Origin of the sequence: Cognatiluteimonas sedimenti (genome assembly GCF_022808325.1) — a bacterium.
Lineage (GTDB): Bacteria > Pseudomonadota > Gammaproteobacteria > Xanthomonadales > Xanthomonadaceae > Cognatiluteimonas > Cognatiluteimonas sedimenti.
On sequence record NZ_JALGCL010000005.1, the window covers coordinates 56498 to 111345 of the forward strand.

The 54848-nt window shown below is 69.5% G+C and carries 59 protein-coding genes and 2 tRNA genes (2 of these 61 running past the window's edge); 19 read left to right on the forward strand and 42 right to left on the reverse strand.

What is annotated here, in order from left to right:
- Nucleotides 1–633, forward strand: partial view of an ABC transporter ATP-binding protein gene (locus MQC88_RS12170; RefSeq protein WP_243322461.1) — the 3' portion only. Its footprint begins 393 nt before the window's first position; only the last 633 of its 1026 coding nucleotides appear in the window; the start codon falls outside the window, past its left edge; the stop codon is at nt 631–633.
- On the opposite strand, the gene MQC88_RS12175 is transcribed toward MQC88_RS12170, so the two are convergent.
- The 6 genes from MQC88_RS12175 to MQC88_RS12200 form a co-directional block, all read right to left on the reverse strand.
- Nucleotides 634–4032, reverse strand: coding sequence for a glycosyltransferase (locus MQC88_RS12175; RefSeq protein ID WP_243322463.1), 3399 nt, complete (start codon nt 4030–4032; stop codon nt 634–636).
- Between the two features lie 18 nt (nt 4033–4050).
- Nucleotides 4051–4974, reverse strand: a complete 924-nt coding sequence (locus tag MQC88_RS12180; protein WP_243322465.1) for a sulfotransferase family protein — start codon at nt 4972–4974, stop codon at nt 4051–4053.
- A gap of 64 nt (nt 4975–5038) precedes the next feature.
- Nucleotides 5039–6226 carry a cystathionine gamma-synthase gene (locus MQC88_RS12185; RefSeq protein WP_243322467.1) on the reverse strand — a complete coding sequence of 396 codons (1188 nt, stop codon included), beginning with the start codon at nt 6224–6226 and terminating at the stop codon, nt 5039–5041.
- A 56-nt stretch (nt 6227–6282) separates the two neighbouring features.
- Nucleotides 6283–7653, reverse strand: a complete 1371-nt coding sequence (locus tag MQC88_RS12190; RefSeq protein ID WP_243322469.1) for a pyridoxal-phosphate dependent enzyme — start codon at nt 7651–7653, stop codon at nt 6283–6285.
- A 163-nt stretch (nt 7654–7816) separates the two neighbouring features.
- Nucleotides 7817–8032, reverse strand: a complete 216-nt coding sequence (locus MQC88_RS12195) for an HP1242/YdcH family protein (RefSeq protein WP_243322470.1) — start codon at nt 8030–8032, stop codon at nt 7817–7819.
- A gap of 488 nt (nt 8033–8520) precedes the next feature.
- Nucleotides 8521–9483, reverse strand: coding sequence for a DUF4398 domain-containing protein (locus tag MQC88_RS12200; protein WP_243322471.1), 963 nt, complete (start codon nt 9481–9483; stop codon nt 8521–8523).
- 96 nt (nt 9484–9579) lie between these two features.
- Between MQC88_RS12200 and MQC88_RS12205 the strand changes: the two genes are divergently transcribed.
- On the forward strand, nt 9580–10701 hold the full coding sequence (locus MQC88_RS12205) for a PilT/PilU family type 4a pilus ATPase (protein WP_243322473.1): 1122 nt from the start codon (nt 9580–9582) through the stop codon (nt 10699–10701).
- Between the two features lie 106 nt (nt 10702–10807).
- Here MQC88_RS12205 and maiA read toward each other — a convergent pair whose 3' ends face one another.
- From maiA to rplM, 6 genes are all read right to left on the reverse strand, one after another.
- Nucleotides 10808–11473 (reverse strand): maleylacetoacetate isomerase, encoded by a 666-nt coding sequence (gene maiA, locus MQC88_RS12210; RefSeq protein WP_243322475.1) that lies wholly within the window; start codon nt 11471–11473, stop codon nt 10808–10810.
- A gap of 113 nt (nt 11474–11586) precedes the next feature.
- On the reverse strand, nt 11587–12576 hold the full coding sequence (locus tag MQC88_RS12215; protein ID WP_243322478.1) for a fumarylacetoacetate hydrolase family protein: 990 nt from the start codon (nt 12574–12576) through the stop codon (nt 11587–11589).
- Nucleotides 12577–12615: 39 nt separating this feature from the next.
- Entirely contained in the window at nt 12616–13359 is a 744-nt protein-coding gene (locus MQC88_RS12220; protein ID WP_243322480.1) for a 2OG-Fe dioxygenase family protein, read from the reverse strand.
- Nucleotides 13360–13448: 89 nt separating this feature from the next.
- Nucleotides 13449–13523 (reverse strand) — tRNA-Gln (locus MQC88_RS12225).
- A 48-nt stretch (nt 13524–13571) separates the two neighbouring features.
- Nucleotides 13572–13964, reverse strand: a complete 393-nt coding sequence (rpsI, locus tag MQC88_RS12230; RefSeq protein WP_243322482.1) for a 30S ribosomal protein S9 — start codon at nt 13962–13964, stop codon at nt 13572–13574.
- A gap of 9 nt (nt 13965–13973) precedes the next feature.
- Complete coding sequence (gene rplM / locus MQC88_RS12235; RefSeq protein WP_243322484.1) at nt 13974–14402, reverse strand: 50S ribosomal protein L13; 429 nt, start codon at nt 14400–14402, stop codon at nt 13974–13976.
- A gap of 173 nt (nt 14403–14575) precedes the next feature.
- Between rplM and MQC88_RS12240 the strand changes: the two genes are divergently transcribed.
- Both MQC88_RS12240 and coq7 read left to right on the forward strand, forming a co-directional pair.
- Nucleotides 14576–15715, forward strand: coding sequence for a (Fe-S)-binding protein (locus MQC88_RS12240; RefSeq protein ID WP_243322486.1), 1140 nt, complete (start codon nt 14576–14578; stop codon nt 15713–15715).
- Complete coding sequence (gene coq7, locus MQC88_RS12245; RefSeq protein WP_243322488.1) at nt 15712–16479, forward strand: 2-polyprenyl-3-methyl-6-methoxy-1,4-benzoquinone monooxygenase; 768 nt, start codon at nt 15712–15714, stop codon at nt 16477–16479. The genes MQC88_RS12240 and coq7 overlap by 4 nt, the downstream gene beginning before the upstream one ends.
- 208 nt (nt 16480–16687) lie before the next feature.
- Here the strand turns inward: coq7 and speD are convergent, their stop codons facing one another.
- Nucleotides 16688–17479 carry an adenosylmethionine decarboxylase gene (speD, locus tag MQC88_RS12250; RefSeq protein WP_243322490.1) on the reverse strand — a complete coding sequence of 264 codons (792 nt, stop codon included), beginning with the start codon at nt 17477–17479 and terminating at the stop codon, nt 16688–16690.
- A 142-nt stretch (nt 17480–17621) separates the two neighbouring features.
- On the opposite strand from speD, the gene crp reads away from it, so the two are divergent.
- Both crp and MQC88_RS12260 read left to right on the forward strand, forming a co-directional pair.
- Nucleotides 17622–18302: a cAMP-activated global transcriptional regulator CRP gene (gene crp / locus MQC88_RS12255; protein WP_243322492.1), complete on the forward strand. Its 681-nt coding sequence runs from the start codon at nt 17622–17624 to the stop codon at nt 18300–18302.
- A gap of 3 nt (nt 18303–18305) precedes the next feature.
- Nucleotides 18306–18767 (forward strand): GNAT family N-acetyltransferase, encoded by a 462-nt coding sequence (locus tag MQC88_RS12260; RefSeq protein ID WP_243322494.1) that lies wholly within the window; start codon nt 18306–18308, stop codon nt 18765–18767.
- Here MQC88_RS12260 and MQC88_RS12265 read toward each other — a convergent pair.
- The 5 genes from MQC88_RS12265 to MQC88_RS12285 form a co-directional block, all read right to left on the reverse strand.
- The gene (locus MQC88_RS12265) at nt 18748–19536 is read right to left on the reverse strand and encodes a haloacid dehalogenase-like hydrolase (protein WP_243322496.1); all 789 of its coding nucleotides are present in this window, start codon (nt 19534–19536) and stop codon (nt 18748–18750) included. The two genes, MQC88_RS12260 and MQC88_RS12265, sit on opposite strands and share 20 nt — an antisense overlap.
- Nucleotides 19533–20348: an indole-3-glycerol phosphate synthase TrpC gene (trpC, locus tag MQC88_RS12270; RefSeq protein ID WP_243322744.1), complete on the reverse strand. Its 816-nt coding sequence runs from the start codon at nt 20346–20348 to the stop codon at nt 19533–19535. The genes MQC88_RS12265 and trpC overlap by 4 nt, the downstream gene beginning before the upstream one ends.
- A 5-nt stretch (nt 20349–20353) precedes the next feature.
- Nucleotides 20354–20719, reverse strand: a complete 366-nt coding sequence (locus MQC88_RS12275) for an antibiotic biosynthesis monooxygenase family protein (RefSeq protein WP_243322498.1) — start codon at nt 20717–20719, stop codon at nt 20354–20356.
- Nucleotides 20720–20756: 37 nt separating this feature from the next.
- Nucleotides 20757–21791, reverse strand: coding sequence for an anthranilate phosphoribosyltransferase (gene trpD, locus MQC88_RS12280; RefSeq protein WP_243322500.1), 1035 nt, complete (start codon nt 21789–21791; stop codon nt 20757–20759).
- 117 nt (nt 21792–21908) lie between these two features.
- Nucleotides 21909–22487, reverse strand: coding sequence for an anthranilate synthase component II (locus MQC88_RS12285; RefSeq protein ID WP_243322502.1), 579 nt, complete (start codon nt 22485–22487; stop codon nt 21909–21911).
- A gap of 92 nt (nt 22488–22579) precedes the next feature.
- On the opposite strand from MQC88_RS12285, the gene MQC88_RS12290 reads away from it, so the two are divergent.
- Together MQC88_RS12290 and MQC88_RS12295 are read left to right on the forward strand one after the other, a co-directional pair.
- Nucleotides 22580–22846, forward strand: coding sequence for a DUF2249 domain-containing protein (locus tag MQC88_RS12290; RefSeq protein WP_243322504.1), 267 nt, complete (start codon nt 22580–22582; stop codon nt 22844–22846).
- A gap of 3 nt (nt 22847–22849) precedes the next feature.
- Nucleotides 22850–23461, forward strand: coding sequence for a hypothetical protein (locus MQC88_RS12295; RefSeq protein WP_243322508.1), 612 nt, complete (start codon nt 22850–22852; stop codon nt 23459–23461).
- Between the two features lie 68 nt (nt 23462–23529).
- Here MQC88_RS12295 and trpE read toward each other — a convergent pair whose 3' ends face one another.
- The 3 genes from trpE to MQC88_RS12310 form a co-directional block, all read right to left on the reverse strand.
- The gene (trpE, locus tag MQC88_RS12300; RefSeq protein WP_243322510.1) at nt 23530–25032 is read right to left on the reverse strand and encodes an anthranilate synthase component I; all 1503 of its coding nucleotides are present in this window, start codon (nt 25030–25032) and stop codon (nt 23530–23532) included.
- Between the two features lie 363 nt (nt 25033–25395).
- A complete protein-coding gene (gene rpe, locus MQC88_RS12305) occupies nt 25396–26070 on the reverse strand; it encodes a ribulose-phosphate 3-epimerase (protein WP_243322512.1) in 675 nt (224 codons plus the stop codon).
- A gap of 151 nt (nt 26071–26221) precedes the next feature.
- The gene (locus MQC88_RS12310) at nt 26222–26557 is read right to left on the reverse strand and encodes a J domain-containing protein (RefSeq protein ID WP_243322513.1); all 336 of its coding nucleotides are present in this window, start codon (nt 26555–26557) and stop codon (nt 26222–26224) included.
- An 88-nt stretch (nt 26558–26645) separates the two neighbouring features.
- On the opposite strand from MQC88_RS12310, the gene MQC88_RS12315 reads away from it, so the two are divergent.
- The 3 genes from MQC88_RS12315 (at nt 26646) to MQC88_RS12325 (ending at nt 29139) form a co-directional block, all read left to right on the forward strand.
- Nucleotides 26646–27563: a phosphoribosylaminoimidazolesuccinocarboxamide synthase gene (locus MQC88_RS12315; RefSeq protein WP_243322515.1), complete on the forward strand. Its 918-nt coding sequence runs from the start codon at nt 26646–26648 to the stop codon at nt 27561–27563.
- A gap of 173 nt (nt 27564–27736) precedes the next feature.
- Nucleotides 27737–28225, forward strand: a complete 489-nt coding sequence (locus MQC88_RS12320) for an Mpo1 family 2-hydroxy fatty acid dioxygenase (RefSeq protein WP_243322517.1) — start codon at nt 27737–27739, stop codon at nt 28223–28225.
- 5 nt (nt 28226–28230) lie between these two features.
- Nucleotides 28231–29139 (forward strand): DMT family transporter, encoded by a 909-nt coding sequence (locus MQC88_RS12325; RefSeq protein WP_243322519.1) that lies wholly within the window; start codon nt 28231–28233, stop codon nt 29137–29139.
- Here MQC88_RS12325 and MQC88_RS12330 read toward each other — a convergent pair.
- From MQC88_RS12330 to hppD, 5 genes are all read right to left on the reverse strand, one after another.
- Nucleotides 29136–30002, reverse strand: coding sequence for an NAD-dependent epimerase/dehydratase family protein (locus tag MQC88_RS12330; protein WP_243322521.1), 867 nt, complete (start codon nt 30000–30002; stop codon nt 29136–29138). The two genes, MQC88_RS12325 and MQC88_RS12330, sit on opposite strands and share 4 nt — an antisense overlap.
- Nucleotides 30002–31240: a Na+/H+ antiporter NhaA gene (nhaA, locus tag MQC88_RS12335; protein WP_243322523.1), complete on the reverse strand. Its 1239-nt coding sequence runs from the start codon at nt 31238–31240 to the stop codon at nt 30002–30004. Before nhaA ends, MQC88_RS12330 begins: the two co-directional genes overlap by 1 nt.
- A gap of 64 nt (nt 31241–31304) precedes the next feature.
- A complete protein-coding gene (locus MQC88_RS12340) occupies nt 31305–32258 on the reverse strand; it encodes a sodium:calcium antiporter (RefSeq protein WP_243322526.1) in 954 nt (317 codons plus the stop codon).
- A gap of 94 nt (nt 32259–32352) precedes the next feature.
- Nucleotides 32353–33636 (reverse strand): homogentisate 1,2-dioxygenase, encoded by a 1284-nt coding sequence (gene hmgA, locus MQC88_RS12345; protein ID WP_243322527.1) that lies wholly within the window; start codon nt 33634–33636, stop codon nt 32353–32355.
- A gap of 34 nt (nt 33637–33670) precedes the next feature.
- Nucleotides 33671–34756 (reverse strand): 4-hydroxyphenylpyruvate dioxygenase, encoded by a 1086-nt coding sequence (hppD, locus tag MQC88_RS12350; RefSeq protein ID WP_243322529.1) that lies wholly within the window; start codon nt 34754–34756, stop codon nt 33671–33673.
- A gap of 107 nt (nt 34757–34863) precedes the next feature.
- Here hppD and MQC88_RS12355 point away from each other — a divergent pair, with 107 nt between their 5' ends.
- Nucleotides 34864–35364 (forward strand): MarR family winged helix-turn-helix transcriptional regulator, encoded by a 501-nt coding sequence (locus MQC88_RS12355; protein ID WP_243322531.1) that lies wholly within the window; start codon nt 34864–34866, stop codon nt 35362–35364.
- Between the two features lie 196 nt (nt 35365–35560).
- On the opposite strand, the gene MQC88_RS12360 is transcribed toward MQC88_RS12355, so the two are convergent.
- Nucleotides 35561–37075, reverse strand: coding sequence for a peptide MFS transporter (locus tag MQC88_RS12360; RefSeq protein ID WP_243322533.1), 1515 nt, complete (start codon nt 37073–37075; stop codon nt 35561–35563).
- A 109-nt stretch (nt 37076–37184) separates the two neighbouring features.
- Nucleotides 37185–38078: a tryptophan 2,3-dioxygenase gene (locus MQC88_RS12365; protein ID WP_243322534.1), complete on the reverse strand. Its 894-nt coding sequence runs from the start codon at nt 38076–38078 to the stop codon at nt 37185–37187.
- Between the two features lie 139 nt (nt 38079–38217).
- Here MQC88_RS12365 and pdhA point away from each other — a divergent pair, with 139 nt between their 5' ends.
- From pdhA to MQC88_RS12385, 4 genes are all read left to right on the forward strand, one after another.
- Nucleotides 38218–39309, forward strand: a complete 1092-nt coding sequence (gene pdhA / locus MQC88_RS12370) for a pyruvate dehydrogenase (acetyl-transferring) E1 component subunit alpha (RefSeq protein WP_243322536.1) — start codon at nt 38218–38220, stop codon at nt 39307–39309.
- Nucleotides 39302–40303, forward strand: a complete 1002-nt coding sequence (locus MQC88_RS12375) for an alpha-ketoacid dehydrogenase subunit beta (protein WP_243322538.1) — start codon at nt 39302–39304, stop codon at nt 40301–40303. Before pdhA ends, MQC88_RS12375 begins: the two co-directional genes overlap by 8 nt.
- Nucleotides 40304–40423: 120 nt before the next feature.
- Complete coding sequence (locus MQC88_RS12380; RefSeq protein WP_243322540.1) at nt 40424–41857, forward strand: dihydrolipoamide acetyltransferase family protein; 1434 nt, start codon at nt 40424–40426, stop codon at nt 41855–41857.
- Nucleotides 41858–41909: 52 nt separating this feature from the next.
- Nucleotides 41910–42296 (forward strand): VOC family protein, encoded by a 387-nt coding sequence (locus MQC88_RS12385; RefSeq protein ID WP_243322542.1) that lies wholly within the window; start codon nt 41910–41912, stop codon nt 42294–42296.
- On the opposite strand, the gene MQC88_RS12390 is transcribed toward MQC88_RS12385, so the two are convergent.
- Both MQC88_RS12390 and MQC88_RS12395 read right to left on the reverse strand, forming a co-directional pair.
- The gene (locus tag MQC88_RS12390) at nt 42293–42598 is read right to left on the reverse strand and encodes a hypothetical protein (protein WP_243322543.1); all 306 of its coding nucleotides are present in this window, start codon (nt 42596–42598) and stop codon (nt 42293–42295) included. The two genes, MQC88_RS12385 and MQC88_RS12390, sit on opposite strands and share 4 nt — an antisense overlap.
- Nucleotides 42595–43896 (reverse strand): tryptophan--tRNA ligase, encoded by a 1302-nt coding sequence (locus MQC88_RS12395; protein WP_243322747.1) that lies wholly within the window; start codon nt 43894–43896, stop codon nt 42595–42597. Before MQC88_RS12395 ends, MQC88_RS12390 begins: the two co-directional genes overlap by 4 nt.
- A gap of 116 nt (nt 43897–44012) precedes the next feature.
- Between MQC88_RS12395 and MQC88_RS12400 the strand changes: the two genes are divergently transcribed.
- Nucleotides 44013–44813: a hypothetical protein gene (locus tag MQC88_RS12400; protein ID WP_243322750.1), complete on the forward strand. Its 801-nt coding sequence runs from the start codon at nt 44013–44015 to the stop codon at nt 44811–44813.
- 80 nt (nt 44814–44893) lie between these two features.
- On the opposite strand, the gene MQC88_RS12405 is transcribed toward MQC88_RS12400, so the two are convergent.
- The 8 genes from MQC88_RS12405 to birA form a co-directional block, all read right to left on the reverse strand.
- Entirely contained in the window at nt 44894–45097 is a 204-nt protein-coding gene (locus MQC88_RS12405) for a CsbD family protein (protein ID WP_243322545.1), read from the reverse strand.
- Nucleotides 45098–45375: 278 nt separating this feature from the next.
- A complete protein-coding gene (locus tag MQC88_RS12410) occupies nt 45376–45546 on the reverse strand; it encodes an entericidin A/B family lipoprotein (protein WP_243322547.1) in 171 nt (56 codons plus the stop codon).
- A 133-nt stretch (nt 45547–45679) separates the two neighbouring features.
- Complete coding sequence (rocF, locus tag MQC88_RS12415) at nt 45680–46603, reverse strand: arginase (RefSeq protein ID WP_243322550.1); 924 nt, start codon at nt 46601–46603, stop codon at nt 45680–45682.
- Nucleotides 46604–46679: 76 nt separating this feature from the next.
- Nucleotides 46680–46755, reverse strand: a tRNA-Thr gene (locus tag MQC88_RS12420).
- 67 nt (nt 46756–46822) lie between these two features.
- A complete protein-coding gene (locus tag MQC88_RS12425; RefSeq protein WP_243322552.1) occupies nt 46823–47503 on the reverse strand; it encodes an SPOR domain-containing protein in 681 nt (226 codons plus the stop codon).
- Nucleotides 47485–47607 (reverse strand): hypothetical protein, encoded by a 123-nt coding sequence (locus MQC88_RS13010; protein ID WP_256451779.1) that lies wholly within the window; start codon nt 47605–47607, stop codon nt 47485–47487. Before MQC88_RS13010 ends, MQC88_RS12425 begins: the two co-directional genes overlap by 19 nt.
- Complete coding sequence (locus tag MQC88_RS12430) at nt 47604–48335, reverse strand: type III pantothenate kinase (protein WP_243322553.1); 732 nt, start codon at nt 48333–48335, stop codon at nt 47604–47606. The genes MQC88_RS13010 and MQC88_RS12430 overlap by 4 nt, the downstream gene beginning before the upstream one ends.
- Before the next feature lie 10 nt (nt 48336–48345).
- Entirely contained in the window at nt 48346–49329 is a 984-nt protein-coding gene (gene birA, locus MQC88_RS12435) for a bifunctional biotin--[acetyl-CoA-carboxylase] ligase/biotin operon repressor BirA (protein ID WP_243322555.1), read from the reverse strand.
- 210 nt (nt 49330–49539) lie between these two features.
- Between birA and MQC88_RS12440 the strand changes: the two genes are divergently transcribed.
- Both MQC88_RS12440 and MQC88_RS12445 read left to right on the forward strand, forming a co-directional pair.
- A complete protein-coding gene (locus MQC88_RS12440; protein WP_243322557.1) occupies nt 49540–49842 on the forward strand; it encodes a hypothetical protein in 303 nt (100 codons plus the stop codon).
- 37 nt (nt 49843–49879) lie between these two features.
- Entirely contained in the window at nt 49880–50629 is a 750-nt protein-coding gene (locus tag MQC88_RS12445; RefSeq protein WP_243322559.1) for a M90 family metallopeptidase, read from the forward strand.
- 507 nt (nt 50630–51136) lie between these two features.
- On the opposite strand, the gene MQC88_RS12450 is transcribed toward MQC88_RS12445, so the two are convergent.
- The 4 genes from MQC88_RS12450 to MQC88_RS12465 all read right to left on the reverse strand — a co-directional run.
- Nucleotides 51137–52555, reverse strand: a complete 1419-nt coding sequence (locus MQC88_RS12450) for an ATP-binding protein (protein WP_243322561.1) — start codon at nt 52553–52555, stop codon at nt 51137–51139.
- Between the two features lie 100 nt (nt 52556–52655).
- Nucleotides 52656–53339, reverse strand: a complete 684-nt coding sequence (locus MQC88_RS12455; RefSeq protein WP_243322562.1) for a response regulator transcription factor — start codon at nt 53337–53339, stop codon at nt 52656–52658.
- A 69-nt stretch (nt 53340–53408) separates the two neighbouring features.
- Nucleotides 53409–53756: a hypothetical protein gene (locus tag MQC88_RS12460; RefSeq protein ID WP_243322564.1), complete on the reverse strand. Its 348-nt coding sequence runs from the start codon at nt 53754–53756 to the stop codon at nt 53409–53411.
- Between the two features lie 204 nt (nt 53757–53960).
- Nucleotides 53961–54848: the 3' portion of an arginine deiminase-related protein gene (locus MQC88_RS12465; protein ID WP_243322566.1), read on the reverse strand. Its footprint extends 24 nt past the window's final position; the window shows 888 of its 912 coding nt (coding positions 25–912); the start codon falls outside the window, past its right edge; its stop codon occupies nt 53961–53963.

Below are 54848 nucleotides of genomic sequence, written 5' to 3' on the forward strand. Positions count from 1 at the left end.
CTGCCCGAAATTGCCGAGTTCACCGGTCTCGGACCGTACCTCGACATGCCCCTCCATACCTATTCCCAGGGCATGGCGATGCGGCTGGCATTCGCCGCGACCACGGCTTTCTCGAACGACATCCTGGTCATGGATGAATGGATTGGCGCTGGCGACGCCGGCTTCCAGGAAAAGATCATCGATCGGATGAACGATTTCCTCCACGCATCAACCATCATCGTCCTCGCCTCGCACAGCACGACGCTGCTGCGCCGCATCGCGAACAAGGCGCTGTGGCTGGAGCAGGGCCGAATACGCATGACCGGCGGAATGGAAGTCCTTGATGCGTATGAAACCGAAGTGGCGCGGCGCATGCTGCCACGGGGATTGCGCGAGTTGATCTCGGGCCGGTCCGGGATGTGGGTGGCGCCGGCTGGTGGTACGGACATGCAGTTGGCCTGGAACCTAGAAACCGCGGCCCAAGCCCTGGAACTGCGCGTGCTGCCGGAGCACGGCCCGATCAAGGCCATTCGCAACATCTCCGCGCAGGGTGCGTGGCGCCTGCCCGCGTGGGCCCACGCCGGGCTGGTCTTCGACATCTATGACGTCGCGGGGTCGACTTCCGTCGCCAGCATCACGGTTCCACCGCGTTGATCAGGCTCCGCGCGGCCGGGGCTCGGACAGCAGCGCGCGCATGCGCTCGTTGGCGCGCTCCCTGGAAGTGACATTACGCGCATAGGCCAGGCCAGCCAGGGAAAGGCGCTGCCATAAGCCGTCATCTTCGAGCAGGGCGATCACGTGCGCAGCGAATTCCCCGGCGGCGGCACCTACAAGCACATCGCTTCCGGGCGTCAGCTGCATGCCTTCCGCCGCGATCGGCGTGCAGACCGTCGGCACGCCGTGAGCGAGGCTGCCAGCCACCTTGCCCTTGGCACCTGCACCGTAGCGCAACGGTGCGACAGTGATGCGATGGCGACCGAGGAAGGCCTCGAGATCATCCACGAAACCGACGACCTCCACGCCCTCGCGGCTGGATAGCTCCATGACTTCTGGCGAAACATGGCTCCCGGCGATGTGCAGTCGGGCACTTGGCACGGATGCCAGGACCAGGGGCCATACCGCATCGACGAACCAGATGATGCCGTCGGCATTGGGCGGATGACGGAACCCACCGACGAAGCACACGCCATCCCTGCCGTGCAGGCCCGGCGGGGCGTCCAAGGGATCCTGGATCAACGGGAACAGGGCAATCTCGGTCCCGGGCAATTCTTTCCGCAGCAATTCGTGTTCGAATGCCGAGTGGACAAGCGCGACGTCCGCCTTGGAGATGACGCGCAACTCCCTTTCCTTGGTGCGCAGTGCGTTCGCGGTCGCCGCACCGTCACCCGTCAATTCGGCCTCGCGCATTTCGCGGAGATAATGCATATCCGCATTGAGGAAGATGATCCTTGCAGCCGGGTACTTCCGCCGCAGCACATCGATGTGCGCATCGCCAACCCCGAACCGGTGCAGGAAAACCGTGTCGAATTGATCGTTTCGCGCAGCCAGGAAGGCCGCCATTCCCGGGTAGGCGGGATGATAGATCGCCTCGATCCCGATCCGCTGCAAGTTGCGCGTGGCCGCGCCGACATTCGCGAAGTTGTCTTCGGGGATGAATGTCACCTTGTAGCCCTGCCCGAGGAAGGCCTTCATCACCTCGAACGCCACAAGGGACCCGGCATCCTCGTCCGGCGTCGGCGTGCAATGGTCCACGAACAGCACCCTGCGGGTTACCGCCCGCTCCTTCTCCAGTTCGGGCCTCTCGGCATTGGGGCGGTGCGTGGCCAGCACGTGTTTCCATCGCTCGTGCAGCTTGCGCAGGTTCTCCACCTGGTAGGCCTTCGCCCCGGAACCCAGGTCAGTGCCGGAGCTGATGCCTTCGAAATGCAGCAGTTGCGACAACGGCTGGACCACGGTCCGCAAGCCCGCCGCACGCACCCGGAACGCGAGGTCCGCGTCCTCGGCGTAGGCGGGAACGAACAACTCGTCGAAGCCGCCCAGTTCGATCCACGACTCCCGGCGCAGGATGATCGACGCACCGGAAACATAATCGACGTCGCGCAGGTAGCTGTATTCGGGGCGTCGGGGATCATCCAGACGTCCCAGGTTCCAGGCCGATCCGTCGCGCCAGACGATCGCGCCGCATTCCTGCAGGCGACCATCGGGATAGACCAGCTTCGAGCCGGCCAAACCGATGCCCGGCTCCGATTCCAGTGTCGCGACCAGTTCGTCCAGCCAGCGCGGCAGCACCAGCGTGTCGTTGTTGAGGAACAGGACGTAGCGTCCGCGCGCGTGGCGCGCGGTCTCGTTGCAGTTGCGGACGAAGCCGAGGTTGCGGCCATGGCGGACATGGCGCACACCGGGAATCGGCGTGGCCAATGCGGCCGCGGTGGCATCGGTGGAAGCGTCGTCGCCCACGAGGATCTCGAAACTGAAGCGCGTCTCGTGCGCGAGCAGCGCGTCGATGCAGGCCAGGGTGAACGGCAACTGGTTGAAGACCGGGATCACGATCGACACGTCCGACCCTGACTCCAGTTGCGGGCGCTGCTTCGCGCGACCGGCGATCTCGCGGGCCCATGCAAGCGCTTCCTCCTCCGTGCACGTGAAGTCCCTGGCTGCCCGCGCCTGCGTCCCGGGGACCGGCAGGCCGAAGCGCTCGATCCTGAGCACCACGTCGGTGGCATCGGTTTCGCCGAACTCCGCCACCAGGAAATCGCGGAGGCCTGCGTGGGAGCGGAACGGGGTGCCGGCTGGAGCGGCGGCGGCGAATTCGCCGCCTGCGATGGCGCCCGCTGCGCCTGCATCCAGGCTTGAAGCGGGCGTGGCCGACAATCGCAACAGGTCGGGATCCCCGGACTGCTGGCCATTCAAGCGCCGCATTGCGGCTCGCAATGGCCTGGTGACTCTCCAGCTGCGGCTGCGCAGGATGGTCGCCAACGCGCGGCGCAGCTCATCGGACTCGCGATAGGCCGTTGCAAGCGCCCTTCGCGCCGCGGTGTTTTCCTGGTCCCGCCGCCGGTAATCTGCCTGCGTCCGGCGCAGCTCTGCATCGGCATCCGCCAGCCGTGCTTCGTATGTCAGCCGGGTTTCGTGCAGCAGGGAGTCTGTCTCCCGGTAAATCCGCAACAGGGCATCGCGCTCCGCCAGGGCCGACTCCCTGGTCTCGCGGAGGCGCCGCACCCTGTCGCGAAGCAACGGTGCGCCGATATCAGACAGCGAGGCCAAGCCGGATCTCGGCGCGAGCAACTCGGCATCCGCAACCGTGCGGCCAGCAGCCCGGTCCCGGCACCAGCCCCAGACGGCCTCCATCCAAGCAGCGACCAAGGCAGGCAACCCGGGGGGCTCGACGATGCGCGAGGACGGCTGCAGGTAGGCGTCGATCCGCGCGCCGGCATCCGCGCCGATTGCGGGCCAGGAGAATCCCTGCTCGACGGCAATCCGCTCCGTGCAGCCACGCCAATCGGCGAGCAACTGCCGGTAGGTCACGAAGCAAGCGCCGTGGTCGGCCGCTTCCGCGGCCGCCAGCCCATAGCCGACATACAGCAGGGCCGCGCTGGTGGCGCTGGTGTGGTCGCGGCGCACCAGCGAATCGATCACCTCGTCGCCGGGGCGCATCATCACGACCGGACAGGCCCTCGCGCCCAACGACCGCAACACGTCGGTCCAGAACGCGCGCAGCAGGGTACAGCGCGGATCCTTGAGCACGAACAGGCGCGAGTCGCCGTATTCGCACTCGATCACCTGCCTTGCTTCGGCGTGGAAGCCGGCGGGGATGGACCCCGGGGGCGGCAATCGCAACGCCGCGAACGGGTCGTCCCAGGCCAGGTCGAAATAGTCGAGGATGCGGTCGTTCAGCTCGACCACGCCGCGCGGCTCCCAGTAACCGGATTCGTTGCCCTCGTTCGCCGGCAGCACGTCGCGCGGCAGGTCGGCGCCGCGCAGCGAGCACACGCGCGCCAGCGCGGAGGTGCCGGCGCGATGCATGCCCAGGATCAGTAGCGCGATGCGGTCCAAGCGGATCTCCGGGGCGGCTCAGATCAGCGCGCGGTCATGGCAATGATCCAGGAACCGCTGTCGCACCACCTGCAGCGAGAGCTCATCCGCAGCGTCGCTGCCCGGCTGGCGGTCGACGATGTCGTAGACCTCCTGGGCGCGGCGGAACACGACGTTTTCCCGCAGCAGCTCGAGGTTCTTGCCGCGCTTGTCCTCGACCTGCGACGAGTTCACCTTGTTGCGCAGCGGCAGCAGGCAATCGGGCGAGAACTCCTCGCCCAGGAAGTCACTGACCTCGCGGAACAGCTGCTCGGGTTCCTCGGCGATGCGATTGAAGCGCAGCCGGAAAACCCGCCGGCTGCCGAGGCCCCGTTCGGCGTACCACGCGTTCTCGGTGTGCGCGATCCACGTCTCCAGGCCTTGCTCGAGCGCCTGTGGGGCGGCGCCGACCTTGTCGAAGGATTCCAGCGACGTGGCGACTTCGTGCGGGCGTCGCAGGTTGTGGATGAAGACTGCCTGCGGAAACATCTCGGCCAGCGCCCAGGTGTAGAAGCTGTTGAGTGGCGTGCCATCGATCCAGCGCTGCTTGGGGTCGCTCGCGGCGCGCTTGATCTGCATCGGCGCGTCCTGCCGGTTCGCCGGCAGGCGCCAGCCCGGGTTGCGCACCGCATCGCCGTAGAAACGCAGGCACCGTTCCGCGAACGCATCCTGGACCACCGCGTCGACCGCTTCACCGATCCGCGCCATGAACGACGGCAACGGGAACTCCACGTTCGACAGGTGCGAGAAACGGCCGCGTTCGGACCCCTTCCCGTGCGACAGGTAGGCGCCGACGGCCATGCTGGCGATCCAGGCGGTCTCGGGCATCGGCTGGATGTTCGGATGCTGGCCCAGCGCCCAGGTCGTGACCGAGGTGCCCGAACGCGGGGCACCGATGATGAAAATGGGTCGGATGTCTTTCATGGCCGTGTCGCCGATCCTGCCATCGAGTCCGGTCGCGTCGCCGGCGTCCCTTCCGCCGCGGCCATCAACCGGCCAGTGCGGCGTCGAGGTCCGCGCGCAGGTCCTGCAGGGATTCGATGCCGACGCTCAACCGCACCAGGTCGTCGCCGATGCCCAGCTCGGCGCGCCGCTGCGGCGGCACCGACGCATGCGTCATCACCGCCGGGTGGTTGACCAGGCTTTCCACGCCGCCCAGCGATTCGGCCAGGGTGAACAGCTCGGTGCGTTCGCAGAAGCGCTTCGCCGCCTCGAAGCCGCCCTTGAGGCAGATCGAGAGCATGCCGCCGGAACCATCCATCTGCCGCTTCGCCAGCGCGTGGTGTGGGTGCGATGCGAGCCCCGGGTAGATCACTTTTGAAATCGCCGGGTGCGTTTCCAGGTATTCGGCCAGTGCCTGCGCATTGTCGCAGTGCGCCTTCATGCGCAGGTGCAGGGTCTTGGCACCGCGCAGTCCGAGGAAGCTGTCGAACGGGCCCTGCACCGCGCCGATCGAGTTCTGCAGGAACGCGAGCTGCTCGGCCAGGTCGGCGTCGTCGCCGACCACGACCATGCCGCCGACCATGTCCGAGTGGCCGTTGAGGTACTTGGTCGCCGAATGCATCACCAGGTCCGCGCCGTGCTCGAGCGGGCGTTGCAGAGCCGGCGACGCGAACGTGTTGTCGACGACCATGCGCAGGCCGTGCATGCGCGCGATCGCGGAGATCGCGGCGAGGTCGACGATCTTCAGCAGCGGGTTGGTCGGGGTCTCGACCCAGACCAGCTTCGTCTTCGGCGTGATCGCGGCCTCGAACCTGGCCGGATCGGTCAGGTCGACGAAACTGAAGTCGAGGCCGGCGCTGCGTCGGCGCACGCGCTCGAACAGCCGATAGCTGCCGCCGTAGAGGTCGTCCATGGCGACGACGTGGTCGCCGCTGTCGAGCAGCTCGAGGATGGTCGAGGTCGCCGCCAACCCGGAAGCGAACGCGTAACCGCGGCTGCCGCCTTCCAGCGAGGCGACACAGCGCTCCCAGGCGAAGCGGGTCGGGTTGTGGCTGCGCGAATACTCGAAGCCCTGGTGCACGCCCGGGCTGGACTGGGCATAGGTACTCGTGGCGTAGATCGGCACCATGACCGCGCCGGTGCTCGGGTCCGGCGCCTGGCCGCCGTGGATGGCGCGGGTGCCGAGGCCCCATCGCGCCGCGTCGGTGGACGCGCCGCCGTGTTTGTCGTTCATGGCTCTACACCTGGATCGAGGCGGGAATTCTAGCATCGGGGCCCTGGACCCCCGGCCTACTGCACCCGCCGCCGCAGGTAGTTCAGCAGGTCGATCCGGGTGATCAGGCCGAGGAACCTGCCGGCGTCGGTGACGATGGCGACGTGGCCCCGGTCGAACACCGGCAGCAGCGCCTCGATCGGCGACTTTACGTCGAGCCGGTCGAGCTTGCTGACCATCGCGGTGGACACCGGGTCACGGAAGCGCGCCTCGTCGCCGTACACGTGCAGCAGCACGTCGGACTCGTCGACGATGCCGACCAGCTCCTCGCCGTCCATCACCGGCAGCTGCGAGACGTCGTACAGCTTCATCCGCTGCCAGGCGGTGACCAGCAGATCCCCGGGACCGACCACGACCGTGTCGCGCTGCGAGAACGGGCGCAGGATCAGGTCGCGCAGGTCGCCGGTCGGCTCGCGCTCGAGGAAGCCGTTGTCCAGCATCCAGTAGTCGTTGTACATCTTCGACAGGTACTTGTTGCCGGTATCGCAGACGAACACCAGTACCTTCTTCGGCGTGGTTTGCTCGCGGCAGTACTTCAGCGCCGCGGCCAGCAGGGTGCCGGTCGAGGAGCCGCCGAGGATCCCTTCCTTCGCCAGCAGTTCCCGGGCGGTGAGGAAGCTCTCCTTGTCGCTGATCGCGTAGGCCTTGTGCACGCGGCTGAAGTCCGAGATCGGCGGCAGGAAATCCTCGCCGATGCCCTCGACCATCCAGCTCGCGGACTTCTCCACGATCTCGCCGCGGTTGATGTAGTCCTCCAGGATCGAGCCGACCGGGTCGGCGAGGATCAGCTCGGTGCCCGGCGAGTGCGTGGCGAAGCAGCGCGACAGCCCGGTCATCGTGCCGGAGCTGCCGCAGCCGAACACGATCGCGTCCAGCCCCCCCTGCATCTGCCGCAGGATCTCCGGGCCGGTGCCGAATTCGTGCGCGGCCGGATTGTCGGGATTGCCGAACTGGTTGATGAAGTAGGCACCGGGCGTTTCGCGCGCCAGCCGCTCGGCCAGGTCCTGGTAATAGTCGGGGTGGCCCTTGGCGACGTCGCTGCGGGTCAACACCACCTGGGCGCCCATCGCCTTGAGGTTGAAGATCTTCTCGCGGCTCATCTTGTCGGGCACGACCAGGATCAGCTTGTAACCCTTCTGCTGCGCGACCAGCGCCAGGCCGATGCCGGTGTTGCCGGCGGTGCCTTCGACCAAGGTGTCGCCCGGCTTGATGTCGCCGCGCTGCTCGGCGGCCTCGATCATCGACAGGCCGATGCGGTCCTTGATCGAACCGCCCGGATTCTGGCTCTCGAGCTTCAGGTACAGGGTGCACAGGCCGGTATCCAGGCGCTGCGCCTGGACGATCGGCGTGTCGCCGACCAGTTCGAGTACGGATTGATGGATCGACATGGAGTTCCCCGGTAGACGCCGGATTATATGGGGCACCCCGGGTTTATCCCTTGAATCCCCGCACATGGATGTGCGGGCTGCTGCGGAGGGATCCGCATGGGAGACGACTGCGGGCGGCGGCGGCCGACGAGGAAAGGCCGCCGCCGCCCGCGTCGGGACTCGGTCAGTGGTGGAGCACGTCGTAGAGCCGGGTCAGGCGATCCTTGGCCGCGAGCTTCTCGCGTTTCATCTGCGACAGGGTGGTGTCGTCGACCGCCAGCACGCCGAGTTCGGCATCCAGCACCTGCTTGTCGAGCTGCTTGTGGCGCTGGTAGAGCTGCTTGAACTCGGGGTGTGTCATCAGTGCTTCGACTTCCGCCTGTGGTTGCCCTTCGAACATGGAATCCTCCTTCTTCTGCCTTGGCGCCCTGTAGAACCGGTCGTGCCCCGTGGCTATCGGCCGGCCGGGTTGCTGCGTGCGGTTCCAGAAACGGGAACGCCCCGGCCTGTCGGCACGGGGCGTTGCGATGGAACCGGGGGAACCACTTCCACGATCAGGACGCCTCCCTCGGGAGCGTCCGCGGGCCCCTGGCTCGCGGCGGCATGCTCCCGGTCATCAAAGGCATCGGTCATGGGCATGGCTCATTGACCAGACGCTGCATGGGGAAATCGCACCATCTGGGTATTCGACCCTACTCCTCCGTTCCGGGCCCGGCAAGCCCGTGCCGGCAACTGCTTGATCGGGCGGCGGCATGGGGCGGGACGGCCGTTCCGGAGTGCGCAAACGCTCACATATGTAATTGTTTTAATTACGTTATTTCGAAAGAAGCGAGTTCCTCGAGGAAACCGGCGGCAGCCCTCCAGGTCCCCGCCTGGAGGGATCCGGGGCTAGTCGCCGGACTCGTCGCCCTTGCCCGCCTCGACGGCCTTCTGCGCGGCCATCAGTTCGGCTTCCTGGCGCGCCAACTCGGCCTCGCGCTTGCGCGCGGCCTTGAGCTTGGCGGCCTGCTCGCCGCCGACGTCGATGATCACCTCTTCGGCCTGCTGCCGGGCGATGGCTGCCGCTTCGGCCTCGGCACGCAGGCGCTGCGCCTCCTCGGCCTGGATCTGCGCCTGCACCCGCAGGCGCTCGGCTTCCTGGCGCGCGCGTTCGGCTTCGCGACGACTGGCTTCGACCAGCAGTTCGCTGCGGGTCCGGTCCAGGCGATCGACCTCTCGCTGCAACAACTCGCTGCGTGCGGCCAACTCGGCGACGGACACCCGGCGCGCGGCCAGCACCATCGCGTTGGCGCGCTGGCTGCCGCGGACCGTGGCCAATGCCTCCACCGCTTGCCGCGCCTGCAGCCGCTGGAACGCGGCCAGCCCGGCCAGCTGCGGATCGGCGTCGAGCGCCTGCAGGCGCATGGCCGGGTCGCCGGCTTCCACGCCGCCGTCGCTCGTGGCGATCCCGGCCTCGGTGTCCGCGTCCATCTGCAGTTGCTGGCGCAGGGTGGCGATCTCGCCGCGGCGCTGCTGGTAGTCCTGGCGCACCGTTTCGGCGTGGCTCTGCGCATAGGCCAGCTCGGCGGCCGCGGCGGCCGAGAGCGCCAGCGTCCGGGCGTCGCCCTGGCGGCCCTTGGCCATCGCCGCCTGCGCCAGCGCCAGCTCCGATCGGGCCGTGGCGACGACATCCGGCGCGTACTGGTCGGCATCGGCATCGGTGGCGCGCGACACCGCCTGTTGCGCGCTGGTCAGTTCGGCAGTCGGTGGCGGCACGCTCGCACAGCCACCGAGCACGGCCAGCAACGCGGTGAGCAGCAGCGGGCGCAGTGCCTGCCGGCTGCAGCGGATTTGTGCGAAGCTTGCGTTCATAGGGGGTTGCCGTGGCGAAAGGGGCGTCGCGCGGCCATTTTTCACCAGCTTGCGCGTTGTCTGCAACGATAGCGCGTCGTCTACGAGGGTCCGTGAATGGATATCGGCTATTTCCTGAAGCTGATGGTGGAGAAGAACGCCTCCGACATGTTCCTGACCACCGGCGCGCCGGTGTACATCAAGGTCGAAGGCAAGCTCTACCCGCTCGGCAACACCGGGCTGCCCGCGGGCATGGTCAAGAAGATCGCCTACTCGTTGATGGACGAGGGCCAGGTGCCCCAGTTCGAACGCGACCTGGAGCTGAACATGGCGCTGGCGCTGCAGGACTCCGGGCGTTTCCGCGTCAACGTGTTCAAGCAGCGCGGCGAGGTCGGCATGGTGATCCGCGCGATCCGCAGCGTGATCCCCTCGATCGAGGAGCTGCAGCTGCCCCAGGTGCTCAAGGAAATCATCATGGCGCCACGCGGGCTGGTGCTGCTGGTGGGCTCGACCGGCTCGGGCAAGTCGACCACGCTGGCGTCGATGATCGACTACCGCAACTCCACCACCTCCGGCCACATCCTCACCATCGAGGACCCGATCGAGTACCTGCACAAGCACAAGAAGTCGATCGTCAACCAGCGCGAGGTCGGCATCGATACCCATGCCTTCCACAACGCGCTGAAGAACGCGATGCGCGAGGCGCCGGACGTGATCCTGATCGGCGAGATCCTCGACGCGACCACGATGGAGGCCGCGATCGCCTTCGCCGAGACCGGCCACATCTGCCTTGCGACGCTGCACTCCAACAACGCCGACCAGACCATCGAGCGCATCCTCAATTTCTTCAACGAGTCGGCGCACAAGAACATCCTGATGAACCTGGCGCTGAACCTGAAGGCGGTGGTCTCCCAGCGCCTGGTGATCGGCACGGATGGCCGCCGGCTGCCCGCGGCCGAGGTGCTGATCAACACGCCGATGATCCGCGACCTGCTGCGCCGCGGGCAGATCCACGAGATCAAGCAGGCGATGGAGGAATCGCTCGAGGCCGGGATGGAATCCTTCGACCAGTGCCTGTTCCGCCTGCACAAGGAAGGCCGGATCGAGAAGGAGGAAGCGCTGCGCGCGGCCGACTCGCGCGACGGCTTGGCGCTGAAGTTCCGCCTGTCCGAAGGCAGCAGCGGCGAGCACGACCCCTACGCCGACGTGTTCGAAGCCGGGGCCAGCAGCCAGCACTGACGCGCCCGGCCGGATGGCGGGATTCGCGGCTACGGCCGCGGGTCACCCTGCCGTCTGCCGGCGCAGCGATCCGGGGCCGCGCCGCCACCGCGGCAACCGCCTTCTCTCAGGGCGACTGCTGTGGCGCGTCCGGCTGCCGCTCCGGCCGCGCGGCGTCGAACGCCGGCAAGGCCAGGCAGGCCTGCTCGATCCGGGCGATGGTCGGATAAGCCGCCAGGTCAATGCCGAAGCGGCGCGCGTTGTACACCTGCGGCACCAGGCAGCAATCGGCGATCGTCGGCACGTTGCCGTCGCAGAAGGCGCCGGTGGAGGGGTGATCCTGCAGCAGCGCCTCGAATGCGGCGAAACCGTCGCAGATCCAGTGCCGCACCCAGACGTCGCGCTCGGCCTGCGGCACCCCCCAGTCGCGCTCGAAGTACTGCAGCACGCGCAGGTTGTTGAGCGGATGGATCTCGCACGCCACCACCTGCGCCAGCGCGCGGACGCGCTGGCGGTCGCGCGCGGTCGCCGGCAGCAGCGCTGGCGCCGGCCACATCTCGTCCAGGTATTCCAGGATCGCCAGCGACTGCCGCAAGGTGCGCTGGCCGTGCTGCAGCACCGGCACCAGCTGCTGCGGGTTGGCGAGCCGGTAGTTCTCCGAGTGCTGCTCGCCGCCGTCGCGCAGCAGGTGCACGGGCATGATTTCGTACGCCAGGCCCTTGAGGTTCAGGCCGATGCGCACGCGATACGCGGCGCTGGAGCGCCAGTAGGAATACAGACACAGACGATCCATCACGCGGCCGCTCCCCCTGCGGTGTGCCGCGGCAGGCCGCGGTCAGGCCACCTTAGCGTGCGCGGCGCCGGCACGGAATACCGCCGGTCGCTCGGGACGCCGCGCCGGTGCCGTCAGGGCAGCGGCTGGCGTTCGATCCGCTGTTCGATCGCACCGAAGATGCTGCGGCCTTCGCCATCGAGCATCTCGATCCTGACCAGGTCGCCGAACGACAGGAACGGTGTCTGCGGCTTGCCCGTGGCCAGGGTTTCCACCGTGCGCTTCTCGGCGAAGCACGAGGCGCCCAGGCTGGTGTCCTCGTTGGCGATGGTCCCGGAGCCGACGATGGTGCCCGCCGACAACGGGCGCGTCCTGGCCGCGTGCGCCAGCAGTTGCGCGAAATCGAACTGCATGTCGACGCCGGCTTCCGGCGCGCCGAACCATTCGCCGTTGACGTGCGTGACCAGCGGCAGGTGCAGCTTGTTGCCGCGCCACGCGTCACCGAGTTCGTCGGGGGTCACGAACACCGGCGACAGCGTCGAGCGCGGCTTGGATTGCAGGAAGCCGAAGCCCTTGGCCAGCTCGTCGGGGATCAGGTTGCGCAGCGAGACGTCGTTGACCAGGCCGACGAGCTGGATGTGCGCGGCCGACTGCTCGGCGGTCACCGCCATCGCCACGTCGTCGCTGACCACCACGATCTCGGCCTCCAGGTCGATGCCGTAGGCCTCGTCGACGACGCGCACCGGATCGCGCGGGCCGTTGAAGCCGGCGCTGGTGGCCTGGTACATCAGCGGATCGGTGTAGAAGCTCTCGGGCACCTCGGCGCCGCGCGCGCGCCGCACCCGGGCCACGTGCGGCAGGTAGGCGCTGCCGTCGACGAATTCGTAGGCGCGCGGCAGCGGCGCCGCCAGCGCCTGCATCTCCAGCGCGAAGGCGCCGTCGGCGCTGCCCGCGTCGAGCGCTTCCGACAGTGCGGCCAGGCGTGGGGCCGCGTTCGACCAGTCCTCGAGCGCGCGCTGCAACGTCGGCGCGATACCGGTGGCGCGCACCGCCTGCGCCAGGTCGCGCGAAACCACGACCAGGGTTCCGTCGCGCCCGCCTTCCTTGAGGCTTCCGAGTTTCATGGGGTTCCTCCGTGGGGAACCCGGGATTGTAGCCTGCGCTCAGGCCTCGCCCTGGAACCCCGAAGCGCGGTAGGTCAGCACCAGCGTGTCGCGATGTCCCGGCGCGGCGGGATCCTGCGGCTGGATGGGCGTCGACTCGTGGATCACGCGCGCGTCGTCGAGCAGCAACAGCGACCATGGCCGGGCCAGCGTGAAGCGCAGGCCCGCGGCGCCGTCGGCTTCGAACACCCGGGTTTCGCCGCCCTTGATGCCGTCGCGCGCGACCAGGAACACCGCCACGAAGTCCACGCCGTCGCGATGCGCACCTTCCGGCGTCGGCCGGCCGATGCCGTCGGCGGTATCGATCCGGAACTGGTGCGCCTCGACATGCCACCGCGGGGTGTCGCGCAACTGCGAGAACAGGGCGCCAAGCGCGACCAGCAGGCGTTCCCACGCCGGTTCCGCGGCGGTGGCGGGGGCCACGGGCTCGAACCAGCGATGCATGCCGCCGTGCAGCGCGTTGTATTCGACCGGCTGCCAGTGCGCGCGGTGCGGTACCGGTGCGACCGCGCCGTCGGCCAGCACGTAGCAGGCATGCCGGCGATGGCGGTAGCGGCCGCCATCGCGCAGGTATTCGTCTGGCGGCAGGTCGTCCCAAGAGGGCGCCAGCGCCTGCAGCCCCCCGAGGTCGACCGCGCACAGCGCGGCGACCGCCTCCGGGGCAAGCACCGCGTACCCGTGCCCGCGCAACTGCGACAGCAGCGCGGCCGGCGGCGTGAAGGGCGGCGGAAACGAGGGATCCATGCGCCATTGTAGGAGCGCACGGCGCCTGCCGATAAGCTTGCGCGACCGATAAAGCAAGACCCGCCACCAGGGCGGGTCTTGCTTGGGTCTGGCAGCCCCGGATGGATTCGAACCACCGAATGCCTGAGTCAGAGTCAGGTGCCTTACCGCTTGGCGACGGGGCTATGGGCTTGGATTGTAGCGCCGGAGCCGCGCTCCGGCGAACAACCCGATTAACGCTTCGAGAACTGGGTTGCGCGGCGGGCCTTGTGCAGGCCGACCTTCTTGCGCTCGACCTCGCGCGCGTCGCGGGTCATGAACCCGGCCTTGCGCAGCTCGGTCTTCAGCGACTCGTCGTACTCGACCAGCGCGCGCGAAATGCCGAGGCGGATCGCGCCGGCCTGGCCGGTGGTGCCACCGCCCTCGACCGTGACCATGACGTCGAACTTTTCGGTCGACTTGGTCAGCTCGAGCGGCTGGCGCACGATCATGCGTGCGGTCTCGCGACCGAAGAAGTCCTCGATCGGGCGCTCGTTGATGGTGATCTTGCCGTCGCCCTTGCGCAGGAACACGCGGGCGGTGGAGGACTTGCGGCGGCCGGTGCCGTAATTCTGGGTGGTTGCCATGTCTTTACCTTAGATCTCGAGCGGCTGCGGCTGCTGGGCGGCGTGCGGGTGTTCGGCACCCTTGTAGACCTTGAGCTTGCGGTACATCGCGCGACCCAGGGGGTTCTTCGGCAGCATGCCCTTGACCGCGGTCTCGATCACGCGCTCCGGGTGGCGCTGCAGCGCCTGGCCCAGCGATTCGGTCTTGAGGTTGCCGATGTAGCCGGTGAAGCGGTGGTACATCTTGTCCTGCAGCTTGTTGCCGGTGACCGCGACCTTCTCGGCGTTGATCACGATCAGGTAATCACCGGTATCGACGTGCGGGGTGAACACGGGCTTGTGCTTGCCGCGCAGGCGGCGGGCGAGCTCGGAGGCGAGGCGGCCCAGGGTCTTGCCCTCGGCATCGACCACGTACCAGTCGCGCTGGACGGTCTCGTTCTTGGCGCTGAAAGTCTTCATTGGATGCTCTTTGATTCCTGGTACCTGGTCGGGCTGGTTCCGCGGTCCGGGCCTGCGGAAGGTCGCCTCGCGATGTAAATGCGCAACGCAAGAGGCGGAATGATACCGGCAGCCTGAAGGCACCGCAAGCTACCCCCCGGGGCCGCGCCGCTGCGGGTGGTAGCATCGTCGCGATGCCCGAGGCCGTCCCCAGCCCCGCTTTCGACCCGCTGGTGGCGCTGGCCGACCAATGCGTGCAATGCGGCTTGTGCCTGCCGGCCTGCCCCACCTATCGCCTGGAACGCGTGGAAGCCGAATCCCCGCGCGGCCGGATCGCGCTGGCCCGGGCGTGGGCGCTGGAGACCATCCCGGCCACCGCCGCCGGCGATGCCCACCTGGACCATTGCCTGGCCTGCCGCCGCTGCGAGGTGGTCTGCCCGGCCAATGTCCAGTATGGCGCCCTGCTGGTGATGGCACGCGAGCGCCAGCGCCAGCGCCGTGGCCCCGGCCTCCGCCGGCGAACGCTCGAGTGGCTGGCCGCGCGGCCGCAGCTGCTGGCGATCCTGCTGTCCGCCTACCGGCATGCCTGGCCCCTGTTGCCCATGCGCTGGCGACCGCTGCCACGGCCGCCGGCCACGGTCGCGCTGCCCGCGCCGCCCGGAACTGCCGGAGCCAGCGTCGCCATCTTCAGCGGCTGCGTCGCCCACGCCTATGAAAGCGGCGTCCGCGCCGCGCTGGTGCGACTGGCGGCGGCCAGCGGCGTCGCTGCCCTGCTGCCCGCCGGACAGGGCTGTTGCGGCACCCTGCACGCTCACGGCGGCGCCAGCGACGCAGCGGCGGCGCTGGCAGCGCGCAACCGCGATGCCTTCGCCGCCAGCGACCGCGTGCTGACCCTGGCCAGCGGCTGCCATGAAGCGGTCGCCGCCGCCCTGCACGGCGGCGTCGTGGTCGAGGACGCGCTCGCCTTCATCGCCGCCCGCGGCGAACGCCTGCGCTTCCGCGAAACCCGCGAACGCGTCGCCCTGCACCTGCCCTGCACCCAGCGCAACGTGGTGCACAGCGATGCGGCGACCCGCGCGCTGCTGGCGCGGATCCCGGGGCTGGACGTGGTCGTGCTGGATGCCGGCTACGGTTGCTGCGGCGCCGCCGGCACCGGGATGGTGACCGAGCCCGAGCGCGCCGCGACCCACCGCCAGCCGCTGCTCGACCAGCTGGCCGCCTCGGGCGCCACCCGCCTGCTCAGCGCCAACATCGGCTGCCGGCTGCATTTCGCCACCGGCACGCAGGTGCCGGTGCAACATCCGCTGGAATTCCTCGCACAATGCCTGGCATGAGCAACACTCCCGTTTCCGCCCCCGCTGGCCTCCAGGGCGCCGCCGCGATGCCCCCGGCCCCGCGCCGGCCCGTCGATCCCCTGAACGCACCGGCGGACGCGTCCGATGCCGGCAAGGGCACGCGGCAGCGCAGCCCCCTCACGTCCCTGGACCGGCTCCTGGTCGATGCGCAGAACGCGCTCGGTACCGTGTTCGGCAGCGTGCGGGCGCAGCGCGCCAACCCCGGGACCGGCGAGGCCGAGCTGGTGCTGGACGACGACGAGCGGCGCCACGCCGCCGGACTGATGCGGATCAACCATGTCGGCGAGGTCTGCGCGCAGGCGTTGTATGTGGGCCAGGCCGCGGTCGCGCGCGACGACGCCACCCGCCGGCAGCTGCTCGCCGCCGCGCAGGAGGAGACCGACCACCTGGCCTGGTGCGCCGATCGCCTGCGCGAGCTCGACAGCCGCCCGAGCCTGCTGAATCCGCTGTGGTACGCCGGCAGCTACGCGATCGGCGCGCTCGCCGGGCTGCGCGGCGACGGCTGGAATCTCGGCTTCGTGGTCGAGACCGAGCGCCAGGTCGAGGCCCACCTGGACCAGCACCTGCGGCAGCTGCCGCAAGCCGATGCGCGCAGCCGCGCGATCCTGGCCACGATGAAGGCCGACGAGGCGCGCCACGCCGACAATGCCCGGGCGCAGGGCGCGCGCCTCCTGCCGCAGCCGATCCCGACGCTGATGGCGGCCGCATCGAAGCTGATGAAGGCGGTCGCCTACCGGATCTGACGCGTACCTGCACTTCTGTAGGAGCGGCTTATGGCCGCGAGCTCTTGATCTCCGGTCCAGGCCGGGAAGAGCTCGCGGCTGCAAGCCGCTCCTACGAAAGGCAAAAACAATGCCGCGAAGAGCTCGCGGCTACAAGCCGCTCCTACGAAAGGCAAAAATCAAGAAGGCCGGCATTGCCGGCCTTCGCTTGTGCGACTGGCGGACGGACTCACTCGACCAGGTTGCGGCCGTGGTAGAGCTCTTCGATCTCGCGCTTGAGCCGTGCTTCGATCTTCATGCGTTCCTTGAACGACAGGTTCTTCGCCTTTTCCTCGAACAGGTAGTTGTCCAGGTCGAAGTCCTTCAGGTGCATCTTCGTATGGAAGATGTTTTCCTGGTAGACGTTCACGTCGAGCATTTCGTAGCGCGAGCGCACGTTCTTGGCCAGGTAGTCCTGGATCGAATTGATCTTGTGGTCGATGTAGTGCTTGCGGCCCTTGATGTCGCGGGTGAAGCCGCGCACGCGGTAGTCCATCACCACGATGTCGGACTCCAGCGACTCGATCAGGTAGTTCAGGGCCTTCAGCGGCGAGATCACGCCGCAGGTGGCGACGTCGATGTCCGCGCGGAACGTGGCGATGCCGTTGTCCGGGTGGGTTTCCGGATAGGTGTGCACGGTGATGTGCGACTTGTCCAGGTGCGCGACCACCGCCTCGGAGATCACGCCCTTGGCGTCTGCCTTGTCCACCACCGGCTGCTCCGAGATCAGGATCGTCACCGAGGCGCCCTGCGGGTCGTAGTCCTGGCGCGCGACGTTCAGGATGTTGGCGCCGATGATCTCGGCCACGTCGGTGAGGATCTGGGTCAACCGGTCGGCGTTGTATTCCTCGTCGATGTACTCGATGTAGCGCTGGCGCTGCTCCTCGGACACGGCGTAGCAGACGTCGTAGATGTTGAACGACAGCGCCTTGGTCAGGTTGTTGAACCCTTGCAGTTTCAGGCGCGGCAGCGGCTTGACCACGGCGTTGGTTTTCCGGCAGCGGGGGAAGGGCGGGATTATGGAGCAAAAAATGCGCCATCGCGAAAACGGCGCCAAGGGGTTTGCCGCGGACGCGGCAACGGCATACCCTGCGCCGATGCCCGCCAACCCGTCGCCGACGCCCATGCCGAACGCCCTCCATGGCGTGCACCGCCAGGCCAGCAACCCGCTGGCCCCGGATGCCGCCGTCATCGATCGCTTCCTGGGCTACTGCCACCGCCGGCGTTACCCGCCGCGCACGGAGGTGTTCCGCCCCGGCGATCCGGCCGGGACGCTGTATTACATGGTCACCGGGTCGACCAGCATCATCACCGAGGAGGATGACGGCCGCGAGCTGGTGCTGGGCTACTTCGGAACCGGCGAGTTCGTCGGCGAGATGGGCCTGTTCATCGAGTCCGACCGCCGCGAGGTGATCCTGCGCACGCGGGTGCCGTGCGAACTGGCCGAGATCAGCTACGAGCGGCTGTACCAGCTGTTCGCGGGGCCGCTGGCCGGAGACGCGCCGCGGATCCTGTGGGCGATCGGCGCGCAGCTGTCGCGGCGCCTGCTCGACACCAGCCGCAAGGCCGGCCGCCTGGCCTTCCTCGACGTCACCGACCGCATCATCCGCACCCTGCACGACCTCACCCACGAGCCCGAGGCCATGAGCCACCCGCAGGGCACCCAGCTGCGCGTGTCGCGCCAGGAGCTGGCGCGGCTGGTGGGCTGCTCGCGCGAGATGGCCGGCCGGGTACTGAAGAAGCTGCAGGCCGACGGCGTGCTGCACGCGCGCGGCAAGACCATCGTGCTGTACGGCACGCGCTGAAGGATGGGGTCCGGCGCCACCGCGCAGGTCGGCGAACCGCGGGTCCGCCCGGCCGAACCCGGCGACGCCAGCGACGTCGCCCGCCTGCTGGCGCTATTGGGCTACCCCTGCGAACGCGACGAAGCGTTCGAGCGCATCGCGGTCATCGCCCAGGATCGTCGCCAGCACCTGCTTCTTGCCGAGGTCGATGGCCAGGCCTGCGGGCTGATCGCGCTGTACACCCTGTATTCGCTGGCGCATGGCGCCGAGCTGGCGCGCATCACCGCGCTGGTGGTGGCGCCCGAGCATTGCCGGCGCGGCATCGGCCGGCTGCTGCTGCGCGAGGTCGAGCTGCTGTCGCGGCGCCATCGCGTGCACCGGATCGAAGTCGCGAGCAACGCCCGGCGCGAAGGCGCGCACGCGTTCTACCGCGGCTGCGGCTACGCCGACGGCTCGCTGCGCTTCGTCAAGATGCTGGGCGACTAGCCCCGGCTCGCGACGCGTTGGCCGCGACCGGCTCGCCGGCGCGGCCAGGGCAACCCCAGTTGAGGATCGGCGTGCCGGGCGGCAGGACCCGCCGGAACAGCGCCACCCGCGCCGCCTTCGGGTTGACCACCACCGGCTTGCGCGCGGCCCGCAGCAGCGGCAGGTCGGCGCTGCTGTCGCTGTAGGCGATCGCGATGCCGTCGTAGCCGTGGTCCCAGATCATCCGCATCTTGTTGCCGGCGTGGCAGTGCTGCGCGGTCACGTAGCCGCCCAGGAACGGTTCGCCGAGGCTGCCGATGACCGGCAGGTCCTCGTGCGCGACGAAATCCAGGATCGCGCGCGCCAGCTCCGGTGGCGCACCGGTGGCGATCAGCACGCGGTCGCCGGCAAGGCGATGGCGATGCAGCGCTTCCAGCGCGATCGGCAGCAGCCGCGCGCGGATCGCGGCGCCGTTGGCGCGGACGTAGTCATCGATCAGCCGGTCCATCTGCCCGCTGCGATGGGTCCCCACGGTGGCGATCCAGAGGAAGCCGGAAATGCCGCGGCGCCGGCTTGGCAGCCACGCGACCAATGGCAGCAGCAGCGGCGCGGCCAGCAGCGCGGCGAGCTTGCGCCACCAGTGGCGGCGGATCAGCCAGGCCACCAGGTGGCTGCCGGAATCGCCGTCGTACAGGGTGTGGTCGAAGTCGAACACCACCAGCGGCGCATACGGCAGGCCGGGGCGCTTGCCGGTGACCCGCGGCGGGGCGTGGCAGGAAGGCGCGGTCATGCCGCGAAGAATAACCGGCGCAGGGCCGCGCCCGGATCGGGTTCGCGCATGAATGCCTCGCCGACCAGGAACGCAGCGATGCCGGCGTCGCGCATCCGCCGCACATCGGCCGGTGCGGCGATCCCGCTCTCGGTCACCAGCCGGCGACCGCGCGGCACCGCCTCGCGCAGCGCCAGCGTGGTGTCCAGCGACACCGCGAAGCTGCGCAGGTCGCGGTTGTTGATCCCCAGCAACGGTGCGCGCCCGTCCACCGGCGGCAGCCGCAGCGCACGCTGCAGTTCGCCGCCGTCGTGTACCTCCACCAGCACGTCCATCCCCAGCGCCAGCGCCTGCCCGGACAATTCGGCAAGACGCACGTCGTCCAGCGCGGCCACGATCAGCAGGACGCAGTCGGCGCCGAGCGCGCGCGCCTCCACCACCTGCCAGGGATCGACGACGAAGTCCTTGCGCAGCACCGGCAGCGCGCAGGCGGCGCGCGCCTGCTGCAGGTAGGCGTCTGCACCCTGGAAGAAGTCGACGTCGGTCAGCACCGAGAGGCAGGCAGCGCCGGCGTCGGCATAGCTGCGTGCGATCGCGGCGGGGTCGAAGTCGGCGCGGATCACGCCCTTCGACGGGCTGGCCTTCTTGACCTCGGCGATGACCGCCGGCTGCCCGGCGGCGACCCTGGCCTCGATCGCGGCGGCGAAACCGCGCGGCGGCGAAGCCGCGGCGGCGCGCAGCTGCAGGTCGCGCACCGGCAGTCGCGCACTGCGCGCCGCGACCTCCTCCGCCTTGCGCCGCAGGATGGCCTGCAGCACGTCGCCCGCCTGCAAGGAGCTCACTCGTGGTCGCCGCGCAGGTCGACGCGGGTCTGGCCGTAGGCACGCTCGACCCTGGCCACGCGCACCTCGAAGTGCCGGTACCACAACCAGCGGCCGCGCTCGCGGATCGCGGTGTGCTCGCCCTCGTGTTTCCACGCGGCGATCGCCGCTTCGTCGCTCCAGTAGCTCACGGTGATGCCGAAGCCGCTGGCGTCGCGCACGGTTTCCACGCCGAGGAACCCCCGTTGCCGCGCCGCGACCTCGAGCATCCGCTGGGCCGCCTCGGCGTATCCGAGCGGATCCTGTTCGCTGCGGCGCGAGGTGAAGATCGCGGCGTAATACGGCGGCTTCGGCGTGCGCGCGAATCCGGCGGTCTCGTCCATGGCGGTCCCGGTAATGGTTGGATCGTCGTCGCGGATTCTAGGGGGTCGCCAGGCGTCGTGTCGTGGCGACGAAGGCCTCGAGCCTGGCCTTCGCCGCGCCCGAGGCGATGGCCCCGCGCGCGCGCGCGATGCCGTCGGCGATCGAGGACGCCACCCCGGCCACGTACAGCGCGGCCCCGGCGTTCAAGGCCACGATCTCCAGCGGCAGGCCGGGGCGGTTGTCGAGCGCGCCCAGCAGCATCGTCCTGGACTGGGCGGCATCGGCAACGCGCAGGTTCCGGGTGTGCGCCATGGCGATCCCGAAGTCCTCGGGATGCACCTCGTACTCGCGCACGACGCCATCGCGCAGTTCGCCGACCAGGGTCGCCGCGCCGAGCGAGAACTCGTCCATGCCGTCGCGGCCCCAGGCCACCAGCGCGCGCTGCGCGCCCAGCGCCTGCAGCACCCGCACCTGGATCCCGACCAGGTCGGGGTGGAACACGCCCATCAGGATGTTCGGCGCCCCAGCCGGGTTGGTCAGCGGCCCGAGGATGTTGAACAGGGTGCGCACGCCCATCTCCGCGCGCACCGGCGCCACCACCTTCATCGCCGGGTGGTGCACCGGCGCGTACATGAAGCCGATCCCGACCTCCTCGATGCAGGCCGCGACCTGCACCGGTTGCAGCTCGATCGCCGCGCCCAGCGCCTCGAGCACGTCGGCACTGCCGGATCTGGACGACACGCTGCGGTTGCCATGCTTGGCCACGCGTGCGCCCGCGGCCGCCGCGACGAACATCGCGGCGGTGGAGATGTTGAAGGTATGCGCGCCATCGCCGCCGGTGCCGACGATGTCCACCAGGTGGGTGCGGTCGGCGACCGCGACCGGGCGCGCGAACTCGCGCAGCACCTGGGCCGCGCCGGCGATCTCGTCGACGGTCTCCTTCTTCACCCGCAGGCCGGTGAGGATCGCCGCGGTCATGGCCGGCGAGACTTCGCCGCGCATGACCATGCGCATCAGCTCCACCATCTCGTCGTGGAAGATCTCGCGATGCTCGATGGTGCGTTGCAGGGCTTCTTGCGGGGTGATGGGCATGTCTTTGGCTCTTTGTGGGAGCGGGTTCTTGTGGGAGCGGCTTCAGCCGCGAGTTTCCGGATTCGCAGTTGGTTGGAAAAGCTCGCGGCTGAAGCCGCTCCCACCGGGGTGGATCGCCTATCGTTCCAGGAAGTTCTTCAGCAACGCATGCCCGTGCTCGGTCAGGATCGACTCGGGATGGAACTGCACCCCTTCGACCGGGTGCTCGCGGTGGCGCAGCCCCATGATCTCCTCGATCGATCCGTCGTCGTGCTGCGTCCATGCGCTGGCCTCCAGGCAAGCCGGCAGCGTGCGCCTGTCGACCACCAGCGAGTGGTAGCGCGTCGCTTCGTAGCCGTCCGGCAGGCCGGCGAACACGCCGCGGCCATCGTGGCGGATGCGCGAAGTCTTGCCGTGCATGATCGTTCCGGCCCGCACCACGTCGCCGCCGTAGGCCTGGCCGATCGCCTGGTGGCCCAGGCACACGCCCAGGATCGGCACGCGCGCGCCAAGGCGCCGGATCACCTCCAGCGACACGCCCGCTTCGTCCGGCGTGCACGGCCCCGGCGAGATCACGATCCGCTGCGGCGCCAGCGCTTCGATCGCGTCCACCGTCAGCGCGTCGTTGCGCACCACCTCGACCTCGGCGCCCAATGCCTGCAGGTACTGGACGAGGTTCCAGGTGAAGCTGTCGTAGTTGTCGATCATCAGCAGCATGGCAACTCCCGGGCGCGGCCATGACCTGGATCAATGCAGGCGCGCTGTCGCGGCCGCAGGCTGGCTTCCCCGAAACTTCCGGAGCAACCGCCATGGCCGAGCCTGCCGCGCAAGCCGCCGACGCCACCTACACCCCGCACCCGTTCGACGCCCGCGGCATCGCCCGCCGCTTCCGCCATTCGGCCATCTTCGGCGCGCTGGGCGCGCTGCAGCCGGGGGAGGCGATGCGTTTCGTCAACGACCACGATCCGCTGCCGTTGCTCGACCAGCTGCGCGAGCGCTTCGGCGAGCATGTCGACATCGTCTACCGGCAACGCGACCCGGGCGCGATCGTCATCGACTTCGTGATCAAGGCCTGAGCCATGGCCTTCCCGGCCTTCTTCGACGATGCGCCGGTGCTGCGCATGCACGACGGGCTGTCCGAGCTGCTGGGGGCGACGCCGGACGGCATGATCGAGTACCGCTACGCCGACGCGGTGCGCCTGGCCGGGCATTCCTGTCCGACCGTCGCCGGCGCGTGGCTGTGCGCGCGCGCCGGATTGCGCGCGCTCTACGGCGAGCGGGTGCCCGAACGCGGCGGCGTGGCGGTCAGCCTGCGCGAACCGGAGGACGCCGGCGTGACCGGCGTCATCGGCCAGGTATTGACCCTGGTCACCGGCGCCGCCGGCGCCGGCGGCTTCAAGGGCCTGGGCGGCCGCCACGGCCGCAACCAGCTGCTGCGCTATGGCGATGCCGGCAGCGACAGCCTGCGCCTGCGACGGTGCGACACGCGGGAGGCGGTCGAGGTCGTGCTGGACCTGTCGTCGCTGCCGGCCGACCCGGCGCAGCGCGCATTGCTGCCCCTGCTGCTGCAGGGCAGCGCGGACGCCGCGCAGCGGCGCGAATTCGGCCGCCTGTGGCAGGAGCGCGTGCGCAGGCTGCTGGTCGATCACGCCGACGATCCGCAGGTCGTCGCCGTCCGCTGCGTCGCCTGAGCGGGCGCGGGCCGATGCGGCTGCGCCCGCTCCCGAGCGGCCGGCGCGGCAATGCGTGTATCGCCCGCTCATAGCCCGGCCACCGCGTCGGCGACCGCGCGGAACAACGCCCGGCCCTTGTTCATCGTTTCCTCCCATTCCTTGCCCGGGTCGGAATCGTGGACGATGCCGGCGCCGGCCTGCACGTGCAGCTTGCCGTCCTGGATCACCGCGGTGCGGATGGCGATGGCGGTGTCGGCATCGCCATGCCAGCCCAGGTAACCGATGCTGCCGGCATAGATGTTGCGCCGGATCGGCTCCAGTTCACGGATCACTTCCAGCGCGCGGATCTTGGGCGCGCCGCTGACGGTGCCGGCGGGAAAGGTCGCGCGCAGCACGTCGGCATGGGACAGCCCGGGTTTCAGCGTGCCCGTGACTTCGCTGGCGATGTGCATGACGTGGCTGTAGCGCTCGACCGCGAATTGCTCGCCGACCTCGACCGTGCCGGGCTCGCTGACGCGGCCGACATCGTTGCGGCCCAGGTCGATCAGCATCAGGTGCTCCGCGCGCTCCTTCGGGTCCGCCAGCAGTTCGGCTTCCAGTGCGAGGTCTTCGGCCGCGTTGCGGCCGCGCGGGCGGGTCCCGGCGATCGGGCGCACGGTGACGATCCCGCGGCCGGCGTCGTCGTGCTGCAGGCGCACCAGGATCTCCGGCGAGGAGCCGACCACCTGCATCTCGCCGACGTCCAGGAAGTACATGTACGGCGATGGATTCAAGGCCCGCAGCGCGCGATACACGTCCACCGGGCGCGCGTGGAACGGCACGCTCAGCCGTTGCGACAGCACCACCTGGAAGACGTCGCCGGCGGCGATGTAGCCCTTCGCCTTCTCGACCGCGGCGATGAAGCCTTCGCGGCTGAAGCCGGAGACGAAATGGCTCTCGTCCAGCGCCGCGGGCTGCAATGTCTCCGGGTAACCGGCGCCGCCGTGGCGCAGGCGATGGCCGAGCTCGTCGAGGCGGCGGATGGCGCGCGCCCAGGCCTGCGGTTCGCGCGGATCGGCGTGCACGACCAGGTACAGCCGGCCCTTGAGGTTGTCGAACACCGCGACTTCGGTGCTGAGCATCAGGAGGATGTCCGGCGTGCCCAGTTCGTCCGGCTTGTCGCCGCCAGCCAGCCGCGGCTCGATGAACTGGATGCACTCGAAGCCGAACCAGCCGACCAGGCCGCCGGTGAAGGCGGGCAGGCCGTCGAGCCTGGGCACGGAGTGCTGCGTGCGCAGGCGTTCCACCTCGGCGAACGGGTCGGCGACGTCGCGCGCCTCGACCAGCTCGCCGTGTTCGGTCACGTACAGCGTGTTGCCCGCGAACGCGTACACGCGTTTCGCGGGCAGGCCGATGATCGAATAACGGCCGAAGCGTTCGCCGCCTTCGACCGATTCGAACAGGTAGGTGTGGGGGCCGTCGGCGAGCTTGAGATAGACCGACAGCGGCGTGTCGAGGTCGGACAGCACCTCGCGCACCACCGGGATCAGGGTATGGCCGTCAGCAGCGTGCTGCTGGAATTGCTCGTGGGTACGGGCGGGCGGGTTCACGCGGGATTTCCTTCGGGATCGGGCGGGCGGCAGGCATGGCGGCGGACATCAGCCACCATCGCCAACCCGTGTCGGCGCGGAAGGATTGCGGGAGGGCCCGGGAGATCATGGCGCTACTGTAGCGGCTCGAGCCGGCCGGCGACAATCCGCGCCGGCGCCGGTGCCTGTCACCGGCCTGTCATCGCCGCCGCTGATGATCGAAGGCCATCGCAGGGACGAAACGCGGAGGCAGGATGCCTCCAATCTTCCGCAGGCCGGCGCCCGCGCGTGCGCCGGCCTTTCCCTTTCCCGGGACTGCATCCTCGAGCCACGCAGGGGCCCGATCGATGCGCGGTCGAGCTGCGGCCGGAGTCGCCGCCCGGATCACTCGCGCACGGCGTCGACGGCGGCCTTCATCCGCGCGATCACGTCGGCGTAATCCGGCTGGCCGAAGATCGCGCTGCCGGCCACGAACGTGTCGGCGCCCGCGGCGGCGATCGCGCCGATGTTGTCGGGCTTGACGCCGCCGTCGATCTCGAGCCTGATCGGCTTGCCGCTGCGATCGATCATCGCGCGCACCACCCGCAGCTTGTCGAGCGCGGATTCGATGAAGGACTGCCCGCCGAAGCCGGGATTGACCGACATCAGCAGCACGTGGTCGAGGTCGCCCAGCACCCAGTCGAGGACGTCCACCGGCGTGGCCGGGTTGAGCACCAGGCCGGCACGGCAACCGTGCGAGCGGATCAGCTGGATGGTGCGGTGCACGTGCCGCGTGGCCTCGGGATGGAAGCTGATTTCGGTGGCGCCCGCCTTCGCGAAGTCCGGGATGATGCGGTCCACCGGCTCGACCATCAGGTGCACGTCGATCGGCGCGGTCACGCCATGCTTGCGCAGTGCTTCGCACACCAATGGACCGATGGTCAGGTTGGGGACGTAGTGGTTGTCCATCACGTCGAAGTGCACCCAGTCGGCGCCGGCATCGAGCACGGCGTCGACCTCGGCGCCCAGGCGGGCGAAGTCGGCGGAGAGGATGGACGGGGCGATCACGGTCGGTTGCATGGCGGACTCGGGTTCGGGGTTGTCATGGGAATGGCCTCAACTCCGTGGGAGCGGCTTCCGCCGCGAGTCTTTCCTGCGAACACGGCGGTTCTGGCAAAAAACTCGCGGCTGAAGCCGCTCCCGCAAGAGGCTGAAACCGCTTCCGGAGGGATCATTTCCGGTTGCGCAGGGTCTGGATGCGGTCGTAGGCGGCGTTGATCGCGCGGGCGCGGGCTTCCGCCTGGCGGCGCAGGTCCTCGGCCGCGCCGGCGAGCTTGTCGGGGTGGTACTGGGCGATCAGCCGGCGCCAGGCGCGGTCGACCTCGGCGTCGCTGGCGTCCTCGGCCAGACCGAGCTCGCGGTAGGGATCGTCGCGGCGGCTGCGGAACCAATCGGCGTCGAAGGCGTGCCCGATCAGCACCCCCACCAGCGCGCCCAGCAACGGGTTGGCCCGCAGCAGCGCCGCGCCGGCGAAGAAGCCGAGCAATTTGCCGTACCAGCGTTTCATCGTCGCAGTCTACTTCGGGCATGGCGCCGCCGCCGCGGCCACGCCGTACACTACCCGGCCCCGACTGGCCTGCCCCACAGGACCCCGCGTGGCGACTACCTTGCTGCAATCCGATCTGCCCGGACTGACCCTGCGCCATCGCGGCAAGGTCCGCGACGTGTTCGAGCTGCCGCCCGGCACCGCTCCGGGCCTGGACCCGTTGCTGCTGATCGTCGCCAGCGACCGTCTCAGCGCCTTCGACGTGGTGCTGCCCGACCCGATCCCGGGCAAGGGCGAGATGTTGTGCCAGATCAGCAATTTCTGGTTCGACCAGACCGCGCACCTGGTGCGCAACCACCTGACCGGGATCGAGGTCGCCAGCGTGCTGCCCGCGGGGGTGGATCCCGCGCTGTACGCCCGGCGCGCGGTGGTGACCCGCAAGCTCAAGCCGGTCCCGATCGAGGCGATCGCGCGCGGGTATCTCATCGGCAGCGGCTGGAAGGACTACCAGCGTACCGGCCGGGTCAGCGGCATCGCCCTGCCCGATGGCCTGCAGCAGGCGCAGCAGCTCCCGCAGCCGATCTTCACCCCGTCGACCAAGGCCGCGGTCGGCGACCACGACGAGAACATCGACTTCGACACCATGGTCAAGGCCGTGGGCGCCGACCTTGCCGAGCAGGTCCGCGACGCCACCTTGCGGCTGTACGCGTTCGCGCGCGACTACGCCGCGCAGCGCGGGATCCTGCTGGCCGACACCAAGTTCGAGTTCGGCACCGACGCCGACGGCCGCCTGTACGTGATGGACGAGATGCTGACGCCGGACTCGTCGCGCTACTGGCCGGCCGACGAATACCGCGTCGGCACCAGCCCGCCGAGCTACGACAAGCAGTTCGTGCGCGACTACCTGGAGACGCTGGACTGGAACAAGACCGCGCCGGGCCCGCGGCTGCCGGCCGAAGTCATCGCGCGCACCCGCGCCAAGTACGCCGAGGCGCTGCAGAAACTGGCGGGCATCTCGGTCGACTGACGCATCCCTGTAGGAGCGGCTTCAGCCGCGAGCTCTTTCTGCGAACGCGGCGGTTCCGGCACACCTCGCGGCTGAAGCCGCTCCCACAAGGGGCTTCGACATGGCGTCGGCCGCGGGTTGTCCCGCCGCGGCGATCGGCGCAAGCTCGCCCCACCACTGCTACCGCCAATACCATGAACGCGAACGCCGAATCGACCGACCGCCCGATCGACCGCTGGTTCGCCAGTTACTCCGGCGACCACCGCAACGGCACCAACCAGTGGATCCACGTGTTCGCCGTGCCCCTGATCCTGTGGAGCGTGGTCGCGCTGCTGTGGTGCATCCCGGTCGTCGGCACGTGGTTCCGGCCGGGGCTGTGGGCGGCGCTGGCGATGTTCTTCGCATGGATGTTCTATTACCGCGCCTCGCGCAAGCTCGGCTACGGCATGCTCGCGGCGTTCGTGGTGCTGGGCTGGCTGACGCGCTGGCTGCACGACACGTTCGGCACGCAGCAACTGCTGTATGCGGCGATCGCGGTGTTCGTGCTGGCGTGGATCGCGCAGTTCGCCGGCCACAGGATCGAAGGCCGCAAGCCCAGCTTCCTCACCGACCTGACCTACCTGCTGATCGGCCCGGCCTGGGTGCTGGCCAAGCTGTACCGCAGGCTCGGCTGGAGCTGGTAGGCGCGATGCCGGCGCCCGCGGCCGGGCTGCGCGGGCGCGACCTCGCGATGGTGCTGGTGATCTGCGTCGCCTGGGCGCTCAATTTCCTCACCTCCGCGTGGGCGTTGCGGGAGATCCCGCCCTTCCTGTTCACCGCCGTGCGACTGGTGCTGCTGGCGCTGCTGCTGGCGGCCTTCGTCAAGCCGCCGCAGCGCGGGCAGTGGCCGTTGCTGGTCGCGGTGGCGCTGTGCAACGGCGTGTTCCATTTCGGCCTGAGCTTCTGGTCGCTGCACCTGGCCGGCAACCTGTCGTCGCCGGCGATCGTGATGCAGAGCTACGTGCCGATGGCGGCCCTGCTGGCGTGGTGGTGGCTGGGCGAGCGCTTCGGCTGGCGCACCGGCGCGGCGATCGCGCTGAGCTTCGCCGGCGTGCTGGTGCTGGGTTTCGACCCGATGGTGTTGCGCGAACCCGCGTCGCTGTTGCTGATGCTGGTATCGGCGCTGTTCCTGGCCACGGGCACGGTGCTGATGCGGCGCCTCCGCGGCCTCGACATGTTCAGCCAGCAGGGCTGGACCGCGATCATCGGCGTGTTGCCGCTGCTGGCATTGAGCGCGTGGCTGGAGCCGGGCGGGCTTGCCGGCTTGCGGCACGCGACCTGGATCGGCTGGGGCGGCGCGGCGTATTCGGCGATCGGCTCCTCGCTGCTTGGCCACGGCCTGTACTACGTGCTGGTGCAGAAGCACCCGGTGGCGCAGGTGACGCCGTGGCTGTTGCTGTCCCCGGTGCTGGCGGTGCTGCTGGGCGTATGGATCTACGGCGACCGTCCGGGCACCCAGTTGTGGGTCGGCGGTGCGATGGTGCTGGGCGGGGTGTTGCTGATCGCGATGCGCGCGCTGGCGAAGGCGCGGCCGATGCCACCGGCGGAGGAAATCTAGCCCGCGCCGGCGGCGAACATGGCCGCGGTCGGCTGGAATGGCCGCGGCGCATAGCCAAGGTCGTCCTGCGCGGGCGCCACGTCGAACACCAGGTCTTCGCGCATCCGCGCCAGTGCCGCCGCGCCGAAGCCGCCACCGCGACCCACGGCGCGCGCGCCCAGCAATGCCGCGGCGAACACCGGCGGCGGCACCTGCAGCAGCCGCGGCGGCGGCTGCAGCACCGCCAGCGTGCGCGCGACCATCTCGCGATACGGCAGCGTCTCGCCGCCGGGCAGGTCGTAGGCGCGGCCATGGGCGGATGGCGCGGCCTGCGCGGCCATTGCGGCGCAAGCGAGGTCATCGACGTGCACCGGCTGGCGCAGGCCACGGGCGTCGCGCGGCAGCACGAAACGGCCCCATCGCCGGGCAAGGGATGCGATCCGTGTCAGCGTCAGGTCGCGGCCGGCGCCATACACCAGCGTCGGCCGCAACAGCGTTGCCTGCGCGCTGCGCGCAGCGGCGGCGGCGAACACGCGTCGTTCCCCCTCGCGCAGGCGCTGCGCCAGGTCGCGCTCGTGCGGATCGGCGGAATCGCGCTTGGCCTCGACGCTGGTGGAACCGAACGCGAGCACCCGCGGCGCTTCGATCGCCGACGCCGCGTACCAGCGCGCGAAATGGTCCAGTGGCCCGCAACTGAAGATCGCATCGACCGCACGCGGCAAGCCGTCGCAGCGTTCCAGGTCGCCCTGCAGCCATTGCACGCCCGGCAGGTCGGCGTGGCGCCCGCGCGAGACCGCGAACACGCGCCAGCCGGCATCGCGCAGGCGCTCAAGCAAGGGCGCGCCTACCTGGCCGCTGCCGCCGAAGACCAGTGCGTCCAGCATCAGGGCGGCGCAGCTGCCCGCGGCAACGCCGCGCGCAGCCAGGCCATGCCCAGCAACGCCGCGATCACCGAGGCGCCGAGCACCCCGAGCACCGCTTCCTCGTAACGCAGGCCGGTGTAGGCCAGCGAGGCGATGAACAGGCTCATGGTGAAGCCAATGCCGCACAGCAGGCCGAGCCCGAGCATCGCGCGCGCATCCATCCCGGTCGGGAACCGCGCCCAGCCAAGCGCTCGCAGCGCGAGCGCCGCACCGACGATCCCGATTGGCTTGCCCAGCACCAGAGCCAGCACGATTCCCAGCGGCAGCGCCGCGAGCGCGTCCTGCAGGCGTACATCGCCAAGCGCCAGGCCGGCGTTGGCGAACGCGAACAGCGGCAGGATCGCGTATGCCACCCATGGATGCAGCGCGTGTTCCAGGTACTCCAGCGGCGAATGCTCGACTTCATCCGGGATCGCATTGCGGTGGTCCACGTGCGGGATCAACAGTCCGGTGGCCACCCCGGCAAGCGTCGCATGCACGCCCGACTTGAGCGTGAATACCCAAAGCGCGACTCCCAGCAGCAGGTAGGGCGTCAATGCGGTCACGCCACGACGGTTGAGCAGCAGCATCACGGCCAGCACGATTCCGGCGCCGCCCAGCGCCAGCAGCGACAGGCCATGCGAATAGAACAGCGCGATGATCAGGATCGCGATCAGGTCGTCGACCACGGCGATCGTCGACAGCAGCAGCTTCATGCCGGTCGGTACGCGCGAGCCCAGCAGCGACAGCACGCCGAGGGCGAAGGCGATGTCGGTCGCCGTCGGCACCGCCCAGCCACGCATCGCCGCGGCGTCGCCCTGGTTGAGCGCGGTGAACAGCAACGCCGGGACCGCGACGCCGGCGCAGGCACAGACCAGCGGCAGCACCAGCTGATCGCGCCCGGCCAGCTGGCCGGTCAGCGCCTCGCGCTTGATCTCCAGCGACACCAGCAGGAAGAACACCGCCATCAGTCCGTCGTTGATCCACAGCAGCAGCGGCTTGGCAATCCGCAGCTCGCCGAACACCACCGCGACCGGCAGCTCGCGGAAGCCGTCGTAGAACTCCTCCAGCGGCGAATTGGCGCACAGCAGCGCCAGCAGCGCCGCGGCGATCAGCAGGATGCCGCCGGCCGCTTCGAGGCGCAGGAAGTCGCCCAGCGCCTGCAGCGCGCGCGCCGGCAGGGAGCGGGGTCCGCGCGCAGCGGAAGGGTTCGGACTCATGGGCGACAGTCTAGCAATGCGTCATCCCGGGCCAGGACGCCAATCCCGACGCAGCCTGGCCGCGCTAGTGCGCAACCGCGTACAGCTCGAACAGCAGCCAGGCCAGGAATGCGAGCACCAGCACGCCGCCCTCGGCCCTGGCGATGCGCAGGTCGCCCTTGAGCATCGGGTACAGCACCAGCGCGAACGCCAGGGCGGCCGGGACTTCGAAGCGCACGAACGACGCCGGCAGCGGCAACGGCCGCCACGCCGCCATCCCGCCGACGATCAGCAGCAGGTTGAAGACGCTCGATCCCACCACGTGGCCGAGCACCATGTCGCCCTGGCCACGACGCGCCGCGGCGATCGCCGCGGCGACTTCCGGCAGCGCGGTGCCGATCGCGACCACGATCAGGCCGGTCAGCAGCGGCGCAAACCCCAACCCGGCGCCGATCACCGGCGCGTGCTGCACCACCAGCCGCGCGCCGTAGTACAGCAGCACCGCCGCCAGCACGAAGCGCAGCAGGTTCAGCCAGAGCGCGCCGCGGGTGGCGACAAAACCGCCCAGCGCCGCGTGCACCTCGGCGCTTTCGCCGCGGCTGCGCGCCAGCATCCACGCCAGCGCCGCGACGAACAGCGCCAGCAGCACCACGCCTTCCACGCGCGACAGCATGCCGTCGAGCGCGAACACCACCAGCAACAGGCTGCCCGCGACGAAGCTGAGCAGCAACGGCAGCAGCGCGCGCCAGCGCACCAGCAGCGGTGCCACCAGCGCGGCCGCGCCCAGGGTCAGGCCGAAGTTGACGACGTTGCTGCCGACCGCGTTGCCCAGCGCCAGCGACTGGCTGCCGACCCACGTCGCGCGCAGGTTGACCGCCAGCTCCGGCAGCGAGGTGGCGAACGCCACCAGCAGCACCCCGGTGGCGAACGCCGACAGCCCCAGCCGCTGCGCCAGCCCCGAGGCGCCCTTGACGATCGAGTCGCCGCCCAGCGCCAGCAGCAGCAGTCCGAGCAGGAAGAAACCGAGCGCAGCCGCCATGTCGTGCTCCTGTCCGTTGCGATGGCCGATTCTATGCCGTGGCCGGGGCAGTCGCCGTGGCCCAGGCACGGCTTCGCCCGGCGGGCGCCCCGCCTCAGGGCGCGAAGTGCCTGCGCAGGTCCGCCCAGCAGGCCTGGTAGTCGCGCTGCCGGTGTGCGGCCTCCAATGCCTGCCGCGTCGTCCGGATCACCGCGCGGGTTTCGAACATGATGGCCATGGTGTCGGCGATGACATCCGGCTTCGACAGGTCGGCATGGCTCGCCTTCTCGAAGGTCGCCGCGTCCGGGCCGTGCCCGGTCATGCAGTTGTGCAGCGACGCGCCGCCGGGCGCGAAACCTTCCGCCTTGGCGTCATAGGCGCCGTACACCAGGCCCATGAACTCGCTGGCGATGTTGCGGTGGAACCACGGCGGCCGGAACGTGTCCTGCGCCACCAGCCAGCGCGGCGGGAAGATCGCGAAATCCAGGTTGCCCACCCCGGGCGTATCCGAGGGCGAGGTCAGCACCAGGAAGATCGACGGATCCGGATGGTCATGGCTGATCGAACCGATGGTGTTGAAGCGGCGCAGGTCGTACTTGCAGGGCGCGTAGTTGCCGTGCCAACCGACCACGTCCAGCGGCGAATGGCCGATGTCTGCGCGCCACAGGTGGCCCTGGAACTTGGCCACCAGTTCGAAGTCGCCCTCGAGGTCTTCGTAGGCCGCGACCGGATACAGGAAGTCGCGCGCCGCGGCGAGGCCATTGCTGCCGATCGGACCGAGGTCGGGCAGGCGCAACTGCGCGCCGAAGTTCTCGCAAACGTAGCCGCGGGCCGCGCCGTCCGGCAGCTCCACGCGGAAGCGCACGCCGCGCGGGAGGATCGCGATCTCCTGCGGCTCGACCTCGAGCACGCCCAGCTCGGTGGCGATGCGCAACCGCCCCTGCTGCGGCACGATCAGCAGCTCGCCGTCGGCATCGTAGAAAAAGCGCCCGGCCATCGACTTGTTGGCGGCGTACAGGTGGATGCCGATGCCCTGCATCGCCGCCGCCGAGCCGTTGCCGGCCATGGTGAACAGGCCGTCGACGAAATCGGTCGGCGCCTGCGGCAGCGGCAACGGGTCCCAGCGCAACTGCTCCGGGGTCACCGGGCCATCGCCGAAGTCGTTGTGGAACGATCTGGCGCCGGCGAACGGCGTGAACGACCCATGCATCGCCGCCGGCCGGATCCGGTACAGCCAGCTGCGCCGGTTCTCGCCGCGCGGCGCGGTGAACGCGGTGCCGGTCAGCTGCTCCGCGTACAGTCCATGCGCAACGCGCTGCGGCGAATTTCGCCCCACCGGCAGCGTGCCGGCCATCGCCTGCGTCTCGAACGAGTTCCCGAATCCAGACTGGTATTCCATCGCCGCTCCGAAGCGTTGTGTGCGGGAACCGCCGTTACAGGACGCCGCGACGGATCTGGTCGCGCTCGATCGATTCGAACAGGGCCTGGAAGTTGCCCTCTCCGAAACCCTCGTTGCCCTTGCGCTGGATGATCTCGAAGAAGATCGGGCCGAACGCGTTCTGGGTGAAGATCTGCAGCAGCTTGCGCGATTTCGTCTCCATGTCCGCGTCGATCAGGATCGCATTGCGGCGCAGCCGCTCGACGTCCTCGCCGTGGTTGGGCACGCGCTGGTCGATCACGTCGAAATAGGTGTCGGGCGTATCCAGGAAGGCGACGCCGGCCTCGCGCATCGCCTCGACGGTCGCATAGATGTCGTCGGTGAACAGCGCGATGTGCTGGATGCCCTCGCCCTTGTATGCGCGCAGGTACTCGTTGATCTGCGACTTCTCGTCGCTGGACTCGTTGAGCGGGATGCGCACGATCCCGTCCGGCGCGGTCATCGCCTTGGACAGCAGGCCGGTCTTGGCGCCCTTGATGTCGAAGTAGCGGATCTCGCGGAAGTTGAACAGCTTCTCGTAGTACTCCGACCACCTGGCCATGTTGCCCAGGAACAGGTTGTGGGTCAGGTGGTCGATGAAGGTCAGGCCGAAGCCCTTCGGCTCCTGGTCCGCGCCCTGCAGCGGCAGGAAGTCGGCGTACAGGTCGGCGCGGCCGTCGTCGACCAGGTACAGCATGCAGTCGCCGATGCCCTTGATGATCGGCGTGTCGACCGCGGCGGTCTCCGGCTTGTGGTCGATCTTCTCGCCGCCGTTGGACAGCACGTGCGCGAGGACTTCCGCCGTCGGCTTGCGGAAGCGGATCGCGAAGCCGCACGCCGACGGCCCGTGCTCGCGCGCGAAATCCGCGGCGAAGGAATCCGGATCCTCGTTGAGCAGGAAGTTGATCGTGCCCTGGCGGTACCGGGTGATGTTGCGCGACTTGTGCTGGGCGACCGCGGAAAAACCCAGGCTCTGCAGGTAGCTGCGCATCGCGTCGGCCTGGCCGGCAGGCGCCGCGAACTCGACGAATTCGAAGCCGTTGATCCCCATCGGGTTGTCGAAGGTGGTGACGGTCATGCCGAGGTTGGGCTGTGCGCTCATGGGGGACTCCGGATGCGGCGGGTTGGACGGGATGATGCGCCGCCGCTTGCGCATGGCGGGTCGTCGTTATAGTTTCATATGTAACCATTTGCAAGCCGCAGCGCCGCATGCCCGCCCACGCCCAGCGCCCACCACGCATCGCCGCTTCCGCCCAGGCCCAGCCCGGAGCGCTGGAGCTCGAGCGCTTCCTGCCCTATCGCCTGAGCGTGCTTTCCAACCGGATCAGCGACGCCATCGCCCGCGATTACTCGCGGCGCTTCGCGCTCGGCGTCACCGAATGGCGGGTAATGGCGGTGCTCGGGCGCTGGCCGGGGCTGAGCGCCAGCCAGGTCGCGCAGCGCACGGCGATGGACAAGGTCGCGGTGAGCCGCGCGGTCGCGCGCTTGCTGGAAGCCGGGCGGCTATCGCGCGTCGCCGATGCCGGCGACCGCCGTCGCGCGCTGCTGCGCCTGTCACCGGAAGGCCAGGCGATCCACGACCAGGTGGTACCACGGGCGCGCGAATTCGAAAGCCGCGTGCTCGACGGCATCGCCCCGGCGCAGCGCGAACTGCTGTTCGGCCTGCTCGATCGCCTCGACGAACTGGAACTGCGCGCCGAGTCGGCCTGACCGCAGCGGCGTCCACGCCGGGAGGCTGTGAAAGAGGTATTCCCGGCCGGAGATGGGGTTTTTGCACCTCACGCCTTGCGGCGACCTGACGGGCCCGGCGTCCCGGCCATCCGCAACGTGAGCTCGCAAGGCCGCGGGCCCAAGAAGAACGGCGGCCCCGGGGCCGCCGCTCCTCCCGCATCGATGCGCGACGGGGCTACTTCACGCCATGCATCAGCTTCTGGATCAGCGGCGCGATCAGGAACAGCAGCACGCCCGAGCCGATCAACGCCCAGAAACCGAAGGTGTAGCCCGACAATGCCGAATCGGTGGTCATGCCGGTCTCGCCACTGACCGCGCCGGCGAAGATGCCCGACAGGTTGTTGCCGATGCCGGTGGACAGGAACCAGCCACCCATGCCGAAGCCGACCAGCCGCACCGGCGCCAGCTTGGTCACCATCGACAGCCCGATCGGCGACAGGCACAGCTCGCCGATCGACTGGATCACGTAGACCATGAACAGCGTCCAGAACGGGATCTTGCCGGCGTCGCTGACCAGGCTCGACAGCGCGAACATCAACAGCAGGAAGGCCAGGCCGTTGAAGATCAGGCCGAGGCCGAACTTGCGCGGGATCGACGGATTGTTGCGGCCAAGCTTGATCCAGATCCAGGCGATGACCGGCGCCAGGGCCAGGATCGCGATCGAGTTCACCGACTGGAACCAGGCGTTGGGGAACACGAAGCCGCCGGGCCCGAACAGGTCCCGGTCGACGATCTTGTCGGCCAGGAAGGTGAACGAGCTGCCGGCCTGCTCGAAGAACATCCAGAACAGCACGTTGAAGGCGAAGATGATCAGCATCGCGATCACCTTGTCGCGCTGCACCTTGCCTTCGCGCACGCCTTCCACCATGAGCAGGCCGCACAGGCCGACGAACATCGCGGTCAGGATCCACTGCAGCACGCCGGCGCCAACCGACAGCAGGAAATACACCACCGGGATCGCCAGCAGCGAGCCGATGAACACGAACAGCACCTTGCGCTTGCCGGCACTGCCTTCTTCCGGCGGCCGGCCGATGTCCTGCAGCAACCGGCGGCCGAACCAGAACCAGACCAGGCTGATCAGCATGCCGATGCCCGAGGCGATGAACACGTACTTGTACTCGGGCATCGCCTCGGTGCCGAACACGCGGTTGGCGAGCATGCCGGTCAGGATCGGGGCGATGAAGGCGCCGGCGTTGATGCCCATGTAGAACAGGGTGAAGCCCGAATCGCGGCGCTCGTCGCCGACCGCGTAGAGATGGCCGACCATGGTCGAGATGTTCGGCTTGAACATGCCGTTGCCGACCACGATCGTGGCCAGGCCCAGGGTGAACACCTGCGAATTCGGGATCGCGATCATGAACAGGCCCGCGGCCATGATCACCGCGCCCAGCAGGATCGAGCGCTGGTAGCCCAGCACCCGGTCGGCGATGTAGCCGCCGAAGATCGCGCCGGCGTAGACCAGCGCCAGGTAGGCGCCATAAGTGCGGCTGGCGGGCTCCTCGCCGCTGGCGTCGCCGCCGTGGAACTGGGCGACGATGTACAACACCAGCGCCCAGCGGATCCCGTAGAACGCGAAGCGTTCCCAGAACTCGGTCATGAACAGCATCCACAGCGGACGCGGATGGCCCATGACCTGCTTGAACTCCGGAATCGGTGCGGCCGGCGTCGGTGTGCTTGCGGCTCCGCTCATGCGGTCTTCCCCTGTCGGTCGTTCGGAATGAAGCCCGGCGCGGCATGCGCGGACCGGGGCGAGGATGTCCGACCGATGCAACCCGCGTCAAACGCGGCGGATCATGCTGCTATGCAACATCCCCCGCCGGAGGCGATGAATAGGCGCCACCGGGGCCGATCTGGGTGCGCACCTCGAACAGTTCCGGGAAGAACGTCAGCTCCAGGGCCTGTTTCAGGAAGCCGACGCCGGACGAACCGCCGGTGCCGCGGCGGAAACCGATGATCCGCATCACCGTGCGCATGTGGCGGAAGCGCCACAGCTGGAACTGCGTTTCCAGGTCGACCAGGTCCTCGCACAGGTGATAGGCCTGCCAGTAAGCGTCGGTGTCCTCGTAGATGCGCTCGAACACCGGCAGCAGGGCGGGGTCGGACACGTGCGGCTGCGACCAGTCGCGCTGCACGTGCGCCGCCGGCACCGCATGGCCGTGGCGGGCGAGGTAGCGCAACGCCTCGTCGTAAAGGCTCGGCGCCTCCAGCGCGTCGCGCAGGGTCGCGCAGCCCGCCTCGTCGTGCGCGAACACCTTCAGCATCGCCGCGTTCTTGTTGCCGAGCAGGAACTCGACGGTGCGGTACTGCAGCGACTGGAAGCCCGACGAGGGCCCGAGGATCTCGCGGAATTCCATGTATTCCGACGGCGTCAGCGTTTCCAGCACCGACCACATGTCCGTGAGCTGGCGCAGCACGACCTTGCAGCGCGCGAAGATCTTCTGGCACGGCCCGAGGTCGTCGCCGCGCAGGTGTCCGAGCGCGGCCTGGAGCTCGTGGATCAGCAGCTTCAGCCACAGCTCCGAGACCTGGTGCTGGACGATGAACAGCAGTTCGTCGTGGTGCGGCGGGCTGGACAATGGCTGCTGCGCCGACAGCAGCCGGTCCAGGCGCAGGTAGCCGCCGTAGGTCATGCGCCCGGACAGGTCGGTGTGGATGCCGGCCTCGAGCGGCCGTTGGTTGCGATCGATGCTCATGCCGCCAGTTTCGCACGCGGCCGGGGCGGCGACGCCTGATCCGGGTCAAGCCCAGGGGGCAGCCGCGGGACCGGCCGGCGGGCGCCGGTCCCGGCCGATTCGTTATCATGGCGGTTCTGCCGCTACCGGGCCCGACCGCATGACCGTCGCCGCGCAATTCGAGATCGAATACCTGCAATACCTCGGGCCGGACGGCAAGCCGGTGGCCGAGCTGCCGCAGGCCTTCCGCGACCCTGCCACGCTGCTGCCGCTGTTCAAGCAGATGCTGTACGTGCGCACCTTCGACACCAAGTCGATCGCGCTGCAGCGCACCGGCAAGCTGGGCACCTATGCCGCGTGCCTCGGCCACGAGGCGACCCACGTCGGCATCGGCGCCTCCATGCGCCCCGAGGACGTGTTCGCCCCCAGCTACCGCGAATACGGCGCGCAGTTCATGCGCGGCGTGCGCCCGCGCGAAGTGCTGCTGTACTGGGGCGGCGACGAGCGCGGCAACGACTTCCAGGGCCCGAAGAACGACTACCCGTGGTGCGTGCCGATCTCGACCCAGTGCCTGATGGCCTCCGGCGCGGCGCTGTCGTTCAAGCTGCGCAAGCAGGACCGGGTGGCGGTGGCCTGTTGCGGCGACGGCGGTTCGTCGAAGACCGACTTCTACGCCGCGCTGAACTCCGCCGGTGCCTACAGCCTGCCGCTGGTGCTGTGCGTGATCAACAACGGCTGGGCGATTTCCGTACCTCGCGCAGCGCAGACCGGCGCGCAGACGCTGGCGCAGAAGGGCATCGCCGGCGGCCTGCACTGCCTGCAGGTGGACGGCAACGACCTGGTCGCGGTGCTCGAGGCGATGCGCCGCGCGACCCTGCGCGCGCGCAACGGCGAGGGCGGCAGCGTGATCGAATTCATGACCTACCGCCTGCACGACCACACCACCGCCGATGACGCCCGCCGCTACCGCGGCGAGGACGAGGTCAAGGCGGCCTGGACGCGCGAGCCGATGCTGCGCCTGCGCCAGTACCTCACCGATGCCAAGCTTTGGGACGAGGCGCAGGAAAAAGCCTGGCTGGAGGAATGCGGCCGCCTGGTCGACATCGAGATCAACGCCTACCTGGAAACCAAGGTGCAACCGGTCGAGGCGATGTTCGACTACCTCTACGGCGATCCACCGCCGGACCTGCTGGCGCAGCGCGCAGCCGCCATCGCACTGGACAAGGCTGCACTGGAGAAGCGCAATGGCTGAGCAGGCATCCACCGCGACCCCGATCACCCTGATCGAGGCCATCACCCAGGCGCTGGCCTACGAGATGCGCAACGACCCGGCGGTGCTGGTGCTGGGCGAGGACGTGGGCGTCAACGGCGGCGTGTTCCGCGCCACCGCCGGGCTGTCGGCGACCTTCGGCCCCGAACGCGTGCTCGACACGCCGCTGGACGAAACCACCATCGCCGGCCTCACCGTCGGCATGGCCTCGCAGGGCATGAAGCCGGTGGCCGAGGCGCAGTTCGACGGCTTCATGTACCCGATGGTCGACTTCATCGTCTGCCACGCCGCGCGCATGCGCTACCGGACCCGCGGCCGCCTGACCTGCCCGATGGTGCTGCGCGTGCCGTGGGGCGGCGGCATCCGCGCGCCGGAACACCACAGCGAGGCCAACGAGTCGATCTTCACCAACGTGCCCGGGCTGCGGGTGGTGCTGCCGTCCTCTCCGGCGCGGGCCTACGGACTGCTGCTGGCCGCGATCCGGGACCCGGACCCGGTGATCTTCATGGAGCCCAAGCGCATCTACCGCCAGTACAAGGAGCTCGTGCCCGACGACGGCGAGGCGCTGCCACTGGACGTGTGCTACGTGCTGCGCGACGGCAGCGACATCACCCTGGTGACCTGGGGCGCGCAGGTGAAGGAAACGCTGGAGGCCGCCGACGCCCTGGCGAAGGACGGCATCAGCGCCGAGGTCATCGACGTCGCCACGCTGACGCCGCTGGATTTCCCCACCATCGCCGAGTCGGTCGCCAAGACCGGGCGCTGCGTGATCGTGCACGAAGCGGCCAAGACCGCCGGCTTTGGCGCCGAGATCGCGGCACGCCTGGCCGAGGAATGCATGTACGACCTGGTCGCCCCGGTCGAGCGCGTGACCGGTTACGACACCCACATCCCGCTGTTCCGCCTGGAAATGAAATACCTGCCAAGCGTGGACAAGATCGTCGCCGCGGTGAAGCGGGCGATGGCCCACGCCTGACCAGCCGCTTCCGTGCGGCGCCGGGATCCGGCGTCCCCGGCCCTCCTGGATCCCCAACCACCAAAGTCGCTGGAGTCCCGCCTTGGCAGGAATGACGGCAACAGCAAGAGCGAGAACACCATGAGCAAGCAATTCCTGCTTCCAGACCTCGGCGAAGGCCTGCCCGACGCGACCATCGTCGAGTGGTACGTCAAGGTCGGCGACATCATCCGCCTGGACGAGAACCTGGTGTCGATGGAAACCGCGAAGGCGGTGGTCGACGTGCCCTCGCCGGTGAGCGGCAAGGTGCTGAAGCTGGCCGGTGGCGCCGGCGACGTGATCGTGACCGGCACCATGCTGGCCGAGTTCGAGGTCGATCCCTCGCTGCCGCAGCGCGCCGAGGGCCAAGACACCGGCCATCACCACGGCGCCCCGGCGCCGGCCGTGGAAACCCACGGCGGCGCGGGCCAGCCCGCGTCCGCGCCCAAGGGAGACGTGATCGCGTCAGACGATGGCGGCGCGATTTCCGACGACGGCGAGCCGGCCGCCAAAGGCCATGCCGATGGTGCCGCGGGCAAGCGCGACGACGCCGGCACCGTGGTCGGCGCGATGCAGTCTTCCGACGCGGTCCGCAGCGAAGCCGCAGTCGCGGTCGGCGGGGTCAAGGCGATGCCGGCGGTGCGCGCGATGGCGCGCAAGCTCGGCGTCGACATCGCCCTGGTGCGCGCCAGCGGCACCGACGGCACGGTGACGATGGACGACGTCAAGCGCGCAGCCGCCGATGGTTCGGCCAGGCCCGGGACCGCGCCGAAGGCGTCGGCGGCCGACATGCGTGCGCACTTCGAGACCACGCGCGCGCCGGCCGTGGCCGCGCAGCGCAGCACGCTGTCGCAGGCCGGCAAGCCGATGCGCACGCAGCCGCCGGGCGTCGCCGCGACCGGCCAGCCGGAACAGCTCAAGGGCGTCCGCCGCAACATGGCGCGGGTCATGGCCGGCGCGCACGCGCAGGTCGTGCCGACCACGCTGTGCGACGACGCCGACCTGCACGCCTGGATCGGCAAGCAGGACATCACCGCGCGCCTGATCCGCGCGATCGTCGCGGCCTGCAAGGCAGTGCCGGCGCTCAACGCCTGGTTCGACGGCGACAAGCTGGTGCGCACGATGCATCCCCACGTCGACATCGGCATCGCCGTGGACACCGAGGACGGCCTGTTCGTGCCGGCGCTGCGCAACGCCGACATGCTCGACGCCAACGGCGTGCGTGCCGCGATCGGGCGCCTGCGCGCGCAGGTCGAGGACCGCAGCATTTCCGCGACCGAACTGTCGGGCTACACCATCTCGCTGTCGAACTTCGGCATGTTCGCCGGCCGCTACGCGACCCCGGTGGTGGTGCCGCCGACGGTCGCGATCGTCGGTGCCGGCAAGCTCTCCCACGACGTGGTCGCGGTGATGGGCGGGATCGAGGTGCACCGGCGCATGCCGATCTCGCTCACCTTCGACCATCGCGCCGCCACTGGCGGCGAGGCGGCGCGCTTCCTCAAGGCGTTGCTGGACGACCTGGCACGCCCGAACTGACCTGACCATCATTCCCGCGCAGGCGGGAATGGCAACGCCGCGGAGGATGCCCATGCCGCACCGCAGTCGCCTGGCCGGCTTCATCATCGATTGCAACACCGGCGACCTCGATGCCGCAACGGACTTCTGGTCGCAGGCACTGGGTTGCAGCATCGCCGATCGCGACGCCGGCGACGACAGCGCCCAGTACCAGATGCTGGGGGACACTCCCGGGGACCTGCACATCGAAGTGCAGAAGGTCGATCACGCTTCGCGCGTGCACCTGGACATCGAGTCCGACGACATCGACGCGGAAGCCGCCAGGCTGGAACGACTGGGCGCGAAGAAGGTCGCATTCGTGAAGCGGTGGTGGGTGATGGAAGCCCCCACCGGCCAGCGCTTCTGCGTGGTGCGCATGCAGCACCCGGAACAAGGCGCCCCGCCCACCGAGTGGCCCTAACGCTTGAGTAGAGCCCGGCGGACGAAGACCGCGATGCCCAGCGCCAGCAGGTAGACGCCATAGCCGGCCGAGGTGGCCAGGATCTGCGGCCACATCCGCCCGTGCTGGCGGTCGGCGTAACCGTGCGACCACCGCAGGGTCGCGATGAAGGCCAGCAGGGAGAGAAGCAGCGCGGCGATGTCGAATAGCCGGCGCCTGGCATCGCGCGGCTGCCGTGGATAGACCCAGAACAGCACCGACAGGATCAGGAACCACGGCGCGAACAGGATCAGCGCCAGGTCCGGCATGCCGGACAGGTTCATGCCTTGGCGTCTTCCGCCGCGCGCAACGCGTCCAGCGCCGCCCGCACCGCGGCGTGGTCGGCGCCCTCGCCCAGGGCGACATCGGCATCGGCGCCTGCGAATCCATCGCGGCGCAGCACGCCGATGCGCGCGCCGGCCTCCTTCGGCGAGTCGAAGGCGCGGCTCTGCAGCAGCACGCGCTCGCCATCGACCAGCTTGAACCGGAAGCGGCCGTCGGCTTCCCGATACTGCTTGAACGCCGGCAGCGCGGCCTGCGCCTGCTTGACCGGGGCAGTGCTGGCCACGCGCTCCCCCAGCTCGCGCAAGCCGACCGCCGCGCGCAGTTCCCGCAGGAACGGCGTCGCGTACTGCGTGCGCAACGCCTGGGCACCATCGCGCAGCTGCTGTTCGATCCGCTGCGGATGCGCGACCAGCGCCTCGTACTTCTCCCGCAACGGCGCGACCTCGGCGTCGACGCGCTCGAACAGCTCCTGCTTGGCGTCGCCCCAGCCGATGCCGTCGGCATAGGCCGCGCGCATCGCCTGCGTTTCCTCCGCGCTGGCGAACGCCTGGTAGAGCTGGAACAGCGCCGACCCTTCGGTGTCCTTGGGCTCGCCCGGGGCACGCGAATCGGTGACGATCGAGAAGATCAGTTTCTTGAGCTGCGCGGGCGGCGCGAACAGCGGGATCGTGTTGTCGTAGCTCTTGCTCATCTTGCGACCGTCCAGGCCAGGCAACGTCGCCACCTGCTCCTCGATCGCCGCCTCGGGCAAGGTGAAATGGTCGCCGTACAGGTGGTTGAAACGCTGCGCGAAGTCGCGCGCCATCTCGATGTGCTGCACCTGGTCGCGACCGACCGGCACCTTGTGGGCGTTGAACAGCAGGATGTCGGCGGCCATCAGCACCGGATACATGAACAACCCCGCGGTGATGCCGGCATCGTCGTCCTCGCCACCCTCGCGGTTGCGGTCGACCGCGGCCTTGTAGGCGTGCGCGCGGTTGAGCAGGCCCTTGCCGGCGACGCAGGTCAGCAGCCACGTCAGTTCGGTGGCCTCGGGGATGTCGCTCTGGCGGTAAAAGCGCACATGGTCGGGCTCCAGCCCGCAGGCGAGCCACGCGGCGGCGATCTCCAGGGTCGAACGCTGCACGCGCTCGGGCTCCTGCACCTTCACCAAGGCATGGTAGTCGGCGAGGAAGTAGAAGCTCTCGACGCCCGGCGCGCGGCTGGCGGCGATCGCCGGCCGGATCGCGCCCACATAGTTGCCGAGGTGCGGGGTCCCGGAGGGGGTGATGCCGGTAAGGACGCGGATCTGGGGCATGGCAGGCGCGATCGCGCGCGGCTCGAGGTGCGGATGCGCCAGTTTACCGGAGCGGCCAACCCCACCGGCGGTACTGGTGCGTTCCATGCCGGGTCCCTCCCGGAGATGCCGCCATGATCCGCAAGTTGTTGCTGTTGTCCGCCGTGCTGCTGGCCGCCGCCTGGCGCCCCGCCGCCGCACGCCCGCTGGTGGACTTGTCCGTGGTCGATCGCGACGACGGCCAGGCCTTGCCCGAATACCGCGCCCGCGGCGAAACCTGGATCGCCGGCACTCCCGGGCATCGCTACGCCGTGCGCCTGGCCAACCGCAGCGACGAGCGCGTGCTGGTGGTGTTGTCGGTCGACGGCGTCAATGCCGTCAGCGGCCAGGATGCCGATCCCGGGCAGGCCGGCTACGTGCTCGGCCCATGGGAAACCGCGGAGATCGCCGGCTGGCGCAAGTCGCTCGACGACATCGCGCAGTTCGTGTTCACCGACCTGCCCGATTCCTACGCCGCGCGCACCGGGCGACCCGACAACGTCGGCGTGATCGGGATCGCGGTGTTCCGCGAACGCCGCGTGTACCCGCCGCGTTACCCGCGCTACGCGCCCCCGGTCGCCGATGCCACGCGCGAAAGCAGCGCCGCCGCCAAGGCCGCCGCCCCGGCCGCGGAATCGTCAGCCGCCGATTCCGCGTACGGTGGCGTGGCCCGCCAGTCCATCGGCACCGGTCACGGCGCGCGCGAATGGGCGCCGGTGGGCAGCACCAGTTTCATGCGCGCCAGCAGCCGTCCGGCGCAGCTCACGCAAATGCGCTACGACGACCACGCCAGCCTGGTGGCCCTCGGCGTCGTCCCGCCGCCGCACCCGCGCTATCCGTATCCGCAGGTTCCGCGCGCGTTCCCGCAGGGCTTCGTCCCCGATCCGCCGCGCTGGTGAGTGCGCGAACGACGAGGGGCCGGCACGTGCCGGCCCCTCGCCTGTTGCCCAGTCGCTGCGCGCCGGGGCGCGCACCCGGGTCATGAATTCAAGGTGCGCTCGAAGTCGCGCACTTCGGTTTCCGCGCGGTCCCGGTCCCAGCCGTACTGTTCCTGCAGCTTGCCCGCGAGGTACTGGCTGTCGCCCTGCTGGCGGTCGAACACGTCGTCCGTGAGCTTGCCCCACTTCTGCTGCGCCTGCCCTTTGAGCTGGGTCCACTTGCCGGCAATGATGTCCTTGTTCATGCGTTGAATCCTCTTTCCGGGGGGAATCCGGCAACCCGTTCCGCGGTGCGGGATGCGCAACCGCGATGCTTCTGGATGCCGGACCTGCAGTGTGCCGGCGGGCATGTTGCAGGGCGATCAATATTCCGTTGCGTGGAACCAATCTTTCCTTCGCATCGCGCGTTCAGTTCGCACATCGGCCGGCGCACAGGACACGCGCACGAAAAAAAGGCGGGCCGGGATCGCTCCCGGCCCGCCGTGCATCCCTGCCGGCATGTCCTATGCCGTTTCCTCCATCGTCAGCAATTGCCTTCGACGCTGTCGGTGCAATCCTTGGCGGTGTCCTGGATGGAATCGCCGGCCGATTCCATGTCCTTGCCGACGCCTTCGACCGTGTGGCAGGCCGCCAGCGAGCCGAGGGACATCATCGAAAGAAGCATCATCGCCATCAGTTTCCGGTTGATACGCATCGGTCTCTCCTGTGTCGTGGCAGCGAGCGGCGGACGCCGTCGTGACGCACATGGAAGCGGCTGGGGCGTGAAATCCGCGTCTATTCCGAATCCTGCCCATGGCATTCGTTCAGCGCGGCAACCGCCCGGCCTGTCAGTCGCGCATCAGCGTCGACTTGCCGAACAGGCTTTCGACCAGGTCGACTGCAAGCCGCGCGGTCTGGTTGCGGGTATCGAGCATCGGGTTGAGCTCGACGATGTCGAGCGAACCCAAGCGTCCGCTGTCGGCGATCATCTCCATCACCAGTTGCGCTTCGCGGTAGTTGGGGCCTCCGGGCACCGTGGTGCCGACGCCCGGGGCGATGCTCGGGTCGAGGAAGTCGACGTCGAAGCTGACGTGCAGGTGGGTGTCGGCATCGACGCCCGCGAGCGCTTCCTCCATCGTGCGCTTCATCCCGACTTCGTCGATGTAGCGCATGTCGTAGACGTCCAGGCCATGTTCCTTGACCAGGCGTTTCTCGCCCTCGTCGACCGAGCGGATCCCGATCTGCCGCACCTGCGCAGCCGCCACCGACGGCACGCTACCGCCGAGCGAGGTCAACACGTCGGGTCCGATCCCGCACAGGCAGGCCACGGGCATGCCGTGGATGTTGCCCGAGGGCGTGACTTCGTGGGTATTGAAGTCGGCGTGCGCATCCAGCCACAACACGCGCAGCTGCTTGCCGGTTGCACGGCAATGGTTGGCAACCGCGGTGATCGACCCGATCCCGAGACAGTGGTCCCCGCCCATCAGGATCGGCAGGCGGCCGTCGCGCAGTTCCGCGGCGACCGCCTCCATCACCGTGCGGTTCCAGGCCACCACCTGGTCGAGATGGCGATAGCCATCGACCGGCCCCAGCCAGGGATTGCGTGGGCCATCGAGGTTGCCGCGATCGGCGACATCGACGCCACGCGCGGCCAGCGCCTCGCCGAGGCCGGCGATGCGCAACGCGTCGGGCCCCATCAGCGCGCCACGATCGCCAGCACCGATATCGGTGGGCGCGCCGATCAGTGAAACGGGAGGATAGCGTCGGCTCATGTTCGGCTCCTGGTGCGTTCGCGGCATGTGGCCGCGCGGCTGCGGCGTCGACTGGACGGCCTGCGGTGATGCGACTTGGTGCCGGCACCCGGATTCGAACTGGGGACCTACCGCTTACAAGGCGGTTGCTCTACCAACTGAGCTATGCCGGCATGGCGGCCGCATTCTAGCGCAGCGGCAGCGTGCGCCCGGCCACCGCCATGTGCCGGTGGCAACGGACTACGGCAGGCGCGCACAGTCCAGCGGTTCGCGCCGCGTCGCCGACGCGGCCGCCTGCGCACGCGCAGCATCGAAGCCGGCTGCCGCGCCGATGTCCAGCCAGGTCGTCGCGTCGCCATCGACCAGTGGTTCGGCGCGCGCCGGAAACCCGGCCGCGACCAGCGCCGACACGCGGTCGCGCGCCGCGCTTTCGCTGCCGTAGCGGCCAAGCGCGATGGCGTTCGCGTCCGTGCCCTCGTGCAGCACGAAGTAGTCGCTGAAGCCGGCGGCGGCGATGCGCCGGGCCATGGCCTGCGCCGCGTCCCGGGTCGGCATTGGCGCCAGGTATACGCGCCAGCCGCGCGCCTGCGCAGGCTGGGTGCGGGACACGATGCGCTGCACCAGCGGTTGCAGGCGCGCTCGCGCCGCAGCGGCCGCGGCGACATCGGCGTAGGGGCCGAAACTGAAGCACTGCGTGGTTGCGGCAGCGGCATCACCCGCAGCCGACGCGGGCGCGGGCACTGGTGCGCGGGGCCTGTGTTTCGGCCGCTGCTGCACTGGCACTTCGCGCAGCAGCTGCAGCCGCACGACGCCCTCGGGTTGCGCCGCGACCGGCGCTGGAGGCGCGGCGCGCAGCGCCCACCATGCGGCGACGCCGACATTGAGCACAAGCAGCAGGACGATCAGCGCACGCGCGAGCATGCCGCGATTCTAATCGAGCGGTTCATGCCGGCGGGGTTGCCGGCGGTGCCGGCGCCGACGCGGATCTGGCGAGCGGCCAGCGCGATGGCTCCGGGCAATGTCATCGATCGGCGTGCGCCCAGCGCGCCAGGCCCTCGAGCACCAGCGCGGGCGCGTGCACCGCGGCGTCCAGGCGCGGCAGCAACGCATCCGCACCGCCACCATGCAGCAGCAGTCGCGGCCGCACGCCGAGCAGGCTTGCCGCGGCCTCCAGGCTGCCCGCGACCAGGCCGAGCGCCGCGCCCTCGCAACCCGATGCCAGGGCGTCGGCTGTGTCGTCGGCGAACTCGCGCCAGCGGCCGCCGGCGGCCGGCAGCTGCGGCGCGCGCGCATGCAGGGCCATGCGCATCAGCGCGGGCGACGGCGCGATGCGGCCGCCACGATGGCGCCCGTCCGCGTCGAGCAGGTCGAGGGTCAGCGCCGTGCCGACTCCCACCACCAGCGTCGCTTCCAGGCTGCGCGCGCGCGCGGCAAGCAGCGCGAGAAACCGGTCCACGCCCAGCCGCTGCGGCTGCGCATAGGCGATGCGCACGCCGTCGAAGGCGGCCTGCGTGCGTGCCATCGAAATGCGGCTGCAGCGACGCGCCAGTACCTCCAGCAACTGCACCGCCAGCGGCGGCGCTGCGACGCAGGCGATGCTGGCGCTGTCGCAGCGTCCGGGCAGCAGCTCCTCCCAGCCGGCGGCGAAGGCATTTCCGTCGTGGTCGATGGCGACGATGTCGCCGACGCCGCCCTCGCACAGGGGCGCGCACTTGAGGCGGCTGTTGCCGAGGTCGAACAGCCAAGCGCTCACGGCCGCGCCCTCATGCAGCGCGCACGCTGACTTCGCCGGCGTGGACGCTGTGCTCGACCGCGCCGATGCGCACGCGCAGCGCGCCGTCCGCCGCCAGCCCAAGGGCGTGCCCGCTGCGTGCGTCGCCGCCGTCGGCATGCAGCACCACCTCGCGCCCGGCCAGCGCGTCCAGCCGCGCATATCGCGGCAGGAACGGCGCCAGGCCATCGGCATCGAATTGCGCGAGGGCCGGCAACCAGTGCGCCAACACGCCCGCGGCGAGCGCGTTGCGCGACGGCGCGGCGCCGCCTGCCAGCGTGGCCAGGTCGGTCCACGGTTGCGCGATCGCGGCCGCGGCCGCGGCCGGCATCGCGACATTGAGCCCGAGCCCCAGCACCGCGCGCGCGGGTCCGGCGACCTCGCCGCCGCCTTCGACCAGCAGCCCGCCGAGCTTGCGCAACCGGCTGACGTCGGCGACGACCAGGTCGTTGGGCCACTTCAACCGCACGTCATCAAACCCCAGCGCGTGCAGCGCCTCGGCCGTCGCGACGCCGGCCACCAGGCTCAGGCCCGGCAGGCGCGCGAGCCCACCGCCGAACATCCGCGCCAGCGACAGGTAGAGGTTGGCCGCCAGCGGCGAGGCCCATGAGCGGCCACGGCGGCCGCGGCCACCGGTCTGGCGCTCGGCCAGCAGCACCGCCACGCCGGTGGACGGCGTCGCCCGGCGCAGCAGCTCGGCGTTGGTCGAATCCAGCGACCACGCGACTTCCAGTGCGGCAACTTCCTCGCGCTGCAGTGCCGGCAACTGCGCGAGGATCGCCGCGGCATCCAGCAGGTCCAGCAGCTGCGCCAGCGCGTAGCCACGGCCGGGGCGCACCTCGATGGCGATCCCGGCCTCGCGGAGGGCATTGATGCGCTTCCAGATCGCGGCCCGGGTCTGGTTGGCGCCCTGGGCCAGGGCCGCGCCGCTGGCGGGGCCCTGGATCAGGCGGGCGAGCAATTCGCGCTCGTTCATGCGTCGACGCGGCCGGCATGGCCCGGATCGAGGTGGCGGGCGGGTACGCGGGCGGGCGTGGGCGCGGGAACTTCGGGCATCCGGGCAGTCTGCCGGAAGCGGTCGACGAAATCTGCTGCGCCGCAGCATGCAACCTTCCACGGCCTGCCGGCATCCACGCTATAGTGCGCTGTCCCCGTCCGGTCAGTGCGTCCTCGCAGGATTGCCACCATGCCCGCTACGCGCCAGCTCCCCGGTTCCCGTTACCTGCTGCTGTGCCTGCTGCTGACGTCGGCCGGCGCGATGGCGGGTGCACGCGAAGTCCGCCTGCACGGTCCCAATGGCGATGGCGGCTGTCCCGATGCCGCGACTGCGGCAGCGCCCGCCGTCGCACCGGTCAAGGCCACCACGGCGCCCGCGCGCAGTGCCGGCAAGATCAAGCCGGTGATCACCGTGCGTGGTGGTGGCGGCGACGACAGCGGCACCAGCCACGCACCGCGCTGGCACAGCTTCCTCCCGGGGATGTTCCGCTGACCCGACCCTGCGCGGCCCTCGACCGCGCCAGCGCCGCATGTTCGACCTGATCCGCCGCCTGCGGCGCGAGCCCCGCCCGCTCGATCCCGAACTCTGGCGCGCCGCGCGCGCCGCCCTCCCATGGCTGCGTGCACTCGATGCCGAACGCGACGCCGCGCTCGCGGACCTGGCCGCGCATTTCCTCGCCAGGAAGACGATCACGCCACTGGCTGGCCTCGAGCTCGATCCGGGCCAGCGCGTGCAGCTGGCCGCACTGTGCTGCCTGCCGCTGCTGCGCTTCGGCAGCGAGGGCCTGCACGGCTGGTCGCAACTGCTGGTGTACCCGGACGCGTTCCGCGTGAATCGCAGCCATGTCGACGCCGCCGGCGTGCTGCACCAGTGGGACGACGAACTGATCGGCGAAGCCTGGGACGCCGGGCCGCTGATCCTGTCGTGGGCCGACGTGCAGGCCGACATCGCCGATCCCGCCGCCGGCTACTGCGTGGCCGTGCACGAAATGGCGCACAAGCTCGACGTGCTCGACGGCGCGCTCGACGGCACCCCGCCGCTGCCGCGTGCCTGGCAACGCGAATGGGCACGCGATTTCCAGCAGGCCTACGACGCGCTCGCCCGCGATGTCGACCGCGGCCGCCGCAGCAAGATCGACGCCTACGCAGCCGAGGCGCCCGAAGAGTTCTTCGCGGTGGCCAGCGAATACCACTTCAGCGATCCAGGCACCCTGAAACGCGCGATGCCGAAGGTGGCCGCGCACCTGGAACGGTTCTACGGGCCGTCGCCGCTGGCGTAGCCAACCAGACTTTCCTTGTTCCGGGCCTCGGAGAAGTCCCAGCGAACAACTGATGCCCGGCGGTCATGGGATATGTCGTGAATCCGTCCTGGAAGAGCGGATACCTGCGTGGAGGAAAGCAGGTGGCCTGTTATTCGCGGGACACGCCGCAAGTACGTCCCTCTAGGCTCTTCGGCGGCATCCATGCCGCCGACGGTCCCGCGAATAGCAGGCCACCAGCTTCACACAGTTGCCCGGCGCGTGGGGCGCAAGAGCAGCCAAGCCCACGCCGCCCAAGCTTGCGTGAGTCGCCGCCCGGCGGGCTGGGGGTGCGGAGAGCAGGCCATGGATGGCCTGCGACCCGACTTAGAGACAGGATGTCGTCAGGAGGGCGCAGCACCCCCAGCCCGCCGGGCGGCGACTCCGGCCGAAGCTCGGCATCGCATCAACCAAGATGTCGTGAGAAGAGCAGAGCGCCCCGTCGGGCGGCAACTCCCTCCGCACTCCGGGGAATGACCGAAGCAGCGACTACAACCCCGGCGGCAACACGACCTCGAAGCGCGCGCCACCCAGTTCCGGCGACGTGCGGACTTCGAGCTCGCCGCGATAGCTGCGCACGATGTCCTGCACGATCGCCAGGCCGATGCCGTGGCCCTGCACACGCTCGTCGCCGCGCACGCCGCGCTGCAACACCACGGCAACCTGCTCGGGCGGGATGCCGGGGCCGTCATCGTCGACCGCGAGCAGCAGGCCCGGGCGCCGGTTGGGCGCGGTGGCGCCGGGGCGGATCGTCAACAGCACCCGCGAACGCGCCCACTTGAACGCGTTCTCCAGCAGGTTGCCGAGCAGTTCCTGCAGGTCGCCGGGCTCACCATGGAAGCGCGCGTCCGGATCGATCTCGAATTCGCAGATCACGCCCTTGGTCGCGTAGATCTTTTCCAGCCCGCGCACGATCTGTTCGGCGTGCGGCTCGATCGCCACCGGGGCCGCGAACAGCTTGTGCCCGCCGGACGCTGCGCGCGCGAGCTGGTAGCCGACGAGGTCGTTCATGCGCCGCAGCTGGGTGGCGAAGTCCTCGCGCAACTCGGCCTCGCCGGCGTCGCTGTCCAGGCGCGTGCGCAGCACCGCCAACGGCGTCTTCAGGCTGTGGGCAAGGTCGGCCAAGGTGTTGCGCTGCCGCTCCAGGTTCTCGCGCTCGCTCTCCACGAAGGCGTTGATGCTGTCGGTCAGGGGCTCGAGTTCACGCGGATGGTGGCTGCTCATGCGCGCAAGCTGGCCGCGCTGCACCCGCTTGAGCTCGGTGATCACCCGCCGCAAAGGCAGCAGGCTCCAGCGCAGGATCAGCGCCTGCAACAGCAACAGCACGACCGCGGCGATGCCGAGGTAGCCCCACAGCGCCTGCCGGAATACGCGCACCTGGCGCGGCAGCGTGCCGGCGTCCTCCATCACGTAGATGGTGAACGGGAACTGCGCCTCCGGCCGCCGCTCGACGTCCCAGATGAAACCTCGCCCGTAGCGGAACACTTCGCCAGGCGTGCCATCGCTCCGGGTGATCGGCAGCGGCCCTTCGAATTTCTCGTCGCCGCCGGCCAGCAGCGCCGCCTCGGGCATCGTCGGCCCGCGCGTGGAATTGGACGCCCAGCCGCCGTTCTGCAGCACCACCTCCGCGTACAGGCCGCTGCCGGGGCGGTCGAAACGCCCGTCGGGCGGGGTGAACGGCGGGATCAGGGAGCCGTCGCGGGCGAAGTCGACATCGCCGGCGTAGGCGTCGACGTAGGCCTTGAGCCGGTCGCGCTGGCCTTGGCCGGCGACATCGACGAAGGCGCGGTCCAGGGCGTAACCCGTCAGCGCCAGGAACGCCACCAGCCCCAGGCTGGCAGCCCACAACTGCCGCGACTGCAGCGAGCGCGGCCGCCAACGCAACAGCGGTTCACGCGCGGCCGCCACCGCCCCTCCCCGGAAACAACGATGCCGGCCGCATCACGCGCGCCGGCATCGATCCCCGTGACTGCTGGCAGTCGTCAGCCGCGGCCACGCGCATGCGCGTTCAATCGCCCGTCCGCGGGATGGCGAAGCGGTAACCACGCCCGCGCACGGTTTCTATCGGCTTCAGCGAGCCGTCGGGATCGAGCTTCTTGCGCAGGCGGCCGATGAACACCTCGAGCACGTTGGAATCGCGGTCGAAGTCCTGCTGGTAGATGTGCTCGGTCAGGTCGGCCTTCGACACCAGCTCGCCGGCATGCATCATCAGGTACTCCAGCACCTTGTACTCGTAGCTGGTGAGATCGACGTTGCTGCCATTGACGGTCACCGTCTGCGCGGCCAGGTCGAGCACCACCGGGCCGCATTCCAGGGTCGGCTTGCTCCAGCCCGCGGCACGCCGCACCAGCGCGTTGATCCGTGCCAGCAGTTCCTCGACGTGGAACGGCTTGACCAGGTAATCGTCGGCGCCCTGCTTCAGGCCCTCGACCTTGTCCTGCCAGCTCGAGCGCGCCGTCAGGATCAGCACCGGGAACTGCTTGCCCTCGTCTCGCAGGGCCTTGACTAGTTCCATGCCGGACATCTTCGGCAGGCCGAGGTCGATGATGCCCAGGTCGAACGGCACCTCGCGGCCCATGTACAACCCTTCCTCGCCGTCCTGGGCGGCATCGACGGCGTAGCCTTCGCGCTTCAGGCGCGCGGCCAGGGTTTCGCGCAGCGGGGCTTCGTCTTCGACGAGCAGGATACGCATGGGTCACTCCCGGATTTGGGCGGCCGTTGCCAGCCGGAAAACAACCAGATAGGCGCTCAGGGTGCCTATTCAGTCGTCGTCGCTGCGTGTAGGCGACGCCGGTCGCCGCGACTGCGGCTGCTGCGGATCGTCCATGTATACCCGCACCCGGCCGCGCTCGTCGACCACCTTGATCCGGTTGAGGTTGCGACCCTCGTAAGGCACCCGTTCGGCACTGAGGACCTGCCCGCGGGTGTCGCGCTGCACCTTGCGGACGCTGTCGGACAGGGAATCGTTGTTGCGCGGACCACGGGATGGCTGTTCCGTGGGCTGCGGCGGCTTGCGGTGCTGCTGTGGCGCCGCCAGGGCAAGCGTGCTTGCCCCGCCCAGCAGGGCGAACAGGAGCAAGGACGGCAGGGGGCGATGCGACAGCGACATGGCGTGATCCTACGGGGGAAGTGCGTGGCGCGGGAACCCTGGGGCCGGGCCGGAAATGGCCAGGTCCACTGGGGACTCCTGCCCCGGGTGCGGCAGATTGTCGAAATTTGGCGGTGAATCCGTCCTTAACTTTTCCCCGCTGCACTGGCCGGGGTTCAGCCCGGTCCGCGTCTGTCCTGACGGTTCCGGCCGCTGCAGCGGGCTTCAGAAGATCTCGCCGACGCAGCAGCGCAGCGAGCCGCCCCCGGCTTCGATCGCATCCAGCTCGACTGCACCGACCCGGAAACCGGCAACCGCCAGCGCATGGCGGCTGGCCGGCGTCAGCGCTTGCTCGGCGCCGGCGCTCATCCAGACCAGGTCCTCCGACAGCGCGATCGCGTTGCCGGCGAAGGCGCCATGCTCGGCCGGCGACAGCAGCACCGCATGCGGCGCATACAGCGCGGCGATGGCGTCGACGACGGCCGAATCGGCGAAGCCACGCGGGCAGATGAGCGCGGCGCGCCCGGCCAGCACCGCCAGCACCACGTTGGTGTGGTACTCGCCCGGCGCGAGTTCGAACAGCAACGTCGCCCGCAGGCCCAGGGCCTCGTGCACCAGGCGGGCGCCGGCTTCGTCGCAGCGCTCCGACAGCCCGCACAGGCCGAGGCCGCGGGCGCGGTCGACCACCATCGCCCCGGTCAGCTCGCAGGGATGCGGTTGCGTCGACAGGTCGATTTCGGCGTAGTCCAGCACCCCTCCGAAGAAGCCCCGGATGTCGGCCCGCGTCGCCTCGCGCTGGCGCACCGCATGGCGCATGCGCCCGACCACGTAGCGGCCGGCGACGGTAGCGAAGACGTTGTTGGGGAACAGCGCGTCGGGCGTGTTCGGATCGCCTGCGAAACAGATCGTCGGCAATACCCGCGACAACGCGCGCTGCAACCCGCGGTGCTGGGCCGACGCGCGCGCCGCATCGAACCCGGCGGCATCGGCCATGTAGCGGTTGTCGGCCGCGGACTGTTCGGCCAGGGTGAAGCCGTCCGGCGCCAACAGGAACGCGGCGCGCGCAGTCGCGGGGCCGAAGTCGGGCGCGAGGCCGCGGGCATGCTCGAGGAA

Bases quoted from the DNA above. Each gene is read 5' to 3' on its own strand.
- MQC88_RS12185 (WP_243322467.1), bottom strand. From the start codon at position 6,226: ATGAACGACAAACACGGCGGCGCGTCCACCGACGCGGCGCGATGGGGC.
- MQC88_RS12220 (WP_243322480.1), bottom strand. From the start codon at position 13,359: ATGGATCCCTCGTTTCCGCCGCCCTTCACGCCGCCGGCCGCGCTGCTG.
- MQC88_RS12180 (WP_243322465.1), bottom strand. From the start codon at position 4,974: ATGAAAGACATCCGACCCATTTTCATCATCGGTGCCCCGCGTTCGGGC.
- MQC88_RS12265 (WP_243322496.1), bottom strand. From the start codon at position 19,536: ATGACCGCGCCTTCCTGCCACGCCCCGCCGCGGGTCACCGGCAAGCGC.
- crp (WP_243322492.1), top strand. From the start codon at position 17,622: ATGCCGAACGCCCTCCATGGCGTGCACCGCCAGGCCAGCAACCCGCTG.
- rplM (WP_243322484.1), bottom strand. From the start codon at position 14,402: ATGAAGACTTTCAGCGCCAAGAACGAGACCGTCCAGCGCGACTGGTAC.
- MQC88_RS12260 (WP_243322494.1), top strand. From the start codon at position 18,306: ATGGGGTCCGGCGCCACCGCGCAGGTCGGCGAACCGCGGGTCCGCCCG.
- MQC88_RS12290 (WP_243322504.1), top strand. From the start codon at position 22,580: ATGGCCGAGCCTGCCGCGCAAGCCGCCGACGCCACCTACACCCCGCAC.
- MQC88_RS12205 (WP_243322473.1), top strand. From the start codon at position 9,580: ATGGATATCGGCTATTTCCTGAAGCTGATGGTGGAGAAGAACGCCTCC.
- MQC88_RS12395 (WP_243322747.1), bottom strand. From the start codon at position 43,896: ATGCCCCAGATCCGCGTCCTTACCGGCATCACCCCCTCCGGGACCCCG.
- MQC88_RS12190 (WP_243322469.1), bottom strand. From the start codon at position 7,653: ATGTCGATCCATCAATCCGTACTCGAACTGGTCGGCGACACGCCGATC.
- MQC88_RS12455 (WP_243322562.1), bottom strand. From the start codon at position 53,339: ATGCGTATCCTGCTCGTCGAAGACGAAGCCCCGCTGCGCGAAACCCTG.
- MQC88_RS12320 (WP_243322517.1), top strand. From the start codon at position 27,737: ATGAACGCGAACGCCGAATCGACCGACCGCCCGATCGACCGCTGGTTC.
- MQC88_RS12375 (WP_243322538.1), top strand. From the start codon at position 39,302: ATGGCTGAGCAGGCATCCACCGCGACCCCGATCACCCTGATCGAGGCC.
- MQC88_RS12325 (WP_243322519.1), top strand. From the start codon at position 28,231: ATGCCGGCGCCCGCGGCCGGGCTGCGCGGGCGCGACCTCGCGATGGTG.
- MQC88_RS12440 (WP_243322557.1), top strand. From the start codon at position 49,540: ATGCCCGCTACGCGCCAGCTCCCCGGTTCCCGTTACCTGCTGCTGTGC.
- MQC88_RS12195 (WP_243322470.1), bottom strand. From the start codon at position 8,032: ATGTTCGAAGGGCAACCACAGGCGGAAGTCGAAGCACTGATGACACAC.
- MQC88_RS12340 (WP_243322526.1), bottom strand. From the start codon at position 32,258: ATGGCGGCTGCGCTCGGTTTCTTCCTGCTCGGACTGCTGCTGCTGGCG.
- MQC88_RS12360 (WP_243322533.1), bottom strand. From the start codon at position 37,075: ATGAGCGGAGCCGCAAGCACACCGACGCCGGCCGCACCGATTCCGGAG.
- MQC88_RS12385 (WP_243322542.1), top strand. From the start codon at position 41,910: ATGCCGCACCGCAGTCGCCTGGCCGGCTTCATCATCGATTGCAACACC.
- MQC88_RS12445 (WP_243322559.1), top strand. From the start codon at position 49,880: ATGTTCGACCTGATCCGCCGCCTGCGGCGCGAGCCCCGCCCGCTCGAT.
- MQC88_RS13010 (WP_256451779.1), bottom strand. From the start codon at position 47,607: ATGACATTGCCCGGAGCCATCGCGCTGGCCGCTCGCCAGATCCGCGTC.
- MQC88_RS12410 (WP_243322547.1), bottom strand. From the start codon at position 45,546: ATGCGTATCAACCGGAAACTGATGGCGATGATGCTTCTTTCGATGATG.
- MQC88_RS12330 (WP_243322521.1), bottom strand. From the start codon at position 30,002: ATGCTGGACGCACTGGTCTTCGGCGGCAGCGGCCAGGTAGGCGCGCCC.
- MQC88_RS12310 (WP_243322513.1), bottom strand. From the start codon at position 26,557: ATGAAACGCTGGTACGGCAAATTGCTCGGCTTCTTCGCCGGCGCGGCG.
- MQC88_RS12285 (WP_243322502.1), bottom strand. From the start codon at position 22,487: ATGCTGCTGATGATCGACAACTACGACAGCTTCACCTGGAACCTCGTC.
- nhaA (WP_243322523.1), bottom strand. From the start codon at position 31,240: ATGAGTCCGAACCCTTCCGCTGCGCGCGGACCCCGCTCCCTGCCGGCG.
- MQC88_RS12215 (WP_243322478.1), bottom strand. From the start codon at position 12,576: ATGAAACTCGGAAGCCTCAAGGAAGGCGGGCGCGACGGAACCCTGGTC.
- hmgA (WP_243322527.1), bottom strand. From the start codon at position 33,636: ATGGAATACCAGTCTGGATTCGGGAACTCGTTCGAGACGCAGGCGATG.
- MQC88_RS12380 (WP_243322540.1), top strand. From the start codon at position 40,424: ATGAGCAAGCAATTCCTGCTTCCAGACCTCGGCGAAGGCCTGCCCGAC.
- MQC88_RS12365 (WP_243322534.1), bottom strand. From the start codon at position 38,078: ATGAGCATCGATCGCAACCAACGGCCGCTCGAGGCCGGCATCCACACC.
- rpsI (WP_243322482.1), bottom strand. From the start codon at position 13,964: ATGGCAACCACCCAGAATTACGGCACCGGCCGCCGCAAGTCCTCCACC.
- MQC88_RS12240 (WP_243322486.1), top strand. From the start codon at position 14,576: ATGCCCGAGGCCGTCCCCAGCCCCGCTTTCGACCCGCTGGTGGCGCTG.
- trpD (WP_243322500.1), bottom strand. From the start codon at position 21,791: ATGCCCATCACCCCGCAAGAAGCCCTGCAACGCACCATCGAGCATCGC.
- birA (WP_243322555.1), bottom strand. From the start codon at position 49,329: ATGAACGAGCGCGAATTGCTCGCCCGCCTGATCCAGGGCCCCGCCAGC.
- rpe (WP_243322512.1), bottom strand. From the start codon at position 26,070: ATGCAACCGACCGTGATCGCCCCGTCCATCCTCTCCGCCGACTTCGCC.
- MQC88_RS12295 (WP_243322508.1), top strand. From the start codon at position 22,850: ATGGCCTTCCCGGCCTTCTTCGACGATGCGCCGGTGCTGCGCATGCAC.
- MQC88_RS12405 (WP_243322545.1), bottom strand. From the start codon at position 45,097: ATGAACAAGGACATCATTGCCGGCAAGTGGACCCAGCTCAAAGGGCAG.
- MQC88_RS12425 (WP_243322552.1), bottom strand. From the start codon at position 47,503: ATGCTCGCGCGTGCGCTGATCGTCCTGCTGCTTGTGCTCAATGTCGGC.
- MQC88_RS12355 (WP_243322531.1), top strand. From the start codon at position 34,864: ATGCCCGCCCACGCCCAGCGCCCACCACGCATCGCCGCTTCCGCCCAG.
- pdhA (WP_243322536.1), top strand. From the start codon at position 38,218: ATGACCGTCGCCGCGCAATTCGAGATCGAATACCTGCAATACCTCGGG.
- rocF (WP_243322550.1), bottom strand. From the start codon at position 46,603: ATGAGCCGACGCTATCCTCCCGTTTCACTGATCGGCGCGCCCACCGAT.
- maiA (WP_243322475.1), bottom strand. From the start codon at position 11,473: ATGGATCGTCTGTGTCTGTATTCCTACTGGCGCTCCAGCGCCGCGTAT.
- coq7 (WP_243322488.1), top strand. From the start codon at position 15,712: ATGAGCAACACTCCCGTTTCCGCCCCCGCTGGCCTCCAGGGCGCCGCC.
- MQC88_RS12390 (WP_243322543.1), bottom strand. From the start codon at position 42,598: ATGAACCTGTCCGGCATGCCGGACCTGGCGCTGATCCTGTTCGCGCCG.
- MQC88_RS12275 (WP_243322498.1), bottom strand. From the start codon at position 20,719: ATGGACGAGACCGCCGGATTCGCGCGCACGCCGAAGCCGCCGTATTAC.
- MQC88_RS12200 (WP_243322471.1), bottom strand. From the start codon at position 9,483: ATGAACGCAAGCTTCGCACAAATCCGCTGCAGCCGGCAGGCACTGCGC.
- hppD (WP_243322529.1), bottom strand. From the start codon at position 34,756: ATGAGCGCACAGCCCAACCTCGGCATGACCGTCACCACCTTCGACAAC.
- MQC88_RS12460 (WP_243322564.1), bottom strand. From the start codon at position 53,756: ATGTCGCTGTCGCATCGCCCCCTGCCGTCCTTGCTCCTGTTCGCCCTG.